The organism is Natrinema limicola JCM 13563, from assembly GCF_000337475.1.
GTDB classification, from domain to species: Archaea; Halobacteriota; Halobacteria; order Halobacteriales; family Natrialbaceae; genus Natrinema; species Natrinema limicola.
In genome coordinates this window covers 1-51,020 of the sequence record NZ_AOIT01000047.1, presented here as the reverse complement: position 1 = coordinate 51,020, position 51,020 = coordinate 1, and the positions used below count along the sequence as shown (strand labels likewise).

The window sequence follows — 51,020 nt, the reverse complement described above, 5'->3', positions numbered from 1 at the left end:
TAGTGATTCGGGAAAGTTATTGAGCAGAAGTATCTCTTTAGTGTAGTGACTGGCCGAGAGAAGAAAATTGTGCGACACCTGAGTGAAGAGGATCTGGATCGTCTGCTCGGCGAGGCAGACGATCAGAAGGAATTCGAACGCCTCGTGTTCATCAAACGGCTGTACAAGGGTGCCACGCTGAAGGAGGCTGCCGATGACGTTGGGAAATCTGAGGGCACCGCCACCAACTGGGTCAACCGCTGGAACGAAGGAGGCCTCGGCAAACTCACTCCGAACTTCGGGGGCGGTCGGCCCCCGAAGCTCGACGAAGACCAACAAGACGAATTCATCGATCGACTGCGTGAGGGACAACCGTGGAAAAAACAAGAGATTCAGCACCTTCTCGACGAGGAGTTCGATGTCGAATATCATTCACACTACCTCCCAACGTTCCTATCCAACCTCGGCCTTTCCTACGCCATTCCTCGGACAAAACGGCCTGATCGACCCGCCAACGCCGAAGAGATCCTCGACGAACGCGTCGAGTACGCGTTCGACGAGGATGCTCACGACCAGCCACACAATAAGCGCGACAGTGACGACGATGACGACGAAGAGGAGTGGCGCACCGATGAGGACATCTGTACTGATGGCGGGACTGTGGTGGGATTTTTCGATATCTCGCATCCACAACCATGGGACAACTCTCAGCGACTGTACACGGTCGATGACCCACATATCACCCGGCCGCTGGTGAAAATCGATACACCAGCGGCCGGGTTCTATGCGCTCAACGGAGAGAGCGTGCTGTCGTTCCCACCGAACCAGGAGAAAGAACAAATCTGCGGGTGTTTCGAGGAGATCCGCGAGCAGAATCCCGGCAAGCGGATTCTGCTCGTGTTGGATAACTTTTCGTCACACGTCTGCAAGCACACGCGCAAGCGTGCTCATGAACTCGGGATTGATCTGGTGTTCCTTCCGGTTGGTTCCCCGGACCTCAACCCAATCGAACCTGTCTGGAAGAGTCTCAAGTGGGAGTCTTCGCCGTTGATTGTTAACGGCGAAGACGAGTACCGGAGACTCCTTGACGAACTGTTCGACCAACTGACCGAGAAACTGAGTTTCGCTGCATCGTGGATTGACAATCACCTCGGTGGATTTCTCAATAAGATTTGCTAATCACTANCTGTTCGACCAACTGACCGAGAAACTGAGTTTCGCTGCATCGTGGATTGACAATCACCTCGGTGGATTTCTCAATAAGATTTGCTAATCACTAAGGTCCCGCGTGCCATGCGAACGGACGCTTTGCGTCCGTGAGCAGAGAGCGGTTCGCTCGCGGAGCGAGCGAATCCCGAGGCGTAAAAAGGTGGGTTCTAGAACTCGTGTTCGACGTCATCCTCGTCTGCTTTCTGAATGATGATTTTACCGTCCCGGACCCGGACGAAGACCTCGTCGCCGATATCCATGCCCGCGACTGCGAGTTCATCCTCGTGGAGATTGAGGTGGACGTTGTGATAGTTGCCGTCGTCGTCTTTCGCACCGCTTGGACTCAGCTTCTTTTTCCGTACCATCGCGGGATTCTATTCCGAACTTCGCCGTAGGATATACTTAAGTGTTTTCGACGCCCAGGCGAATGACGCCGATCGCGGATCCTGCAGACGAGTGGCGTCAGCGCTGTACTTAAAGATACCGACGCAGTCGGTCGGTTTCCGGGGATATCTTTATGTCTGGTCGTGTGCTCGTTTGACACGGAGGCGATAAATCATGGTACGCGAAGACGGTAAACGAAACTTTGCACTGCGTGAATCGGGCGGTGACGAATCGAGTGTCTTTTCTGGCAATACACCCCGTCAGGCCGCGCTCAAGGCGGCGCGACGGCTCGAGCCCGGCCCGAGCGAAGCGGAGGCCGAGCGCGTCGAACTCAAACTGCGAGAGAAGGGAACGGACAAGGTACACATCTATGAGGGCTGGGCCTGGGAGGAGACGGCTCCAAGCGACAAGCCCGACTGGATGCCAGACGAGATCACGGAAGCAAACGTCTCGAAGAAAGGAATTGATCACTTAGACGAGTAGTCCGTCTGCTTTGTTGTTTTCTCTCGTCTGACCGGCCGATAGCGATGCCGTCGTCCAGCGCGTGTGGCGCGTACCAGCCCTGACAGCCAACCCGCGGTTGGCTCGGATGCGACTGTGGGTGTTGTCGATCGAACTGGAAGACCCGACGGTCTTTTGACCCAGACCGCATTATCGGCCCGTAATGACTGCAGTTACGCTGGGTCCCGAAGGAACCTATTCACACCGGGCGACGAGTGCGATCGCCGACAACGGTGAGATCGACTTCCGCCAGTCGGTGACGGCGATCGTCGACGCCGTCGCCGCCGGCGAGTACGACCGGGGCGTCATCCCCATCGAAAACAGTATCGAGGGCTCCGTGACGGAGAGTCTCGACGCGATCGCCGACTACGACGTCGCCGTCGTCCGCGAGATCGTCACCCCGATCCGTCACGCCCTGCTCGCACAGGGGCCGGAGTTCGACACCATCGCCAGCCACTCTCAGGCGCTGGCGCAGTGTCGGTCCTATCTCGAGCGCGAGTATCCCGACGCGACCCTCGAGGCCGTCGCGAGCACGGCCCAAGGTGTCGAGTTCGCCCGCGAGGATCCGTCGGTCGCTGGCATCGGTCATCCGGCGAACGCCGACGGCGACGGTCTCGAGGTACTGGCCGAGGACATCCAGGATCAGGACTCCAATGCGACACGATTTTTCGCGCTCGCGCCCGCCGACGAGCGTTCGACCGGCGGCGGCAAGACCTCGCTGGTGGTCTATCCGAACGCGAACTACCCTGGGCTGTTACTCGAGTTGCTCGAGCCCTTCGCGAATCGGGATATCAACCTGACCCGTGTCGAGTCACGGCCGAGCGGCCAGCGACTGGGCGATTACGTCTTCCACATCGACTTCGAGGCCGGCCTCTACGAGTCACGCACCCAGGAGGCGATCGCGGACCTCGAGGACCTCGCCGAGAACGGCTGGGTCCGCCGGCTCGGTTCATACGACACTGAGCACGTCGTCGAGTAAGGACAGGGTCGGTCTCGCGTGAAACGAGCAGTGCGACGGCTTGCGCGTGAGTAAAACGGTTACTCAGCGGTCCTACTGCTATCTGGGCGAACCCATGCTCGGATGCGGTCGCCATAGGTCATCACGCCCAGTCCTGCAAGGAACGACAGGAACGCTGGGACGAGGATCCACAGGAGATCTGGATGTTCTGAGCCGGTGTGGAGAACGGTGTCGATCATCGGCGGTTCTAGGTGAACTGTCGTGCATAATTCGACCGACGTGGGCAGAATTGGCCGTTACCGAATCGGGGCAGCGCCGGTCTGTCCGTCGCCGCGGTAACTGACCACAAACTGTTTTTCACACCCCACGCTAGCACGGGTATGCCACTCGCCCCAGGCGATGACGCGCCGACCGTGACCGCACCGAATCAGGACGGTGAGACCGTTAGTCTCGCGTTCGCGGCGCCGACGGTCCTCTATTTCTACCCGAAGGACGATACGCCCGGCTGTACCGTCGAGGCAAACCAGTTCCAGCGCGAGCGCGAGACCTACGCGGACGCTGGCGTCGACGTCTACGGCGTCTCGACCGACGGCGTCGACTCCCACCAGTCCTTTTGCGAGGCGGAGGGCCTCGAGTTCGATCTGCTTGCCGATCCCGACGCCGAGATCGCCGCGGCCTTTGACGTCGAACTTCGGAACGGCAAGACTGCGCGGACGACGTTCCTGCTGGCCAACGGCGAGGTACAGGCGGTCTACGACGGCGTCGATCCCGACGGCCACGCGCGTGAAGTGCTCCTCGACGCGCTCGAGGATGGTCTCGTCACGCTTCCCGAGTGACCCGCTTCTGTCGTCGTTCTGCGGGCAGAATTTATCCCCGTTGGGAACCTACATGCAAGTATGCGACGCAATCCATTTGATGAGATCGAGGAGTTGCTCGACCGCGTGAGCCAACAGGTCGAAGAGGGAATGGCCGCCGGCGGGCTGCAGGTCCCGGGAACGGTGCCGGTCGATGTCGCTGACCGCGACGAGGAATACGTTGTCACTGCCGACCTCCCCGGCTACGAGACCGACGATATCGAGTTGACGCTCTCGGATGGAACCCTCCACCTCGAGGCCGACCGGATCGACGAGGGCGAGTTCGCCGAGGGGCGATACCTCCGCCGTGAACGGACGGAGACCTCGGTGAATCGACGAATTCGACTCCCCGAACCGGTCGACGAGGACGGGGTGGCAGCCGGCTTCGAAAACGGTGTGCTGACGGTTCGGCTGCCGAAGGAGTCGGGTGGGGAGGATTCGAAGCAGATCGACATCGAGTAAGGTAACGGTCGCGCTTCGGGTGATGCGACCGCTGATCAGCGGTCGATCGCCGATTTCCCGTGACGGTATTTTTCGCCAGGATTACTGTCGATCAGCTATAATTTCTTAATCATGGTCAAAGTAACTGGACTCGTCGTCGCAGGGGCGTTCGTCCTGTTCGGTGGGTTCGTGTTGTCTCGAGCACGCGAACTTCATGCTCGAGGGACGACGATCGACGGAGTCACCTCGTCAGGCGCTGGCCGGCTCGAACCGGGCCGTGAGACGACGATCAGCGGGCCGGTACACGTCCTCGAGTCGGCCTCGCCGGAACGAACCGGGCCCGAGTCCGAGCCTACCGAGGGCGATCCGGCTGCCCTCTGGGCGTGGCGGCTCCGCCGGAAGCGCAATACAGGTGGCCAGGTTGGGGCTCGGTGGCAGACTGTCGACGGCGAACTCGCGGTCGGCGAGTTCACGATCGACCACGGGTGGGAGCACGTCGACGTGGATGCGGTGCCGTTGGCGGCCAAACAGGGCGACGACCCCTTCGACTCGTCGCAAGTGTTTCTCGGCCACCCGAAAACGGACGTCTACCTCGGTGATCTCGACCCGATTAATCGCTTCCTCGAGCGGACGGGACTGGCCGACGAGGGCGGTATCATCGGCGATCTGGAGGTTTCGGTCAGTATCGGCCGGAAGAATTCGATGCCGGACAAGTATCAGGCCACCGTCGTCCGGGACGGCGACGAGTTGCTGGTTCGCGGCGAGGTGACCGAGACGGCCGACGGATACGTCCTTCGGGGAACCGACGAGACGCCGCTGGTGATCGCAAGCGGTGACCTCGAGGCCCAGCGGGAGCGGGTGCAATCACAGGCACGAATCCGAGCAGTAGCCGGGAGTGTGCTGGTGGTACTCGGCCTGGTCGCCGCGGTCGCCGTATTTCTCTGAGACGCCCCGCAGAGACGGGGACGGACACCGATCAATAGCGGTATGGAAAGGTATAGGGAGGCGTCTCACAGAGACGTATATAAGCAAATGAGTGACGAGGGATACGACCACGCGACGGTCGAACGGCGCTGGCAGGAGGCGTGGGACGACGCGGACGTCTACCGGACGCCCGACGACGTCGACGATCCGACGTACGTTCTGGGGATGTACCCGTATCCGTCCGGCAAGCTCCACATGGGCCACGTCCGCAACTACACGATCACGGACGCGTACGCGCGCTATCGCCGGATGCAAGGCGATGATGTGCTCCATCCGATGGGGTGGGACGCCTTCGGCCTCCCCGCGGAGAACGCGGCCAAGGAACGCGACACGAACCCGCGTGATTGGACGTTCGACTGCATCGAGACGATGACCGACCAGATGGAGTCGATGGGCTTTGGCTACGACTGGGAGCGCGAAATCACTACCTGCACGCCCGAGTACTACCAGTGGAACCAGTGGCTCTTCTCCCGGTTCCACGAGGAAGGGCTGGTCGAACGCCGCGACGCCGAGGTCAACTGGTGTCCCGAGTGTGAGACCGTGCTGGCCGACGAACAGGTCGAGGGCGACGACGAACTCTGCTGGCGCTGTGATACGCCGGTCGAACAGCGCGAACTCGAGCAGTGGTTCCTCAAAATCACCGAGTACGCAGACGAATTACTCGAGGCCATCGACGACTTGGAGGGATGGCCCAACTCGGTGCGCCAGATGCAGCGCAACTGGATCGGTCGCCAGTACGGGACGGAACTGGACTTCGAGATCGGGGGCTACGGCTCGGTCGAGGCTTTCACGACCCGCGTCGACACGATCCACGGCGCGACGTTCTTCGCACTCGCGCCCGACCATCCGATCAGCGAGGAGTTGGCCGAGGAAGACGACGACGTTCGCCACTTCATCGAGCACGAAGCCGACCCCGACGGCGACGAGCCGAACGGCGTCGAGACGGGGTTGACCGCGACGAACCCCGTCACGGGCGACGAGATTCCGGTCTACGTCGCCGACTTCGTCCTCTCGGACGTCGGAACGGGCGCGCTGATGGCCGTGCCCGGCCACGACGAGCGCGACCACGCGTTTGCCGAGAAGATGGGGATCGAGATCAAGCCCGTCATCGCCCCCGAACCTGACGACTGGGACGGCGAGACGGTTCCCGACGCACCAGACGTCAGCGAGGACGCGTTCACCGACGACGGCGTCCTGATCAACTCCGGCGAGTACAGCGGCCTCGACAGCGAGACGGCTCGCGAGCGACTCACCGAGGACATCGACAGCGCCGAGAAGGCCACCCAGTATCAGCTGCGTGACTGGGGCATCTCCCGTCAGCGCTACTGGGGCACCCCGATCCCGGTCATCCACTGTGACGACTGTGGCCCCGTCATGGTCCCCGAAGAGGACCTGCCGGTCGAACTGCCGGAGTTCATCAACACGACCGGGAACCCGCTGGATGCCGCCGAAGAGTGGAAGGCGACGACGTGTCCGGACTGTGGCAGTCCGGCGACCCGCGAGACCGACACGATGGACACCTTCGTCGACTCCTCGTGGTACTTCCTGCGCTATGTCTCGCCCGGCTCCGAGGAGGTCCCCTTCGATCTGGAGCGAGCCAACGACTGGATGCCAGTCGACCAGTACGTCGGCGGCATCGAACACGCCGTGATGCATCTGCTCTATTCTCGATTCTTCACGAAGGTGCTCGCAGACCACGAAGGCTTAGAGCACCGCGAACCATTCACCAATCTGCTCGCACAGGGGATGGTGCAACTCGAGGGCGAGAAGATGTCCAAGTCGAAGGGCAACGTCGTCTCGCCCCAGCGGATCGTCGAGGACTACGGCGCGGACACGGCGCGGCTGTTCATGATGCAGGCCGCCCAGCCCGAGCGTGACTTCGACTGGAGCGAAGAAGGCGTCCGGTCGACCTATGCCTTCCTCACTCGGCTCCAGGGCATGGTCGAGGACTACGTCGCCGACGAACCCGACGGCGACGACGACGCGATCGCCAGCTACGTCGACGCGGAGATCGACGCGACGATCGCCATCGCCAGCGGCGAGTACGACGACCTGACGTTCAACAAGGCGCTGCGCGAAACCCAGGATCTGGTGCGGACGCTGCGGCAGTACGCTGACTACACCGAACCCCACGCCGAGACCTACGAGCGTGGGCTGTCGGCTGTCGTCCGACTGCTTGCACCGGTCACGCCCCACCTCGCCGAGGAACTGTACGACGAACTCGGCGGCGACGGCTTCGTCGCCGACGCCGACTGGCCGACCGCCGAGATCGACCGTGATCGCGTCGCCAAGCGCCGTCGGCTGGTCGAAAACACCCGCGAGGACATCCGTGACATCGTCGAGGTCGCAGGTATCGAAGATCCGCAGGCCATCGACGTCGTCATCGCCCCCGACTGGAAGTACGACGCCTTAGAGATCGCTATCGAGAGCGACGCTGACAACCTGATCGGAGAACTCATGCAGCAGTCGCATATCCGTCAGCAGGGCGACGCCGCTGCCGACTACGGCCAAGACCTCCAGGCCGAACGCGAGGCGCTGACGATGAGCCTCGAGCCCGACGCAGAGTATGAGGCACTCGAGGCGGCCGCGTGGCTGATCGAACGCGAGTTCGAGGCCCCGGTCGACGTCGTCCGTGCTGACGAGGCAGACGACAGCGTCCTCAAAAACGCCGAGCCTGGCCGGCCGGCGATCGAAATCGAGGACTGAGGCGGGCGATGGGCTGCTGTCCCGAGTGACTGGCACGACCGTGGATAGCTCGCTGTCGCGCTGCCATTGACGTACAGCAGTCTGTCTGACCGGCCACACCGACAGCGGCGACACCCGAACCATCATCGGACCTGACAACAGAGTATCTAGTTTATACGCTGGCCTGCTGTAGAGGCGTGACAGCACCGGTTAGTTCTGAGGATGACCGAACAACGCACAGCGCCGTTTCGATGGCCGCTCACAGGCGGGTCGTCACTGAACGCACCACACGTCACCACGAGGACCCTTCGCAATGGGTTGTTCGCCCACTGGCCGGTCGACCCGGACGAACTTCGACCACACGTTCCCAGCCAGTTGGCACTCGAGACGTGGGACGGCCGCGCCTGGGTAAGCGTACTCCCGTTCGTCCTCACGAACGTCGGCCTCCGCGGAACGCCCTCGATCGCACGACTCGCCTTCGGCGAACTCACCGTCCGGACCTACGTCCGATATCGGGGCACGTCCGGCCTGTTTTTCTTTAGCATCGATATCGGGCGATCGCTGATCGCGACGACTATCGGCCGAACGACTGGGTTGCCCGTCTACGGCGCGGCCATGCGGGTCGGTGCGACCGACGAAAACCGCGTGGCCTTTCGGAGCCGGCGGCGGAAAACAGGGCATGATACACCCGCCCGCTTCGCCGCGACCTACCGCCCGACTGGAGCGGCCTCTCCTGCTTCGCCGGACACGCTCGAGTACTGGCTCACTGCTCGCCGCCGGTTCTATGCGCCGACCGCACGCGGCATCGTGACCGGCGACATCGCACACGATCCGTGGCCGCTCCAGCCTGCCACGGTGACGATCTACGAAAACACGATGTTCGAGGCCGATGGCCTGCCGTCACCGACTGGCGAGCCCGTCGTCCACTACGTTGATGGCGTGTCGATGACTGGGTCGATTCCGTGGCTGCTACGCGGTCGCTGACGGCCTGCTTCTTACCCGTCGACACCGACCAGATCGAGCCCGTAGCCCGCCCCATCGGCCGACGCCTGCTCGTAGACCACGTGCGCGGCCGCCACGTCCTGGATCGCGAGTCCGGTCGAGTCGAAGACCGTGATGCCTGTCTCGTCGCTCCGTCCGTCTTTCGCCCCGACGACGAGTTCGCCGATCTCGCCGTAGATATCTGCGTCCGTCAGCACCCCCTCGCCGTAGGGGACGTTGATCTCACCCGAGTGGGTACACTGCTCGTGGTCGTCGATGACGATCCGAGCCGCCTCGAGCACCGCGTCGGCCAGTTCGTGTTTCCCCTCGGCGTCGGCCCCGATGGCGTTGATGTGGGTGTGTTCGCCGACGTCCTCGAGGCTCACGATCGGGTCCTCGACTGGCGTTACCGTCGAGAGCACGTCACAGCTCCCGGCTTCTGCAATCGAGCCATCGCGGACGTCGAACTGGTCGTCGTAGGTCTCGACGAACTGCTCGACGCGCTCTTCGTCGGGGTCCGAGACGACGACTTCCTCGATCGGTCGGACCTCGCTGATCGCCTCGAGTTGCATATAGGACTGGACGCCGGCCCCGACGAGCCCGAGACTCGAGGCATCCTCGACGGCGAGATAGTCCGTGGCGACGGCCGCCGCCGCGCCGGTGCGTTTCATGGTGAGTGTCGTCCCGTCCATGATCGCAAGCGGGAAGGCGGTCTCGGGGTCGGAGTAGATCATCGTTCCCAGGACTGTCGGCAGGTCGTGATCCGCGGGATTGTCGGGGTGGACGTTGACCCACTTGAGTCCCGCGGCGTCCCACTCGCCGGTATCGAGGTAGGCGGGCATCGACCGGAAGTCGCCGTTGTACTGTGGAAGGTCGATATAGGACTTCGCGGGCATCTGTGTGTCGCCGCGCTCGAAGGCCCCGAAGGCACCTTCGACGGCGTCGATGACGTCGGCGAGTCGTGCGTACTCGTTGACATCGTCGCTGTCCAGAATCAGCGTGTTCATATTGGTGACTATTGGTGGTGACTACTTATATGTCGCCAGTAGCTACCGACAGCATGCACCACGGCGTGTTGTCAGACCGTCGCGTGGAGCAACACGATGCCGGTCCGATACGACGCGAGCCGGTCGCCGTCGCCCTCGTACGTGAACTCGAACGCCTCCGCGAGGTCTGCCGGCGCGTCGGATAGCAACGATCGAATCCGCTGGCGGTCTCTCTCGGGGACGGCCATCCGATCGAGCCAGGCGTCGACCTCGAGTTCTCGGCTCGTCTCATAGACCGTGTCGACCGTCAACCCCGTCGCCTCGAGCCAGTCGAGCCACTGCGCTCGGGAGTAGGTCTCGACATGGCTCGAGTCGCGCAGTCGCTCGATCCGATTGACGTAGGCCGCCAGGTCGGGATCGGCTGGCACGCAGAGATCCTCGAACGCGAATACGCCGCCCGGTTCGAGGACACGCTCGACTTCCGCAAGGAACGCCTCAGGATCGGGAAAGTGGTGGGCAGCGAACCGACAGGAGACCGCGTCGAACTGATCCGCGGGAAACGGGAGCCGTTCGGCGTCGACCGCCACGCCCTCGAGTCCACAGTACTCGGTCGTCGCCGTCTGGACCATTGCCGGCGAGAGGTCCGACGCGACGACCCTCGAGACACCAGCGTCGGCGAGCGAGCCGGCGACGTGACCTGCGCCAGTCGCCACGTCCAGCGCACACGTCGCGTCACTGCACCAGTCGATGAGTTGCTCGAGGTCTGCGCCTTGCTTGAGGACGTTTCCTTCCAGATAGCCGTCCGTCGCGCCGCTGAAGGACTCCGCGACATCGCGTTTTCTGCCGGTATTGTTCGTCACTCTCTCCACTTGTAGTGAAAAATACATGATTGTTTCGTGTGGAGTGTTGACGAACGGTCGGCTGCTCTAAGTTCTGAGGAATTGGATGGGAGAATTGAATACGGAATGACGACGAACTGACAACGAAAGATGGGGCTACTCAAAACGAGAGAGACGGTGATGCAAGCGGTACTAGCTCCCATCGCGAGCGGCTAGGCTTGGACCCACTGTCGGCGAGTGAGCGGTTCGAAGAACCCGAGCGGTGCGTGGTTCGGAGCCCCGAGGGCGAGAACCACGAAGTTCGCGAACGGGCGAAGCCCGTAAGCGACGCCGTTCGCCGAGCGCTCCGCGCTCGGGCCGACGAGCGACCAACGGGAGCGAGGAGGCTTTTATACTAAATTTTGCCGAGGGCCGCCTTCGGCGGCCCGCAGAGCAAAATTTAGTTTCACATCATGCCGCCCATGCCACCGCCCATACCGCCCATGCCGCCCATGCCACCGCCGCCCGGCGGCATCTCGTCGTCCTCGTCGTCGTCGTGGGAGACGGCGAGGTCGCCAGCGGCGATGACGTCGTCGATGCGCAGCAGCATGACGGCCGCCTCAGTGGCGGATTCGATGGCCTGGGTCTTCACGCGCAGCGGCTCGTAGACGCCTTCGGCGTCCATGTCGATGGTGTCGCCGGTGTAGGCGTCGAGGCCGGCACCGGTGTCGCCGCCGTCGTGGGCGCTGCGCAGTTCGACCAGCGAGTCGATGGGGTCCAGCCCAGCGTTCTCGGCCAGCGTGCGCGGGATGACCTCGAGTGCGTCGGCGAAGGCTTCGACGGCGAGCTGCTCGCGGCCGCCGACGGAGTCGGCGTAGTCACGCAGGGCAAGCGAGAGCTCGATTTCGGGTGCGCCGCCGCCGGCGAGGACTTTGCCGTCCTCGATGGTCGTACGCACCACACCGAGGGAGTCCTCGATGGCGCGGTCGATCTCGTCGATGACGTGTTCGGTGCCACCGCGGAGGATGAGGGTGACAGCCTGGGCGTCGTCGACGTCCTCGACGAAGATGCGCTGGTCGCCAGCGATCTCCTTCTGGGCGACGCTGCCAGCGAAGCCGAGGTCCTCGGCGGTCAGGTCGTCGACGCTCGAGACGGGCGTCGCGCCGGTCGCGCGGGCGAGCTGGCTCTGATCGCTGGATTTGACGCGGCGGACGGCGATGATGCCCTCTTTGGCGAGGTAGTGCTGGGCCATGTCGTCGATACCGCCGTCGACGAAGACGACGTCGGCACCGGCGTCGGCGACCTGCTCGGCCATCTCGCGGAGCTGGGCCTCTTCCTGTTCGAGGAACTGCTCGAGCTGGTCGGGGTCGGTGACGTTGACCTCGGCGTCGATCTCGGTCTCTTTGATCTCTAAGTCGCCGTCGACGATCGCGACGTTGGCGTCCTCGGCGAAGTAGGGCATGTTCTCGGAGACGCGCTCCTTGTCGACGATGACGCCCTCGACGAGCTCGGAGTTCTCGATCGAGCCGCCGACGACCTTCTCGACTTTGATGTTGTCCGTGTCGACGCCGTCGTCGTCAGCGACCGCGCGGACGGCATCGACGACGAGCTCCGAGAGGAGGTCTTTGGCGCTTTCGGCACCCTTGCCAGTCATCGCCGTCGCGGCGATCTGCTCTAAGACCTCGGTGTCGTCCTCGTCGACGTCGATGGCGATCTCTTCGAGCGCGTCAATCGCTTCCTCGGCAGCCTCTCGATACCCCTGCGCGAGGGTGGTCGCGTGAATGTCCTGGTCGAGGAGGTCCTCGGCCTGACTGAGGAGTTCGCCGGAGATGACAACGGCACTCGTCGTGCCGTCACCGACCTCTTCCTCCTGTGTCTCGGCGACTTCGACGATCATGTCGGCCGCGGGATGGTCGATCTCCATCTCCGAGAGCAGGGTGACACCGTCGTTGGTGACGATGACGTTGCCCGAGGAGTCGACGAGCATTTTGTCCATCCCCTTCGGGCCGAGCGTCGTCCGAACCGATTCGGCGACGGCTTTCCCGGCCTGGACGTTCATGGACTGTGCGTCCTCGCCGGAGGTGCGCTGGCTGTCCTCCGAAAGTACGATGAGGGGCTGGTTGCCCATCTGCTGTTGAGCCATAGTCACCCGAACGATTGTTTGCTATTCTATATAAACCTTTTGCTACCTGCTAAATAGGAACTCTCAATCACCCCTTCGTCTGTCGTTTTCGAATTACTGGTTGTCGGGTATTTATACCGCTATTTCTCGAGAACGACCGCTCGACTGATACGGACTCCGATCAGTCAGTTCCGGCGCACCCGCGACCTGTCCTGCGGGTGCGCCGGTAATCAGTGATAGCAGACCGTATGACGCGTCGCTGGCGACTCGAGTCCCAGTCAGAAGCGGTGGAAGACGACTAGCCGGTCACGTGTCACCAGCCCGAATGGCCACCGAAAACGGGTGGGAAGGGGAAATCAGGACTGGCCACCGGGGAACCGGTGGTATTCCAGTCCCTGATGTTTCATCTCGTTGTGTTTCTCCTCGAGGAAGGAGTAGACTGCGCCGTGGGGCGCGCCGTCGAGCAGCATTTCGGCAGCGCTGCGGACGGCGTCGACTTCCTGTGGGGCACCGATGATCCCGAGTGTCGAGCCGTAGATGACGACGTCGGCACCGGTCAGTTCTTCCATCAGTTCGCGGGTTCGGCCACCCTCGCCGATGAGCCGGCCCTTCTTGCGTTTCATGTCGTTTTTGTTGCGCGAGGCGGCGTCGATATCGACGACGTCGAATAACATCATGTCGTCCTCGAGGAGCCGTAGGGCGTCCTCGGGTGCAAAGCCGCGGCCGATCGCACGAACGATATCGGGACCTTTGAGGCCGAGCACGGGATCGCCGACGGTCTCGACAGCGACGGAGCCGTTCTCCGAGTCGATGTCGAGTCGTACTTCCGCTTCCGCCTCAATCTCGCGCATCGTCTCGCCTCCTTCGCCAATAAGAACGCCGATGCGGTCCTGCGGAATCTTCACGTGCTGCATACAGTCTGTTACTGGCTGGGTGAGGTTAAGACCTTGGTCCGCGAACGTTGAAGACTGTAAGACTGTTCGTCTCGACCACACGCAGGCGTCTCTGGCGGTAAACTGGCGGTAGCCAATGGCAAAGCTACTCGAGTACCGATGGGACGCCGGCTCGCTCGAGTGCTTGCTGTCGTTCCGCGTCGGTGAGTCGATACGGCTGGATTTCAGTCGCTAGCTCGCCCAGCACAGCGCGCCGGCGCTGGTGTGCCGCGAGAAACGTGGTGATTCGATCGATCGCGATTTCTTTCAGTTCGCCACTGAGCAGGTCGCCCGACCGATAGTCGGCCGCAATACGCTCGAGTTCGGCGTCGTCGGGCTCGAAGAAAAAGCGGAGATACTGGAAGGGAACGTCGACGGACGGATCGCCACCCCTCTCGCGATGTTCCTCGATGGTTGCCCGGCCGCCGGTGTAGGCGTGCGTCCGGATCGTCTCGGCGACCGTTTCCGGAGCAGCAGCGAGCTCGATCGAGGGGGCATCGGCGGAGGAACTCATCTTTCCTGGTCCCTCGAGACTCGGAAGGAATCGGCCGAGGAGGGCTCCGGGTTTCTCGACGGGGAGTGCCTCCTTCGCGGCGATATCGCGACAGACGCGAACGTGTGGATCCTGATCGACGGCGATGGGGACGAGCGTCGGCTGTCGGCCGCCGACGAGTTGCGGAAGCAGGAGGTGTGTCGCCTGGACGGCAGGATAGAACTGGAGGCCGACGGTGTCTTGCTCGCCGTAGACGGCCTCGACGGTGGCCGGCGTGAGATACGTTGCGAGTCGCACAGCGAGGGGGTAGATCACGTCTGCATCGACGGTATCGATGATGAGTCTCGTCCTGTCGGGATCGAAGCCGACGGCGAGAATATCGCGGAGGTTCTCGCGAGTATGGTGTCCGATTTCTGCGAAGGACTGTGCTTTCGCGAGGAACTTTTCGTCATCAGAAAGCGGGATGTAGACCGTTGCTCCCGTCTCTTGCTGGAGCCGCTTGGCGAGATACAGCGGAAGAACGTGACCGAGATGCATCGTCCCCGACGGTCCTCGTCCGGTGACGATCGCGTGCGGCGCATCGGCTTCGGCAGCCTCGAGATAGGAATCCACGTCCCGACCCGCATAGAACGTGCGACGACGGAGCAGCGGGTGATCGGGAAAGCGAGCGACCTGTTCATCTGTGAGCCGATCAGCCCCGAACCGGTCGATGAGCTTCTCGTAGTCGATCTCGCCTTCGACGGCATACGGGGTAACGGTGAAGTCGTCAGTGGCAGTGGCGGTCCGTGTCTCGGTCGCGTCGGTATCGGTTTCGGTGTGGTCAGTGGGTGACATTCACAGTGGATGGCGACGGCAACAGCTGGCAGTCGGTTCCAGCGAAAACGAGCAGAGGGAGCGATCGCCGCCGCAGCCGCCGGGTTAGGCCGCGTCGCCCGCCGCGACGACACTGTCCGCTCTCGAGGGCGCGTGCCATCGCCACTGCCAGCCGAGAGCGGACATCAGTACGACTATATTTCGGGCCGACAATAAAGAGGATTTCGAACCTGGCTGACAGGAGTCCGTCTCAGTCTCGAGACGGGTCCGGCTCCGGACTCGTGACGAACTCGAGCAACTCGTCGTCGGTCACGTCCAGTCCCTGCCGGGAGAAAAACGAGGCGACGTTCCGGCAATCGCGCTCCAAGAACTCGCGGCTGTTGGGGTGGTGGACGGTGACGGCCTGCCCGAGGTCGATGAGCACCAGTTGACCCTCATCCTCGTCGAAGACGACGTTGTACTCGCTCAGGTCGCCGTGGATCAGGCCCGCCGAGTAGAGCCGACGCATATACTCGCGCATGACCTCGTAGGCGGTCTGGGGGTTCTCGATGTGGACCTCGCCGAGGCGTTTCGCGCGACCGTCCTCGGTGCCGATGTACTCCATGACGAGGACGTTGCGCTCGGTCGCGATCGGTTCGGGCACCCGCACCCCGGCCGCTTGCGCTCGCCGGAGGTTTGCAAGTTCCTTTTTCGTCCACGCGAGGACGACGTCTTTCTTCTGGCCGCCCAGTCCTTCGAAGCGCGGGTCGCCCTCGAGGTAGTCGCGCATCTGCCGGAAGTTCGAGGCGTTGATCCGGTAGATCTTGACCGCGACCTCGCGGTCGTCGCCCAACGCGTGATAGACGTTCGCCTCCTTGCCAGTCGAGAGCGGCCCGCCGAAGGCCTCGACGTAGCCGTCCTGGACCAGTTTGTACAGCGCCGCGAAGGTCGCGTCGTCGAACACCGACTGTTCGACTTTGAACTGGTCGGCGTCTTTGATGCGCTCCTCGAACTGCTCGAATTCCCGGTCGCGCTTGCGGGCGATCCGATCCGCTTCGGTATCCGAGACGTCGATCTCTTCCCACTCGTCGCCTGGGGTCTCGGCTTCGTCTACGTCGACCAGTCCGAACTCCGTTCCCTGTCCCATCTAGTCGGTCGTAGTGGCTCTGAAGGGTAAAGTACTGGGTCTCATTTGGCGACGTGTCCTCGAGGTTGAAAGTAACTGGTTGGCTTAGTTCGGCTGCTGTAACTCTCGAACAGACTTATCTACCTGTTCGTAGTCCAGGACTCTATGAGTGATGCTAGCACAGGCGGTGGCGCGGAGTCGGATCATGACCACGCCCATCACCACGAGGGGCCGGGCTATACAACGCCACAGGCTGCCATCGAGGAGGGCGGACGGGAGAAACTGGCCTACGTGATGAGTCTCTACGTCGGCACTGACGTCGACGCGCCGGACTTCGTGGCGGTCGTCGACCTCGATCCCGAATCGGACACGTACTGCGAAATCGTCGATCGCGTCGAGATGCCCAACCGCGGTGACGAACTCCACCACTTCGGGTGGAACGCTTGTTCGTCGTCGTGTCACATGGAAGGCCTCGAGCGCCAACACCTGATCGTTCCCGGCCAACGTTCGTCGCGGCTCCACGTGATCGACGCCGCAGATCGCCGGAATCCCGAACTGATCAAAGTGATCGAACCCGAGGAGGTCTTCGAGTACGACCTCTCGGCACCGCACACGGTCCACTGCGTTCCGGACGGACAAATCTTGATCAGCATGCTCGGTGATGCCGACGGCGACCTTCCCGGCGGCTTCCTCGAGCTCAACGAAGACTTCGAGATCGAGGGTCGGTGGGAGCCCCCGGGCGAGATCGAGATGAACTACGACTACTGGTATCAGCCACGCCAGAACGTGATGGTCTCGACCGAGTGGGCCGCGCCGAAGACCTACTATCCGGGCTTCGACTTAGAGGACGTCGAGGAGGGCAAGTACGGTCAGAAGATCCACTTCTGGGACTGGGAAAACGGCACTGTCGAGCAGACGATCGACCTCGGCGAGGACGGCCAGATTCCACTCGAGGTACGATTCCTCCATACGCCCGAATCGACGCACGGCTTCGTCGGGACCGCGCTCTCGTCGAACATGTTCCACTTCTGGCGCGACGAGGAGGCTGGCGAGTACCGCGCCGAGAAGGCGATCGACTTCGAGGCCCGCGAGCATCCAGACTGGGACATGCCCGTTCCCGGGCTGACGACCGACATCCTGATCTCGATGGACGATCGCTACCTGTTCGGCTCGAACTGGCTCCACGGCGAGGTCTGGATGTACGACATCTCGGACCCGTCGAACCCGCGACGGGCCGACTCGCTGTCGGTCGGCGGTACCTTCGGCGACGTCCGCGAAGTCCAGGGGCGGGAAATCGTCGCTGGCCCGCAGATGCTCCAGCTCTCGCTGGATGGCGAACGGCTCTACTGGACCACGTCGCTGTTCTCCTCGTGGGACGATCAGTTCTATCCCGAGGAGGCCGAACGTGGCTCGGTAATGTTGAAAGCCGATGTCGATCCCCGAACAGGCACTCTCGAACTCGACGAAGACTTCCTCGTCGACTGGGGCGACTGCCCGGCGGGCCCGGCCCGCGCCCACGAGATCCGCTGGCCCGACGGCGACTGCACGAGCGACGTCTGGCAGTGACTGCGCCAATGGCGAGCCATGAGGTCCGCCTCGAGTGGCCGACCGGCCGGACGAAGACGGTGACGGTCCGCGAGGACGAGACGGTCCTCGAAGCGGCCGGACGCGAGGGGATCGGACTGCCCTACGGCTGTCGAACCGGTGCCTGCGGGACCTGTACCGGTCGGCTGCTCGAGGCCACTGGACGCGAGTCGAGCGACGATCAGGGCCTCGACGTCGACGACGCGTTTGCGTATCGCCGGTGCCAGCGAGCGCTGAAGGATCGACACCGGTCGGACGGCTACGTCCTGTTGTGTGTCGCCGAGCCGCGAGCCGACTGCCGGCTCGCTGTCGGTCCCAGCGTCCATACGGAACTGGTCGAAAACCCGTGGAAATGAGGCTGCTCGCCGACCCAATCTGGGCCGAAATAGCTCGATCGCGTCGCTGTCAGTACCGTTAACGGGGGCGAGCCGCTACCCTCGGGCAATGCCAGCCGCCGACGAGAACGCGGACGCGGACAATCCCTATCTCCGGGAGCCGCCGACCGATTTCGCGCCGATCGAAGAACTGTCGGAGACCGAGGCCGAGCAGCAGGTCGAGCAACTTCGCGAGGCCATCCGCGTCCACGACCGCCGCTACTACGTCGAACACGAGCCGGTGATCGCCGACCGAACCTACGACACGCTTTTCGCTCGTCTGCAAGCCCTCGAGGACGAATTCGACCTCGCCCATCCCGATAGCCCGACCCGCAGCGTCGGCGGCGAGCCGCTCGAGGCGTTCGAGACGGTCGAACACGTCGCGCCGATGCTGTCGATCGACGCGAGTGGTGAGGCCGAGGACGTTCGAGCGTTCGCCGACCGCGTCCAACGCGAAGTCGGGACCGTCGAGTACGTCTGCGAACCCAAGTTCGACGGCGTCTCCATGGAGTTCGTCTACGAGGACGGCTGGCTCGAGCGTGCCGTGACCCGTGGAGACGGCCGCGAGGGTGACGACGTGACAGCCAACGCGCGCACCATCGGCTCCGTCCCGCAGCGACTCCACGGCGACTACCCCGAATTCCTCGCGGTGCGAGGCGAGGTCTACATGCCCAAAGACGCCTTTCAGGACTACAACCGCGAGCGCATCGAGCGTGGCGACGAGCCCTTCGCGAACCCTCGCAACGCCACCGCGGGCACGATCCGCCAACTCGACCCGTCGGTCGTCGCCGAACGGCCGCTGTCGGTCTTCTTCTTCGACGTGCTCGAGGCCAGCGACCTCGCGGACAGCCATCAGGCCGAACTCGAGACGTTTCCCGACTACGGCCTGCGGGTAAACGACCGGGTCGAGGTGGTCGAGAATATCGAGGGCGCGATCGAGTACCGCGACCGCATGCTCGAGGCCCGTGACGAGTTAGACTACGAGATCGACGGCGTCGTGATCAAAGTCGACGACCGCGAGGCCCGCGAGGAACTCGGCCGGACGGCCCGTCACGACCGCTGGGCGTACGCCTACAAGTTCCCCGCCCGCGCGGAAGTGACGACCATCGCCGACGTGGCGGTTCAGGTCGGCCGAACGGGTCGGCTGACGCCCGTCGCCCTGCTCGAGCCGGTCGATGTCGGCGGCGTCACCGTCTCGCGGGCGAGCCTGCACAACCCCGCGGAGATCGCCGAAAAGAACGTCAACGTCGGCGATACCGTCCGCGTCCAGCGCGCTGGCGACGTGATCCCCTACGTCAAGGAAGTCGTCGAGAAAGGCAGCGAGGGCCACTACGAACTGCCCGCCACCTGCCCCGTCTGTGACAGCCCCGTCGAGCGCGACGGCCCCATCGCGTTCTGTACCGGCGGGCTGGGCTGTGACGCCCAGCTGCGTCGGTCGATCGAGTACTACGCGGGCGACGACGGCCTCGACCTCGAGGGGCTGGGCGAGAAGAGCGTCCGCCAACTGGTCGACGCCGGCCTCCTCGACTCCGTTGCCGACCTCTATGCCCTCGAGCGCGAGGACCTGACCGACCTCGAGGGGTGGGGCGAGACGAGCGCCGCGAACCTCCTGTCGGAAATCGAGGCCAGCCGCGAGCCGCCGCTTGCCGATTTCATCTCGGCGCTTGGCATCCCCCACGTCGGCCCGACGACGGCCCGCGAACTCGCCCGCGAGTTCGGCACCTTCGCGGCGTTTCGTACAGCCGCGGAAGCCGAGCCAGACCGGCTCGAGGACGTCGAGGAGATCGGTGAGACCGTCGCCGAGACGATCCACGACTTCGTTACGAGCGAGGCCAACGCTGTCGTGGTCGACGAGATCCTCGAGCACGTCTCGCCACAGGAAGCCGATACCGGCGCTGGCGGCGACGAACTCGACGGGCTCACGTTCGTCTTTACCGGCTCGCTCGAGGGAGTGACCCGCAGCGAAGCACAGGACACGGTTGAATCTCACGGCGCGAACGCGACGAGCAGCGTCTCGGGCAACACGGATTATCTCGTCGCCGGCGAGAATCCGGGCGCGACGAAACAGGATGACGCACGGGACAACGACGTGCCGATCGTCAACGAAGACGAGTTTTGGGCGCTGCTCGCGGAGCGGGGGATCGACCTCGAGTAGTCACTCGAGAACGCAGGCCTCGAGCCAGACCACTGGGGGACCTCACCCGCGGCGAGTGAGCACCACGACGACCGCAATCACGGCGGCGGCAACGCCGATAAGCATCGGCACAAACTGTCCTGAGCTCCACTCCCAGCCGAGATACTGGGTCCCGATGATGGCGACGAGCGCAACGACGATGCCGATCGCCGTGATGGCCGGCGACGAGGTCCGACCGATCGAGAGTGCCATGGTCGAATGTTATCGAACCAACACAATAAGCGCTGGGCCGATCCTGTCAGATGTCCACTCAGGTCGGCATTCGCTCGGCGATAATCGACAGCGACTCCCGCCCGTGTACCTCGCCCTCGAGGTCCGGCAGCGTCACGACCTCGAGGTCGGGGAACGTCTCGTGGATCTCCGCGAGTCGGTCCTCGTGGCGGGCCTGTCGGGACTGACAGCGCGGACAGCCCTCGTGTGGGTCCTCGAGCACCCGGTTGACGATCAGGCGCTCGACGGGCACGTCGGCCTCGCGAAGTCGCGCGACGAGCCGTTCGGTCTCCGCGATGGCCATTTGCTCGGGTATCAGGACGACCCGAAACTCGGTTCGGTCGGGATCGACCAACAGTTCGCGAGCGCGCTCGAGCCGGGCCTGAAACGACGCGAGGCTCTCGTCGTCGTCCTGGTTGCCGAGCATCGACAGCGGCCCGAACATCGCCGTGCGGGCGGCCGAGCCGATCCGGCGGGCCTGCCCGCGTAGCGACTGGGCCGTCTCGAGGGCGTTGCCCATGATACCGGGCATATCGAACAGCCGCAGTGTGTGGCCCGTCGGTGCGGTGTCGAAGACGATTACGTCCCACTCGCCGGAGTCGACGTATTCGACCAGCAAGTCGAGTGCTGCGATCTCGTCGCTGCCGGCCGGCATGCCGCCGGAAAACAGCCGTTCGATCTCCGCATCCGAGAGGCTGATACCGGCACTGCGCAGGTCGGCCGCAAGCGCACGCGCCAGTTTTTCGTAGCGCTCCTGTTGTGTTGCCGGGTCGATTTCGACGCCCCACAGCTCGCCTTCGGAGTGTGTCTCGGCCTCGAGCGGGCCTGATAGCTCGAGTGCGGTCGGTTCCGAGTCGATGTCGGTCTCGAACGAGTCGGACAGCGAGTGGGCCGGATCGGTCGAGACGACGAGCGTCCGCTGCCCGGCGGCGGCAAGCGAGAGTCCGGTGGCCGCAGCACAGGTCGTTTTGCCGACGCCGCCTTTGCCGCCGTAGTAGATGCAGTCGGTCACGGCCACGGATACCACGGTCGCTGACATAAACGGTGTCCCGACACCGGAATCGCACGTCTCGATGGAGGCGGCAGACGCCGGCCGGTGCGTTCAGATATCGACGCGATCGAACCGATACAGCGCGACGGCGAGCGGAACGACGATCCAGAACAGCAGGATCAGCAGGGAGAACCAGTCCTGCAGGAAGAACGGAAGCCCGTCGGGGAAGGCGGCCTCGTTGAACGACGTTCCGATCCGGTCACTCGAGAGGGAACTGAACAGCGTGACCGTGTTCTGGTAGGCGTTGCCCGGGTCGATCATGTCGATAAACAGCGCCCAGTCGGGGAGTCTGGTCGTCTCGATCTGTTGGCCGGCAAAGTTCGTCGTCGTGTAGGAGACGCCCTCGATGTAGCCACGTTGCATCAGGAGGCCGAGTGCCGTCCGGATCGAGTTCCAGACGATGTAGAAGAGGACGAAGACGCCGAACATCGCCGCGCCGGCCATCGTCGTCGATCGGGTCAGCGACGACAGCGAGACCGCGATGCTCATGTACGCGAGCCCGTAGACGATCGTCATCGCAAGGAAGGCGATGTACGCGGGGAACGAAAACTCCGAGACCGCGAACACGACGGCGACCATCGCGATAAGGAAGCCGATAAGCAACGATAGCGAGAGCACGGCCGTCCGACCGAGCAGCTTGCCCAGTAGCACGTCTTTCCGAGAGTGAGGCAGCGACAGTAAGATCTTGATGCTACCCGCTTCGCGCTCGCCGGCGATGGCCTTCCAGCCGAGGAGCAGCGCGATCAGCGGGATGATCAGCTTACCCACCTGACTGACGAGGGCGATGAAGCTGATCGTCGTCAAGTTGTCCGGATTCGCCCACGAGAGGAATCCGGCAAGAGCGGCCATCAGCGTGAAGAAGAACGCGCTTAGTCCCCAGAACAGCCACGAGCGAACCGCATCCTGGAAGTCCTTCTTCGCGACCGCGCGGACACTCTCTGTGTCGATCGAACTCGCGGGCGAGCTGCCCGTGTCCGTCGCATCCGTCCCGGCTCCGGTTTCGGCACTCATTGTGCGTGCACCTCCGTTTCCGTATCGGTCGTATACGACTGGAAGACATCGTCGAGCGAGGCTTCGGTCGTCTCGAAGTCCCTGATCTCGATGCCGCGATCCTCGAGCACCGAGAGGACAGCCGTCTTCGAGCCGTCGACGGTGACGACGACCGTCGGCGGTGCTTGAGACTCAACGGTGGCGTCGGTGACGTCGGGCAGCGAACGGACTGCCTGCAGGGCGTCATCGTCGATCCGATCGACGGTGACCTGTAGCGTCGTCCCGCCGTCGACGGAGCTGCGCAGTCCCTCGACGGAGTCGACGGCGACCATCTGGCCATCACGCAGAATGCCGACCCGGTCACAGACCGTCTCGACCTGTTCCATGATGTGACTCGAAAAGAAGACGGTCGCGCCCCGTTCGTTCTCCTCGCGGACGATCTCGCGCATTTCGCGGGCCCCGTTGGGGTCGAGGCCGGTGGAGGGCTCGTCTAAGATCAGCAGGTCGGGCTCGCCGACCAGTGCCATCGCGAGCATGAGCCGCTGGGCCATCCCTTTCGAGTAGCCGCCGGCTTTCCGGTCGATCGCATCGGCCAGGCCGACGCGCTCGAGCAGCGCTTCGGGGTCGTCGGCGGCGTCTTTCGAGTCGATGACGAACTCGAGATGCTGGCGGGCGGTGAGCCGGTCGTACAACTCGACGCCTTCGGGGAGCACGCCGGTTCGCCGGCGGATCTCTCGGCTCTGTCGCTGGGCGTCCATGCCGAGGACGTTGGCCGACCCCGACGTCGGGCGGACGAAATCGAGGAGAACGTTGATGGTCGTCGACTTGCCGGCCCCGTTGGGCCCGAGAAAGCCGAACACCTCGCCGTCCTCGACCTGGAAGGAGAGCGCTTCGAGTGCGACGGTCTGACCGAACCGTTTGGTCAGCTCGTCGACTGTGATAGCGGGCATGGCTGTGTGGTCGGAGCGGTGCCCGATAAGGTTTGTGCCACTCGAATTACGGCTGAATTCATCAGTATCAGCCGATCCAACGGCAGATATAGGGGTGAACGGATATCCCGCGTCAGATCGGATCGTCGGGATCGTACCGCTCTGCAGTCCGCTCGGCCTCCGTGGCGTAGCGCTCGCGGGTTTCGTCGTCGGGCACCGCCTCGAGTTCGTCTTCGGGAATCTCGACCGCTGCGGTGACTTGCGGGCCGGTCCGCAACGCCGTCGAGGACCGCTGGCGCTGCTGATAGCGCGAGCCATCCGGCGTCGCATAGACCAGCGTGACGAAATCGCGGTCGCCCAGTTCCCGTTCGACCAGCCAGCACTGCACCGTCGAGTCGCTCATAGCCGACGAGTTTGCAGTCGAGCACCGAGAATGTACCGCGTTCGCGCTGTCCGTCCCGAAGGGATTGCCTACGGATGCGAACGGTGAGCGTACACGCGCGAATGACGCCCATATGCGCGTGAACGAGCCCCGACGTACTTGATGGTCGACGGTGGACGGGTGACGACCACCGATGGCCGGACGCCGAACCGAACGCAGAGACGAGTGGCGCGAGCGCGTCGACGAGCTGTGTTACGACGGCGAACACGTCGAACGCCGCGTCGACCTCGAGCGCGCGACGGTCGTCGTCACGACCCAGCGCGTGCTGGCGTTCGTTCCCACCACTGCTGGCCCGGCCTTTCGCCATGTCGATCGACCGAACGTCGGGACCGTCACCGTCGAGACGTCGCAGCGACTGGCCGCTCTCTGTGCGGGGGTCGTCGCCGCGTTCGCTGGGGTCGCCGCGGTCGAGACGGCGACCAGCGTCAACTTCGCGTCGTTCGCGCCGTCCGTCAGCCTCGACGGACTCGCCCCTCTGCCCGGCTCCGACCTCGTTGTCGGCCTCGTCGAAGCCGTCCTCACAGCGATCGAGACGGTACTCGTGGCCCTCGAGTGGAGCGTCCTCCTCGTCGGCGTCGCTGCGTTCGTCGTCGCCGTCGGGCTCGGTGCTTACTACGCTCGCTCGCGCGCGCGACTGCTCGTCGTGCGCGTCAGCGGCGACGACGACCTCGAGATCCCCGTCACCGGGTCCGATCTCGAGTCCGATCCCGCTATCACCCTCGAGGCTGCGATTCGGCCGGGATCGGGCTCGACGCCCGCGTGTGAGGAACGCCCCGGCGAGCATGGTCGGGTCGACCTCGAGGAGTCAGGCTGAAACCGTCACGCTCCGTAGGGCCGCCGATGAACGCCGATGGGGTTCGCGAGCGTGCCGGATCGCTGCCGCGAGAGCCCGGCGTCTACCAGTTTCGGGAGGGTGAGACGACGCTGTACGTCGGGAAGGCGGTCGATCTTCGTGACCGGGTGCGGTCCTACGCCGACCCGCGCAGCGCGCGGATCGGACGGATGGTCGATCGGGCCGACGACATCGAGATCGCCGTCACCGACACCGAGACACAGGCGCTGTTGCTCGAGGCGAACCTGATCAAGCGCCACCAGCCCCGCTACAACGTCCGGCTCAAGGACGACAAGTCGTATCCGATGGTCCAGGTGACCGACCACGACGCGCCGCGGATCGAGATCACTCGCGATCCCGACGAGTCCGCGACCGTCTTCGGCCCCTACACCAGCAAGCGCCAGGTCGAGACCGTCGTGAAGGCGCTGCGCGAGACCTACGGGATTCGGGGCTGTTCGGACCACAAGTATGCGGGTCGCGACCGGCCGTGTCTGGACTACGAGATGGGGCTGTGTACCGCCCCCTGTACCCGCGAGATCGATCTCGCGAGCTACCGTGAGGACGTCACTGCCGTCGAACGGTTCCTCGAGGGCGAGACTGGCATCCTCGCCGATCCGCTGCGCCGGGAGATGGAAACCGCTGCCGAGAACCAGCACTTCGAGCGCGCGGCGAACCTGCGGGATCGACTCGAGACCGTCGACGCGTTCCACGGCGAGGGCGGCGAGGCGGTTCAGTCGGTCGGCGACGAGCGAGCCGTCGATGTCCTTGGCGTTGCCATCGAGGGTGACGACGCCACTGTCGCCCGCCTGCGCGCCGAGGACGGCAAGCTGGTCGACCGGGACCGGCACACGCTCGAGGCACCCGGTTCGTCGGCGGACGGCGATAGCGTTCCAGCCGTTCTAGCAGCCTTTATCGTTCAGTATTACGCCGAACGCGAACTGCCAGACGCCCTTCTGTTGCCCGAACGCCACGGCGACGAGGAGGTCACAGCTTGGCTCGAGACCGAGGGCGTCGCGGTTCGCGTCCCGGGTGCCGGCCGAGAGGCCAAACTCGTCGACCTCGCCCTGAAAAACGCTCGGCGCAACGTCGGCCGCCGTGACGAGTGTGGCATGCTCGCGGACGCCCTCGACCTCGACGCAGCCCGACGGATCGAAGGGTTCGACGTGAGCCACGCACAAGGGACAGCGGCGGTCGGTAGCAACATCACCTTCGTCGACGGCAGCGCCGAGAAACGCGAGTACCGACGGAAGAAACTCACCGATCAAAACGACGACTACGACAACATGCGCGCCTTACTCGAGTGGCGCGCTACGCGGGCCGTCGAGGATCGCGACGGCCGGCCCGACCCCGATCTGTTACTGATCGACGGCGGCGAGGGCCAACTCCAGGCCGCCCGCGACGCACTCGCTGCGGTGGGCTGGGACGTCCCGGCGGTCGCGCTGGCGAAAGCCGAAGAACGCGTCGTGACGCGGGAGCGGGAGTATGCGTGGCCCAGTGATGCACCACACCTGCATCTCCTGCAGCGTGTGCGTGACGAGGCCCATCGCTTTGCGGTACAGTACCACCAGACAGTTCGTGACGAGGTAAAGACGGTATTAGATGACGTCGAGGGGGTCGGTCCCGAGACCCGGAAGCGGTTGCTCGGGCGATTCGGCAGCGTCGAGAACGTCCGTGACGCGAGCCTCGAGGACCTGCAGAGCGTCGAGGGAATCGGCGAGAAGACCGCCGCGACGATCAAGTCGCGACTTTGAGGGTGCTCGCGAACACGTCTCACCGTGGTGTGATCCGTGAGCAGCGGGGTCGTCTATCGCAGCCACTCATGGCTGTGGCTGAGATCTGCCGTCCGTCGTTTGCGGGGTGGACCGCTCAGAACTCGTAGTGAGCGATCTCCCGTGAGTTGCAGTTCGAGCACCGGTCACGGTCTGGTGCGAGCTTTGTCCCGCAGTTTCGGCATTCGTACAGCCCCGTGTCGTCGGGTTTCCCGCGTAGTGTTCTCAGCACACCCATCTTCTGATCCCCCTTATCTAGGGGATTGGCGTGTACAACCATTAACATTATCGGGGGTTGGGGTGAGACTCACGTTCTTTCGACAGTCGGTCTGAGGGGACGCTCTCGGGACGTCTGCACTGAATCTCTGGTTACAGGGCCGTCGTGCGACCGGAGTAGTCATACGGTCTGCTGTCCCGATGTCCCGGTGCAACCGCAGTACGGGTCGCGGTCCCACCGGCACTGACTGACAGGAGTCCGTATCAGTGGCTCCGATGGACGGCGAACCGTCCGATTGTGACACCTGCCACAACCCTTGCTCGCATCGTCGACGATCGATCGCTAACTCGTTGCGACAGCAAGGACAGGACTATCCCCGCGCACAGCCATGTGGCTGTATGGCAGACGAAGACGACCTCGAGGACCTGCTCGAGGAACTGGATACGCAGGGTGACCTCGAGACAGCCGAACAGGTGTTATCGCTGCGGATCGAGAAACGACGCTACGACAAGCCGGTGACGATCATCGAGGGGTTCGACCTCCCGCAATCGGAACTCAAGTCGACCGCATCAGCCCTCAAGAGTGCGCTTGGGACCGGTGGGACGGTCGACGAGGGTCGAATCGAACTGCAAGGTGACCACCGCGACCGCGTGCCGGACCTCCTGCGCGAGCGGGGATTCGAGATCCGCGAGTGATACGGTCTGCTGTAACGATTTACCGGTGCAACCGCAGTGCGGGTTGCGGTTGCACCGGAAATGACTGACAGTAGTCCGTATGAGCCCACACCACGACCGATTTGGTTTCGTCTCGTGTTTCTGGCAAGGAGTTATGTATATCCACCATTCAATGATGAGGTATGGACATTCGATCCGCGACAGCCGCTGATTTTGAAGCGATTACGGAAGTCGCCCGTGAAACCTGGCACGCGACCTACGACGAGCTCGAGGCCGATATGATCGACCGGACCGTCGACGACTGGTACACTGACGACTCGATGCCGCTTGAGGCACCCGGCACGATCGTCCTCGTCGCGGAAGAAAACGGCGACCTCGTTGGCTTTACCCACGCCGTCGCCCAGGGCGACACTGCCGATATCCTGCGGCTGTACGTCCACCCGGACCACCAAGGCGAGGGGATCGGGTCGGCCCTCCACGAACACCTCCTCGAGGAGATCGACTCGTACGATGTCGACCGGCTCCGGTCGTTCGACTTCGCGTTCAACGACGCCAGTCGCGCGTTCTACGAGGGGCTTGGCTTCGAGCAGACCGACGAAGGCCAGGTCGAAATCGACGGCGAGTACTACCCTGAAGCGGTCTACACGTTCGACTTCGCGTAATCAACGCGGCCACATACGGATTCGACCACTGATTTCGACTGCTGGCCGATACCTAACTGAGATGGTGCAACCACTTTGCTGTTCGCTCCCGTATCACACAGTATGGAGATACGACCAGCGAGCCACGACGACCGCGATCGGATCAGAGTCGTCGCCCGCGAAACCTGGCACGATACCTACGACGAACTCGATGCCGAGACCATCGACGAGACGATCGAGGAGTGGTATAGCGACGAGGCACTCGAGACGGCGTTGACGAAACCGGGGACGGCCTTCCTCGTCGCAGAACGGGATGGGGAGATCGTCGGCTTTACTCACGGCGTTGTCAGCGAAGCGGAAGGCGATGTTCTGCGCATGTCCGTCCACCCGGACCATCAGAACGAGGGCATCGGCACCGCGCTGTACGAGCGACTGCGTGAGGACTTACAGGACTTCAATATGGAACGCATGCGCGCGATCGACCTTGCCTCGAACGAGGGCGGCCGGGAGTTCTACGAGACTCGCGGCTTCGAGCCGACCGACGAGGACGACGTCGAAATCGGCGGCGAAAAGCGACGCGAGGTGGTCTACACGCTCGAGCTGTAAGCCACCGGGAACGAACCGACGGCATCGGATCGCCATCCTAAGATCGGTTGGCGATCCCGATGTTGAGGTCGTCGTTTGAACAAGACAACTCGAGAAGCTGCCCCGTAAACCACAGTGTCCGCTTGCTGCCCGCTGGGACGAAGAGACTCCGGCTCGAGGGGAGGCTGGTCGGATTCGTGACGTATCTGTTCTCGCCAACCCGACCTGTGACGCGCACCGTCACGCGACCACCGCTGCCTGGACACGCCTGTACCGTTACTGCACCGGTCGACCAGTCGTCTGCCGTCAGTGCCGCGTCGTTGCAGCCACGGGTCTGGATGGCTCCACCGCCCTGTGCTGCACCCGGCTCTGACAGTGCCGTCGCACCCGTCAGCGCACCGATTACGCCGAGCAACGTGCGCCGTCGTGGGGACGCTCTGTCGCTCTCGCTCGAGTCGGACGGATTGTCATCGGTCATTGTGACCACCACTCATTGTCTACGGGCCGAAACGTGATATATTGCTGTTACGATTCGACGAACTGGTCTCGCGGTGAACGCAATCGGGGTGAGAGATTCAACGATGGTGACCTAAACAGGCCGATCAGTCGAACCCTTGCAAATGCACCGTACGGACGCAAGTGGAATGACGGTGTGTCTAATGGTAGCACGATGGGGACGAAAACGCCGAGCGAGGCCGATATCCTGCGACCGGTCGGATCGACATCGAGAACGTACTTCATCATGGTCGCCATCGCGGGGCTGGCGTTTGTCGCCTTTCTCGTGGGATGGGCCTACCAGCTTCAGGAGGGACTGGTCGTCACTGCCCTCGGTGACTGGGGGAGCGGCGGCGGTGCCACGTGGGGGATCTACATCGGCGCGTTCATCTGGTGGGTCGGGATCGCCCACGGCGGGATCATCCTCTCGGCCGCCGTCCGCCTGCTGGGCATGGACCGGTACATGCCGGTCGCCCGACTCGCCGAGTTGCTAACTCTCAGCGGGCTCTCTGCGGCGGGCTTTTATATCATTGTCCACCTCGGTCGCCCCGACCGGATGGTCACCAGCGTCATCGGCCACTACCACATTACGGTCCACAACTCGCCGCTGGTGTGGGACGTGACCGTTATTACGGCGTACTTCGTGCTGACGGCGACCTACCTCGGGCTGACGCTCCGATACGACGTGACCCGGCTACGCGATCAATTGCCCGATCGACTCGATCCGATTTATCGGTTTATGACGATCGGCTACACTGAAACGGAAGATCGGATCGTTGAGCGAATGGTCTGGTGGCTTGCGCTCGCGATCATCATCATGGCACCGCTGTTACTCCACGGTGGCGTCATCCCGTGGCTGTTCGCGGTGTTGCCGAACTATCCGACCTGGTTCGGCGGCGTGCAGGGCCCGCAGTTCCTCACGATCGCGCTGACGTCTGCCATCAGCGGCGTGATCATCCTCTCGTTTGCGTTCCGCCGCGCGTACGACTGGGATCACATCATCACTGACGATATCTTCCGCGGACTGTTGCTCTGGCTCGGGTTCTTTTGTCTGCTGTTCCTGTGGCTGCAACTCCAGCAGAACATCACTGGTCTGTTCAAGGCCCCTGTCGACCTGACCATCGCAGCCCTCGCCAGAGCCACCAATCCCATCTACCTCACGTCGATGTCGCTGGTCTTCGTGACCCTGTCGTATATTTTCGCCCAGACGATCCGACCGGCGCTGTTCACCAGGCGACGGGCCATTATCGCCGGCCTCGCCGTCCTCACCGCGACGATCCTCGAGAAAGTCCTGTTCGTCGTCGAGGGGTTCTTACACCCTACCTTCGACGTCTACGAGGCCGTCCCGGGCGTTTACGTGCCGGGGCTGATCGAGGTTCTGTCGATCCTCGGGACGATCGGGATGGTCTGTCTGTTCTTCCTCACCGTCGCCAAGATCTTCCCCGTGGTCGAACTCCACGCGATCGAACACCTGCGTGACGGCCACGAATCGATCAACGACCACGAATAGCGTCGCAAAATCCAGTTTTCTCGCGCTTCGACCGGGCAGGGGGTTGAACGCTGGCAGATTTCGTTCTCGCGTAGCCATCGGGACGGACCATCAGTAACTATTTATCCAACGGTGCTAACTCTCTTTTTAGAGATGTCTAATCCTTGCCCTCCTCGCCTCCGAATCGCAGGTGAGACGGCATGAACGAGCTGCTGAACGTGTTCCTCGCGTCGCTTCGCGACGGCTACGTCCAGGTAAGCGCGTTCGTCGCGGTGACGGTGCTTGCGTTCGGACTGGTCCAGTATCGCACGGACGGTGCGCTCATCGCCGCCATCGAAGACAACGAGCGACTGCAGGTGCTCTTCGGTGGCTTGCTGGGACTGACGCCCGGCTGTGGCGGTGCGATCGTCATCATGCCGCTGTACCTCCGGGGGACGGTCAGTTTCGGGACCGTCGTCGCGACGCTCGGCGCGACCGCCGGCGACTCTGCGTTCGTCATCCTCGCGCTCGCGCCCGAGGCCGCACTGTACGCCTACGCCGTCGCCTTCGCGGCCTCCGTCGCGACGGGGTATCTGGTCGACTCCGTCGGCCTCGGCGTTTCGCGAGTCGACGCCGCCGTCGCGCGCCTCTCACCCGCTGCACGGCCCGACGGCGGCACTGCCGTCAACGGCGGCGTCACGCCGAACCCGGCTCACGACTACTGCGGGCCAGCCCCCACTCACGCCCACGAGGCGGGACCGGACCGTCGCTCTCGAGTCCTCACTCCGCTCTCCCACCTCGCACACATCACGTGGTGGGGGACCGCCATCGCCGGCCTCGGCCTCGGGATACTCTACTTGCTTCGTGGCGGCCCCGACGTCACACTCACGCTGGGGGTCGGCTTCGATGGCCTCTTTACGGTCGTCGGCATCGCCGGCGCAGTGCTGTCGCTGTACCTCTATCTGATCGGCCGCCACTACGTCGGTGAAGGAGAGATCGCACGGGCTCGAGACTCCTTTCACTCGGCTTACGACGCGCTCACGCATGCGGCGATGGAAACCAGCTTCGTCACCGTCTGGGTGCTCGTAGCCTTTCTCGTCTACGAGTATGCCGTGCTCCTGACGGGCGTAAACGTCGCAACCCTCGCTGCGACGGCGGGCGTACTGGCTCCGATCGGTGGCGCGGCCGTCGGGCTGATCCCCGGCTGTGGGCCCCAGATTCTGCTGGCCAGCGTCTACGCCGAGGGCGGACTGCCCTTTTCCGCGCTGACTGCCAACGCGATCGCTCAGGACGGGGACGCTCTATTTCCGCTGCTGGCCGTCGACGCCAGGGCTGCCGTCGTCGCCACGATCTATAACTTCTTGCCTGCTGTCGTCGTCGGTGTCGCGCTCGACCTGTTGTGGGGCCCCGTCTTCGGCATGGCGGAGTTCGGATTTGGCGTGCTCTGAACCCGTTCTGATCGCTATCGCAGCGTGTTCGGTGCTGTCGGTGGTGCAATCGCATCGATCACGTAGTTCACAGATTCTGTTTGGTGGAGCATTATATTTTAATAGTATGGGTTAGATATTATATGGTAACAAATGCATACTATGCTCGTGAGGGACACCAAACTCCTTCTGCGGTCGGTCGGTGGAAGCCATAACGGCCCGTTCGATAGCGCTACAACCGGGGTGGATCGGTGAGACGATGCGTCGACTCTCACAGATAAAAACGGCCGTTCAAAAACGGCTTCCCGCGGTTACTCGATCGCCGATCGCGGCGTTGATTTTCGCGTTGATCCTCCTCGTTGTGGTTGCCGTGGTGGGTGTCGTCAGATACGAGTTCCCGTCAGGAATTTCCACGGACGCGTGGATCTCGTCACCGCGGCTCGTCCTCTGGAGCAGCATCGTCGTTCTCGCGATCGTCACGATCGGTGGTTACCTGCTCTATCGACGGTACGAGGAGATGTTCCTCGATCAGTGGAGGCAACTGTCGAATTGGGCGCAGGCGATCATCGCTGGCACAGTCTGTGGGGCGCTCGTTGCAACCGGTCTCGGTCTCGCTACCCTCGCTGGAGCGGTACCGCTTGCGTTCGTCCCTGTGTGGTCGCTGATCGCATGGCTTATCGCGACCGTCTGTACGCTCCGCCAGCGCCGCACCCCGAACCCGGACGATTCCTCGTCCGCGCTCGAGTCGATGCTCATCACGGTCGGATACGCGCAGGCCAAGCACCTCCAGACACGCACGCTCGCTGGGATCGTGGGCCTTGCCGGTGCCGTCCTCGGGAGCGTCGGCGTTCGTGCGCTACTCTTGTGGTTCAACGTACGCCTCACACTGCTTCAGACTGCTTTCCTCGCTGTGTGCGTGTGGCTGGTTGCAACGGTGATCGTCTACAATCGCTACGCGTCTACGATTACCGATCGGACCGACCTCGAGTTCGTCGCGGTCTCGAACCCGGAACTGCGAGACGGCCGCGAGGTGACGATCAAAAACACCGGAACCGCCCCCATCGACCTGACGCAAGCGAAGCTTCGTGACACGAACCGTGACTGCTATCAGTTCGATGGCGGCGTCACGCTCGGGCCTGGTGCATGCTGTTCGTTCGCGGTTCCGGCGTCGTTTTCGCTCGAACCGAACGAAGCCACGACGGCACTTCCGCTTGGGTATACCCTTACGCAGGGGAGCGAATACCCGATGCTCTACACTCGAGACGGCGAGCAGTTCGTACTCCAGAGCGGGACTGCGGTGCGTGATCGTGATTCCACCCACGATACGACCCGACAGCCGGTCGGGCTGGGTGCCGACCCAACGCCACAGGAGTAGCCAGACTCGGATTGTACCATGCTATGTGACGATTTCGAGCGCGGGTCGACAGTGCGAGAGATCAGCGTCCTTCGCCAGCAGCCGACGACGACAGACTCGTCGATGGGGCTCGAGTCGGGCAATCGTCAACCGACCGCTCGACTCGAGTCCAGTGTCACGACTATCGCGACGCTGACACCTGGCCAGTTGGCCGGCGGACTCGGTGTCCGTATCGCCCGGAAACGGAGTCCAGTCGAGTTGTTGGTTCGGTTGCCCCATGTGGCTCGTCCTGACGACGAGCTGGGAGACGAGTCGGGGGTGTCGGTCGTGTCGCCGGCTCCGATTTCCGGGCAGATGGCTGCCCGCACGCGTTCGGGTTCGTCTGCCATCTCACCTAGCCGTCCGAACTGTACCGACCAGTCTAGCGGGATCTACAATCCGTCCGCTCTCGGGCCGATCCGTGCTCCTCGCTCGGTCACTGACACGGTGGGCACCTCGAGTGGAGCGTCACGACGGCCGATCGAGTCGTTCGGGAGCGATACGGAGCGGACACGCCACCGGAAGCGGTGGCCGCAACCGGTGATGAGACGATTGATGCGCTCGGGAGACGTTCCAGAGAGGCTGAATGCCCTCGCGCATACCAGCAGCCAGACGATCGCACTGCCCAACGCGGCTAGATTTGGTTCGTCACACGCGCTCGTCACTCGAACCGTGTCGCCGACCAACGAAATCGACGATCTATCCACCAATTACGTCCCTTCGAGCCATGTCGTCGACCATGTCGATGCCACGCTCGAGCGTGTAGTCCGGCAGACTGGACCGCAAGACGGTGCAGCGAACGTGATCGCGCGATCTGATCGGATCGAGACACGACGTGTGGCTGCAGTCTCGGACGATAGCGGACAGAGACGGCGTTCTGGGACTGGCTCGACTGTCTGGATGACGGATCGACATACGGTGTCTGGTGTCGGGATCGACAGTCGACGCACTCCTGTCTGGCACCGTTCGTTGCGACGGCGCGATGGACCGACGCTGCGCCAGCATCGCCCGCGACGGAACGACCGTACGCGTGGGAATCTCGATCCCCTCGTCGTCCACGCTTCCGATGACTCGCACGTCCGGACACGCGACCGTTCACGGGAGGGGTTTGCCACACGGGATCCCGTCTCGCTCCCTCACCGCGTGTCTCGAGTGCATCCGCCGTTCTCGTCCCCTCGGTCGACATCACACATGACCGGTCGCGATCGGAGTCCGTGGCAGTCACGACTCGAATCGACCGCTTCGACTGCGCTGTACGAGAGACTGATCACCGAGCAGCCTCGTTTCGCTTCGGTCGCGCCTCGGGGACCGCACACGCCGACCCGACGCGATCGAGCGGCCCGCGATCAGGTGGCTCGAGCGCCCACCGCTTTGGCTTCCGGCTCCGGGACGATGGAGTCACAGCGACCGGCCATCCAGCCGACCGGGCCGGTGTGGCTGTCGATCGACACTCACGACGCACGCGAGCCACACAGGCGGTTGTGGCTGCCGTCGGCCACGCATCAGGAAAGCGACGTCTCAGGTGTCACCGCCGGCCAGCGCTCTCTTCGGTTACAGCGTGTAGCCGCGACCGAAGCCATCCGTCCGTCAAGAATGGAATCGCCGAGCGCGAGTCTGTCCACTCCGTTCGGTGGCCGACGTGTTCGTCGCACCCTCGAGACCGACACACGGCGTCGCATTGACCAATTTCGATCGCGGGTCGACGAGCGAGCGTCATCGGATCGTGCTCGCCTTCCTCGCCGTGTCTTGTCGAGGCGGTCCGAGAGCGACACTGCTGGTAGACTACCAGTAGGTAGCCCGAGCATGGGGGACGCAGATGACGGAGATGATGTCGGGTCGGTTCGGCCGGTCCGGATGCAGTCTCCGATCGCCGACGTCGCCCCAGCTTCGGTCAGTGTTGCCCGTGTCGATACTGGCCGCTCAGACCGACTGCAACCAGTATCTGTGAGACCGGACTTGGATGCCACTGCACGAGGTCCGTCTCCGGTTGAGCGACGTCGGCCACAAGGAATGCGACGGCCAACGGTGTGGTCGATACAGGTCGACGCTCCGCGATCCACTCGAGCACTGTCGCATCTCGGTTCACACCGCGTCCTCACGCGTGCGTTCAGTACGGCAACGGCAATCGAACGGAAGCCCCACAGCAACGACGCCGTTCTCGGCTCGGATCGATATCTGTCGGAGTCGCGAGTGGCACGTTCACCGATCCAGCGATCCGGACGAACTGGCCGTTTCCGACGCGAACCAGGGTTTACCGACGAGACTGCGGCTGGCCTGCCGGAAACCGTGACACCACCAGGTCGGTCTCTGCACGTAAATACGCCCGACACCGCGTCCCGGACGCGAGTTGCTGCCGATCGAGGCAGGGGCAGGGCTGTTAGCGGTGGCTCCACGAATTCCGTCTCTGAGATCCGTGGACCCGACGAGGCGGACCACCTCGATCGCGGCGGCGCAGTCAGCAACTTGGCGGTCCAGCGCGACCAACCAGGCGGAACCGCACGTCACTCGAGCGACCGGATGTCGGTGCTCCGAACGCTTCCTGATGGTCGATCGCATTCCCGGTTACCCGGCAGGACGACGGCGTCGGCGTTCACGGTGATCACACCGTCGGCGTTGACAGCCGGTTCAGGACGACTGGTCTCGAGCGAGAAAACCGTCGCGAGACCACGATCGAGCGCAGGGACGTCCTGGGAACCGTCTGTCTCGCGTCACGGACCCGAGTCGAGCGAGCATGGTCGAAACGGGCACAACTTGATCTGGGACGATCGACCACTCTTCTTTGGGACCAACGCGACGACGCGACGACAGCACTCGTCGTGGACACAGCACGAACGGCGTGGTGAGAGACGAGTATCGGTTGATACCGGTCCAGCAGAAAGCGTCTCAACCGCGTTCGGCGTCGTCGATCCGACCGCCGATTCGACTGCGCCGCCGAGGAGAGGACCACCGTCGTATCCACCCGCCGTGACTGGGATGAGCATTCGAGACGATCATCGTACTCGGTCGACCGGTGTCGACGATCCGAATCGGGCCCTGCAGAGCGGAACGGCACCGATCTCGTCGACACGGTCCACCGGCTCCCCGTCTCGTGTCGCTGTGACCCTCACTCGAACGGCTCGTTCGGGGCCGTTCGTGGCGACGAGTCTGCACCGACGCCGGCTCGCTGGCGACAGGACTCGTGTGCGTGCTGATCAGCCGACGCTCGAGCTGGGTGACCCTGACGTGCAGTCACGCGCCCCCTCGTGGGTCGAGTACGGCAGCCAGACACCGTCACCTCGTCTCGTTCGGACGACCACCCTGCCCTCGCGTTCGACCCCGTCGACGACGGCTCCCCGAACCCCCATCGCGTCGCAGGTGGATCAAATCGGCGTGCCCTCCTCGATAGACCATGTCGAGGCCACCGTCGACGAAACCGATGGCCGTGTCAGTATCGATACTGCTGACTCGGTTCCGGCTCCACAGCGCCGTCTGCCGGTCGCGAGCGCGACTCGCTTCAGAAATCGGCGGTTTCAGCCCAGCCGCCATCTGCAGCGACGCACGTCGATGGCGCAATTTGGAGCGACTCGATCGCTCGACGGAACTCGCCTCGAGCGCGATCGGCTTGGGGTCACACCGCTCGCACACCATCTTCGAGAGTACGGCTCGGAATCTCCCGTGGCTGCACGAGAGTCGCCGTCACGAGGCCAGTGGGACGAAGATAACGACACAAAAGATAATAGAACAATAGATAATAGGATTGAATCAATAAAAGAAACCAAGATGGAAACTGGGCGACGAACGAACACAAGAGCAAAACGACCGTCACTGACATACCGAACCACGGCAAATGCGGACACGCCATCCGTCGATCGGGGCAGTTCACATCGGCCGACCGACGATGTGTCGGATCCGACAGTCGCATCGACTGGGTCCTCTCGTGGCCCCCGCCCACGGCGTTCCAGTCGAGAGCGTCGGCAGGATCGACAACGACACCGGGAGACGGAACACGAAGCGCCGGCACGACCCGGGGACGATAGCGACCGAACGCAAGCAGCGTTCCGTTCGGATACCGATCCAAATTCGGGCCCGGCCGCTCGTGGGCAATCGCGAAGTCGTGACGCCGGGCGACCGTGGCCGGGTGAGAAGCGACAATCGTCGATCCAACGGCCGGAGCCATCGGTCGACGCCACTCCTGACTCGGCTCGCCACCGCCGGCACCGCTTCGACGGCGTCGACGTGCCGGCGGGCACTGACCCGCGTTTCGACGCCGATGTCGACCGTGCCGTTCAGGAACTCTACCGAAAACTCGAGCGGAAACTCAGAATCGAGCGCGACCGGAGGGGACTGTAGATGAGTGGCCGGAGCGGGACACTCGAGAAAGCCCAACTCATGATCGTCAACGGGAAACAGCGAGGTGAAACGATCGAGTGTGCGTTCAACCCGAACGCCTACACGCTCGAAAAAAGCGTCAACTACGGGGAACTCAAGGCGACTGGGTCGGGAGCGTCGATCATGCAGTTCGTCGATGGGAACGCTGAAACACTGTCGATGGAACTGTTTTTTGACACGACCGACGAACTGGATTCGAACGGGTCACCCGACACGAAGCAGGTTGACGTCCGCGAGCGATACACACAGCACATCGATACGCTCCTGTCGGTCGACGGGGAGTTACACGCACCGCCGGTGTGTCGGTTCGTCTGGGGCGACGGGATCGATTTCACGGCGTTGCTCCAGCGGGCGAACAAACAGTTCACGAAGTTCCTCCCGAGTGGCGTTCCCATCCGCGCTCGAGTGAACGTCGTGTTCAAGGAATACAAGACGGCCGATTACCACAAGTCGGAGGTGTCGCCGGAGTCGACGGACAAGACCAAGGTCTGGACGGTCACTGACGGCGACACTCTCTGGTTGATCGCTGCCGAGGAGTACGGCGACGCCGCACACTGGCGGACCATCGCGAACCACAACGATATCGAGGATCCCCGCGCGATCGAGACGGGCGACACGCTCGAGCTACCGCCATTGTAGCTATGCAGACTGGAACGAGCATTCAGCCACGTTACTCACCGCGGTTCAGGGTCGATGTCGGCGACACGACGTTTCAGGAGCCGGGCGGTCGAATCGCAGATCTCGTCGTCGAGACGACGCTCGACGGCGCAGACCGGTTTTCGTTCACCCTCAACTTCCCGTTCGACGAGGAACTCGGCGAGTTCAGCGGGCTGACGTGGGACGACTTCGAGATCGGGACGGCCATCGAAATCGCGATGGGATATGGAGGCGACGGAACCCTCACACCACTGTTGACTGGTTCGATTCGGTCGATCAATGCCGAATTTACGACCGATCGGGGACCGTCAGTTACGGTCTCCGGCTACGGGCTGCTCTGGGAGCTCATGCAGGGAACGGGTTCGAATTCGTGGACGGAGACGACCGTCGGAGAGGTCGTCTCGGACGTGCTATCGTCGTACTCGTTTTCGACGGTCGACGTCTCGGACGCGTCGATCAATCGTAAAACGCTGATCCAGGACGGACAAAGCGATTACCGGTTCGTCCAGCAGCTGGCCGAGACCTACGGATTCGAGTTCTACGCCGAACGGGATACCGTCCGGTTTCGGCCCCACTCGGCGAAAGCCGAGGACGACGAGCCGGTCGCCGAACTGTGGTACGGCGAGGCACTCCACGATTTCTATGCGGAGATCACGCAACGAACGCAGGTCGACGAAGTCGAGGTTCGGAGTTGGGACAGCCAGAACAAATCGGAGATCGTCGCCACCGCCGGCAGCCCGAACGCGAACTACAAGGAAGTGTTTCGAGTCCAAGCCATGTCACGGAACGAAGCGGAACGAGTCGCCGAAACGAAGTTGAACCGATTCTCCAACGGCGTCATCACCGGCCACGGTGAAGCCGACGGCACGCCAGCGATCAGGGCCGGTGCCGTCGTCCGACTCGAGGAACTGGGCGAGCGTTTCTCGTCGGACTACTACGTAACCGATGCGACCCACCGGATGGGAAGCGCTGGCTATCGAACGTCGTTCGACGTAACGGAGGTGTCTTCATGAGACCCACCGGATTCATCGATGGCGGTGGCACAGACGACGGCGGTATCCGCGGCGTCGCCGTCGGGATCGTGACGGACAACGAGGACCCGAAGGACCTCGGTCGGGTGAAGCTCCGGTTCCCGTGGCGTGAGGCCGACGACGAGAGCCACTGGGCTCGGATCGCGACCGAGATGGCAGGCACCGAGTACGGTACCTACTTTCTGCCGGAGATCGACGATGAAGTGCTCGTCGCCTTCGAGAACGGTGACGTTCACAGACCGTTCGTCATCGGTGCGCTGTGGAACGGCACGCAGAAACCACCGCAGACGAACGCCGATGGGAAAAACGACATCCGCGAGATACGGTCCCGTAGCGATCACACCATCGCGTTCGACGACGCCGACGACGGCAGCATCACGATTCGGACGACTGACGGTAACGAGATCGTGATCGACGATTCGGGAGCGTCCGAGACGATCCGGATCCGTGACGAGAAAGCCGACAACAGTATCACGCTCGATTCGGAAAGCGGGACAGTCGAGATCGATGCGAAATCGGAACTCTCGCTGTCGGCATCGACGATTGCTCTCGATGGCAACTCGATAGAGCTCTCCGGAACGAAGGGTCTCACGATTTCGGGGAACGGACCGATAGATATCGATAGTAAGGCGAAACTCTCGCTCTCCGGATCGATGATCGACGTCGATGGGACTGGTATAGTAAATATTAAAGGAAGCTTAATCAAATTGAATTAGATAGGACGAGTATGAAACCTGCAGCAAGGCTCGGCGATCAGACGGCACACGGGACACCACTTACTGGGACTGCCAGTCCGAACGTCGTGATCGGGAAGCAACCCGCATGGCGGGCGCTGGTGGACGTCCACACGTGTCCGCTCGTCACGGGGACCGTTCCCCACGTGGGCGGCACCGTCTCGAAGGGGAGTACGAGCGTGTTGATCAACGGGATGCCCGCCGCGCGAATGGGCGATACCATCGTCGAAAGCGGCCCGACGAATACGATCGCGAGCGGGTGTCAAACAGTTCTGATCGGCTGATCCATGTCGGATGCATTTCTCGGAACGGGCTGGGCGTTTCCAGTGGAGACTGGCCCTCGAGGTTCGGTTCGGACCGCCGACGCCGAGGACGATATCCGGGACGCGATCCGTATTATTCTCGGAACCGCCAAAGGTGAGCGGGTGATGCGACCCGAATTCGGCTGTGCAATTCACGACCACGTGTTTTCGGCCGTGACGCCAGCAACACTGAATCTCATCGAAAGCAGTGTTCGTGAAGCGCTCGTCCAGTGGGAGCCCAGAATCGACATCGAAGACATCGACGCACGACTGGCCGACGAAAAGCCGACCGTGGTCCACATCGAGATCGAGTACCGGGTACGAACGACCAATAGTCTCTCGAATATGGTGTATCCGTTCTACATCACGGAGGGTGATGGATGAGCCAACGACCGGTCGTCGACGACAGGGACCGAGAAGCGTTGTATACCGAGCTACGGGAGCTCGCAGCACAGTACACCGAGTCGTGGGATCCGTCGACGGACGACAACGCGACGGTTCTGTTGCGAATCTTCTCCCAACTCGGCGAGGACGTGATCCGGCGGTTGAACGACGTGCCTGCAAAACACCGGCTCGCGTTCCTCGACGCACTCGGGTTCGACAGACGGCCGCCACAGGCCGCGCGGCTCCCGGTGACGTTCGAGGTGTCGACCGACATCGATCGAAACGTCGCGATCCCTGGTGGGACGCAAGCAGCTGCGGAACCGAGCGACGGACCGACACAACTCTTCGAACTCCCACAGGATGGCGGGTTCGAGGCGACCGGCGCGTCGCTGACGGATGTGATTGCGGTCGATCCGTCCGCGGATCGGATCGTCGACCACAGCGAGCTCCGAACTGGCGATGACCCCGTCGAACTGTTCTCCGGCGAGAACGTACAGGAACACGTCCTGTATCTGGCTCACGACGATCTTCTCACGCTCGAGGCCGGCTCTCCACTCACGATAACGGCCGAGACGACCGTCGACAGGTCTGTTCTCGAGACCGAACTCGTCTGGGAGTACTACGGCGAAGCCGACGACGGGACAGTCGGGTGGCAGCCACTTGAGCCATGGAGTTGCCACACGTCGACCGATGACGAACCCGGACTCGACACGCTCCAGAAGCGACTGCAATCGGGATCGTCGTCACGGGTGGACGACGATCGAGTCGAACTGCGATTTCGGCTCCCTGGGGAGACGGTTCGCCACACCATCGACGGCGTCGAGAGTCGCTGGCTTCGCTGCCGAATCGCCGGCGACGGATCCCGTTCCGAGCCGTTCTCGGTGCGTCTCCAATCGATCTCGGCCAGCGTCGGTCGCGACACGCGTGAGGGTGGGCTCGCTCCTGACCGCTTGCTGTCGAACGACGTACCGCTTTCGACGGACGACGGTGACGTTCGCCCACTCGGACGATCGCCACACCCGCCTTCGACGTTCTACGTCGCGTCCGAGGAGGCGTTTACCAAACGAGACGGCATCGTTGAAGTGCAGTTCGAGTCGCCTGCCGACCCCGATGCGGATGGGATCGATACCGTGGCCGATCCCGACGCCACCGAGGAGGTCACCGTCGGTGCCAACGAGCATGACGGGGACGTATCGCCGACTCAGGGCGTCGGGGTACTCGATGGGCCGCCGGAACTCTCCTGGGAATACTGGACCGGCAGCGGCTGGAGTCGCCTGCCCGTCCTCACAGATGAGACGAACGATTTGCGAACGGCCGGTCGTGTTCGCTTTTCGGTCCCCACAGACATCGAGCCGACGGCGGTATCCGGCCACGAAAACGTCTGGATCCGCGCTCGGCTGGTCCGTGGGAACTACGGCCAGCCATCCTTCGAGATCACCGATGCTGGCGCACACGGATCGCTCGGTAACTCGCCCGACTCGCCACGCTTTGGCGGTGTGTCGATCCACTACGACTGTGACCGACAATCGTTCGAGACGATCCGAACGAAGAACAACGCGTCTATACGCAGCGTGTCCCCGGAACGCGACGGTCCACTGACGCCGTTTGTGCAACTGCCCGATGAGACACAGACGCTATACCTTGGTTTCGATGAGACGCTTCGTGATGGACCGCTCTCCATCTTCGTCCCGATCGAGGACAGCACGTATCCGCGTTCGTTCGATCCCGGCATGCGCTGGGAGTACTGTGTAGACCCCGACGACCGCGACTGGTCGAAACTCACGGTGCAAGACCGGACTGGTGGCTTGACCGAACGCGGCATGGTCAGGCTGACGTTTCCCGAACCGACGACCGCGTTCGAGTTATTCGGCCGGCAACGCCACTGGATCCGGGTCCGCGTCACACAAGACGAATTCGATCGGTCTTTAGACGCCGACGCACAGTCGGTACGATCGACTGGTGAGACCGATCGGCTGTGTCATCGGGCGACGGCTCCACCAACCCTCGAGGGGCTGTATCCGAACACACAGTGGGCTTTCAACACCCGAACGATCGAAGATGAGGTCCTCGGCTCGAGCGACGGATCACACGACCAGTCGTTTGCGTGTGCCCACGCGCCAGTCATCGACATCGACGTGTGGGTCGACGAGTTCGAGACGCTGTCAACCAGCGAGCGGCGTGACCTCCTCGCCGAGCGTCCCGAAGACGTTCGGCGCGTCACTGACGCAAGCGGTGACGTGACGGAGTGGTGGGTTCGGTGGCAACAGGTCTCGGACATGCTCGATTCAGCGTCGATGGATCGACACTACGTCGTCGACAAGATCGATGGGACCGTCAGCTTCGGGGACGGGAACAGGGGACGGATCCCACCGTCCGGACAAAAGAATATTACTGCAACGTATACCACTGGCGGTGGCCGAGACGGGAACGTTGCGGCCGACACGATCACTGAACTTACGAGTTCGATCTCGCTGGTCGAGGACGTCTCGAACCCGAAGCCAGCCGACGGTGGAGCCGACACCGAACCCAGAGACGCGCTCGTGTCCCGCACCACAACCCACCTCAAACACCGGGGCCGGGCGGTCACCCCGTCGGACTACGAACAGGTAGCCACTGCGGCGTTTCGAGAACTAGCGAAAGTCGCCTGCAACCCGTGTGGTGCCACTGACGACGGCGATATCGTCCTGCTGATCGTTCCACAAACACGACGAGAGAAACCGATGCCCTCGATGGAACTCGAGCAACGGGTTCGTGAGACGGTACGTGAACGCGCACCCGCGTCGCTCGTCGAATCCGATGCGTCCCGGATCGTCGTCCGCGGTCCGACGTACGCTGAAGTGTCGGTCTCAGTCTCCCTGTCTATGGCAGATACCACGAGCATCTCGCTCCTCAAAGCGGCTGTCGAACGGCGACTCGACGAGTTCTTGCATCCGCTCGACGGAAACGGTGGCGAGGGATGGGCCTTCGGTGCGAAGCCGTCTGTAGATGCGCTGATCGATGTCGTTACTGCTACCAAACATGTTGATGCTGTGAACGACCTCGGCGTGACGGTCGAGGTCGATGGCGACGTCACGTCGCGATCCGGGCGCGAGGCGGCGCCGTCGCTTCCACCGGACGCGCTCGTCTGTAGCGGTACTCACGAGGTGATCGTCTCGATGACGGGAGGGGAGCATTCATGATCCAACCGAGTCGCCGAGCGTGGATACGGGGACTGAATTGCTCTCCCGATCCTTACGTTTCCGGAGGTGGGCACCGTGGGCATTGACGTCCCTGACCTCGACGACAGAACATACGAGGAGATTCTGACCGAGGCGACGAACCTGATTCCGGCCTACGCCGAGGAGTGGACCGACCTCAACCCGCACGACCCCGGTATCGCGATCCTCGAGGTATTGGCCTGGCTGACGGAAACGTACATCTACCAACTCGACAGAGTCACGGACGATCACCGCGAAAAATATCTCTCGTTGCTGGGCGAGCGCCGACGGCCGCCGACGCCGGCGTCAACGCGACTCCGGTTACAGCTCCCAGCCGATACTGCGTGGGCGCACGTCCCGGCCGGGATGCGGCTTTCGGCCACTGACGCCGACGACGCCGATGCCAGCTACTGGTTCGAAACTGATCACCCGGTTACGCTGACGGCCGCGACACTCGAGTGTGTGCTGACGGTAACTGACGCTGGGAAAACCGATAACACGCATGCAAACCGGACTGAGGGGATGTTCTATCGCGCGTTCGGCGACGACCCTGCTGCCGGAGACCTGTTCTATCTGGGATTCGATGCCGACCCGTTCGCTCACACACGAACGATGACCCTGACCGTTCGCTATCACGACGCGGACCTGCCCGAGCCGGCAACACACGGATCGAGCGAGCCGTCGTTTACCCCCTCTGTCGACCCGGTCTGGGAGTATCGCCACGAAGACGACGACGCGTGGCGTCGGCTCACAGTCGAGGCCGATGGGACGAACGCGTTCTATCGGAGCGGCCAGCTCACGCTAGCGCTGCCCGACGATCGATCGGCGACCGGGAGCGACACTGACACCTTCGAGCGACCGACTGACAGCCACTCGTCGGTACGGACGTGGCTCCGGTGTCGTCTCGAGACGGCTGGATACGAAATCCCGCCGCAGTTCGACGCCATCGAACCGAACGTCGTCTCGGTAAGCCACCACCTGTCGGTGACCGACGAGGAACTGACGGCTGTCGATCGCCTCGACGATGTGCCGGCACTCGATGGCCAGACCTACGCCTTCGAGCGGTCGCCGGTGCTTTCTGCGACAGTATTCGTCGACGGTCATCGGTGGCACGAGGTTCCGGACTTCGATGCGTCCGGTCCCGACGATCGACATTTCGTCCTCGACCGGGAGGACGGAACCGTCACGTTCGGCGACGGAATCAGGGGCCGTGTTCCACCTGCCGATGCCTCCGTCGTCGCCGACTACGTCGCCGGTGGCGGCGTGGCGGGGAACGTCCCGGCGACCGCCGTCTGGCACGTCTCCGATCAGACGGTCTCGATCGACGGCCCAGTCGACAGCGCTGATGTCGATGTCGAACCACTGGCGGCGGCGACTGGCGGCACTGACGGGGAGACGGTCGACGACGCGCTCGCCCGCGTTCGACGCGCTCGCCGGATCCCGTCCCGGGCAGTCACTGCCGACGATTACCGCTCGATTGCCGCGCAGACGCCCGGACTCCGGATCGGTCGAACGAACGTACTCCTCGAGGACGACGAGATCACTATCGTCGTCGTCCCTTTTGCACCGCCCGATGTCGGCGCGCCGGAACCGAGCGAGGGATTCGTCCGTGCCGTTCGTCAGTACGTCTCGGAACGAAAACTGCTGGGCGATCGCGTGTGTGTAACCGGCCCTCAGTACGTCGGCCTCGAAATCGAGGTTACTGGACGTGCTCGGGCTCGATACGCCGGCAGCGGTCACGACGCCGCTGTTCGGACGGCAATCGAGGAGTTTGTCCATCCGCTGACGGGCAATGGGGGCGATGGGTGGCCCTTTGGCCACACGTTACACCGCTCCGATCTGGTCGAGTTGCTTGCGGAACTGGACGTGATCGACCGGATCGACGAGGTCGCGATCACTGCCCATGGCGGTGCGACGATCGACGATGGTGCCGTCCGTATCGACGACACCGCGCTGTTCGCCGTCGAAAACGTGACGACGTCCCTTTCGAATCGGTCTGACTCGGCCACTGGAGGTGAATAACGCGTGGACTTCTCGTATGCGACAACGACAAGCACCGCTGACTGGCAGGAGTGGGTCGGTCGGAATATCGATGTACGTGATGGCGGTATCGAACTCGCGACGACGACTGCTATCGACCGGTCGATGATCGCAACGGACGTCGTCGACGTGGCGATCGACTCGAGCGGGAACCTGTACACGCTTCGCTCGTCAGGATCGCTCTCTCGACACGATCCAATGTCGGACTGCACTCACCGTCTCTTGGATCGTTCCGACGGGGCCGTCGCGACTCCCTGCGCACTCTGTGTCGACGGCGATCGGATTTTCGTCGCTGACAGTACCGACGGCTCCGTCACCGTCCTTTCAGCCCGGCTCCAGCGGCCGATCAGGACGATTGAGACGGACGTAACAGATCCGATCCGGATCGCCCATGCGAACGAAACCCTCTCTCTTCTCGACGGCGTCGGCCGGATCCGAACCGTCGGGCTGGATACCGGGCCCGATATCACCTGTCGCACGCATAGCACGGCTCTCGTCGATCCGGCCGATTTCACCGTCGACGCCGACGGCCGGGGATACGTACTCGATCGCACCGACAGCGGGCCGGTCATTCGATCCTTCGGTGGCGGAGACGATCACCACGACGAACGGTTCCCGCTCACGAACGATGCGTTCGTCGCGGCTGTCGGTCCGTTCGTGCCGACCGCGCTGTCGCTGGTCGGTGACACGCTCTTCGTTGCCGGTCGCCTCGAGAACGGACATCAAGCACTGTTCGCACGGGATCTCGAGTCGAAATCGTTTCACGAGCGTCACCGGCTCGAGCGCCCGTGTCGAACGATCGTCGCACGATCGCTCTCATCCAACGACCGGCTGATCTACGCAGCTACCGGTCCGAACGGGCACGGTCGGCTGCTCCGTGAACGACGCCAGCATGCACGCCATCCACGACAGGACCGCTCCCTCGGCACTGCGCTCCATCGATACGACTCCGGTACGGACGATACCGAGTGGCACCGTCTTGCCCTTGAACGTGCCCAGGCGACCGCGAGTACGCAGGTTCGAGTTCGCTACGTCGCGACGAACCATCCAGTCCCCTTCGATAGCGGGGTCGACGACCTCGAGATCGTTCCGACCGACGCCATCGACGACCTGTGCGAACTGGAGATCACGTCCGTGTGGGACCTCGCCAGCAGTGATCCTGCCCGGCTCGCGTCGACGCTCTCGGATTACTCCCGGTCGGACGTACAGGCATGGCAAGACGCGGCGACCGAGACGCTGGCAGCACACGCCGACGCTGACTGGACGACTGCTGATTCGGTCGCTCCGGACGATATCCTGTTACGCAACGCCGTCGGTCGGTACCTGTTCGTCGCGCTCGAACTCGAGGGCAGTCCCCAGTCATCGCCGCGCGTCGATGCTGTTATGGCGTTCTGTCCACGTCAGTCGTATCTCCGCTATCTCCCGGAACTGTACCAGGAGAACGATCGCTCCGCTGCGTTCTTGGCCCAGTACCTCTCCGTGTTCGAATCGGTTTTCGCTGATATCGAGACGGAGATCGAACGGATCGGCCGCTACTTCGACCCGCACGCCGTGCCGAGCGATGCCCTCTCGTGGCTCGAGCAGTGGCTCGCACTCGAGCCCGACGACGGGTGGCCAGAAGCCGCGCGGCGAGAACTGCTCTCTCGAGCACCGGAACTATACAAACGCCGTGGCACGAAAGCGGGCCTTCGGTCGCTGCTCGAACTCTACCTTCGCCACACCTCGTCGTCGGGTGTGGACGACCCGGCGTCATCGACGGCGACGACTGACGGCGGTGATGGGACGAGCACCGAGACACTCCCTGATCACCGGCTGTTCTTTCTCGTCGGTGACGATCTCGACTGTATTGACCGTGAGTCGGTGCGTCGCCAGTATCCGCTCCCTGCAGGGCCACGGTCGTTCGTCGTGTTCTGTGGGCCGTTCGAAACTGCTGCCGAGCGGGCCACGGTCGAGTCAATCGTCACGTCGGAGAAACCGGCCCACGTCAGCGCAGCCGTCGTCGAACTCGACGACGAACTTCGTCTCGACGGTGCGACCTTTCTTGGGCTCAATAGCCGATTGACGACGCGGGAGTTCTCACTCGGCGCAACGACGCTCGGCGAGGACACGGTCCTTGTCGACTGAGCGGGTCCGAAATATTGCCCGCTCCGGTCCGTGGTGTGACAACGGTCGGTCGATTCGATCTCATTTCTGCTTGTTGACGAGGAACACATACACTATCCTTCGGCCCGTTACACCGTGTAATGGTCGTTGGAGACGTTACTACTGGCACAGATGTACTGGTTATCGGCGCAGGCCCTGCCGGCTACGTGGCCGCGATTCGTGCCGGACAGCTCGATCTCGATGTGACGCTTGTCGAGAAAGACGCCTACGGTGGAACCTGTCTGAACTACGGCTGTATCCCTTCGAAAGCGTTGATTACTGCCACTGATATCGCTCACGAGGCCGCCACTGCCGAGGAAATGGGGATCCACGCCGATCCCGCGATCGACCTCGCCGGTATGATCGAGTGGAAAGACGGCGTCGTCGACCAACTTACGAGTGGCGTCGAGAAACTCTGTAAAGCTAATCAGGTAACGCTGCTCGAGGGGACCGCCCGCTTCGTCGACGATCGAACCGTCCGCGTCTCCCACAGCGGCGAGGGCCAAGGCTCGGAGACCCTCGAGTTCGAACACGCGATCGTCGCGACTGGCTCGCGTCCAATCGAAATCCCGAACTTCGAGTTCGACGACGCGCCTGTCCTCGACTCGCGACAGGCCCTCGCACTTGACTCTGTCCCCGACTCGCTGGTCGTCGTCGGGGCCGGTTATATCGGGATGGAACTCGCCAGCGTCTTTGCCAAACTGGGAACCGACGTGACCGTTCTCGAGATGCTCGATTCGATTCTTCCCGGGTACGACGACGACCTCAAACGGCCAGTCAAGAAGCGAGCGAACGAACTCGGTATCGATTTCGAATTCGGCTACACTGCCACGAAGTGGCACGACCGCGAAGCGGACGGAATCCGTGTGATCGCCGAGCCCGCTTCTACGGATGGTGGCGAACAGGCTGCCGGCGACCAACTCACGCTCGATACCGACCACGTGCTGGTAGCTGTCGGCCGCGAGCCAGTCTCGGACACGCTCGCTCTCGAAGCTGCCGGCGTCGAGACGGACAATCGTGGTTTTATCGAAATTGATCCGCGCGCACGTACAAGCGCCGATCACATCTTCGCTGTCGGCGATGTCGCTGGCGAGCCGATGCTCGCACACAAAGGGAGTATGGAAGGGCAAGTCGCCGCCGAAGTGATCGCCGGCGAACCGACGGCAATCGACCACCAGGCGATGCCCGCCGTCGTCTTTACCGACCCCGAAATTGCAACCGTCGGAATGACCGAAACCGAGGCCGAAGAAGCCGGTTTCGAGGCCGTCACCGGTCAGTTTCCGTTCCGCGCAAGCGGTCGCGCGCTGACGACCGGCGACGCCGACGGCTTCGTCAAAGTCGTTGCCGACGACACAGATGGCTACGTGCTGGGTGCGTCGATCGTCGGCCCCGAAGCCTCGGAACTGATCGCCGAACTCGGTCTCGCGATCGAACTTGGGGCGACCCTCGAGGACGTCGCCGCGACGGTCCACGCCCATCCGACCCTCTCGGAGTCGGTGATGGAAGCAGCCGAAAACGCACTCGGACACGCGATCCATACGCTGAACCGATAACCGGATTCGGCTCGCCGTTACTGGACGTACAGCGAGTACGCGATCACCACAAAGCCGGCCAACACGAGCAGGCTCTCGAGGAGGATCCCCGTCACGAGGTGCACCTCGAGCAACTCGTATAGCATTCCGGCAAGAACGAACCCGAGCGTTACGAGGCCGAACCCGAGCGTGAGCCAGCCGAGTGCTCGCTGTCTTGTCCGTCGGTATGCCTTGAACGAAAAATACGTGATTACGCTGCCAACGACGAGAACGAGCGTCTTGACGACCGCGAGCGCGAGTGTCATCTCTACCGGTCCGGCAAGAAGCGGATTCATGTTTCTTTTCGCACCTCCGACCACAGGTCCGCAAGCCGCTCGTCCGCCGTCTGTGTTGGCCGGTCGATCTGAACTGACAGCGACAGGTCCTCGTCCAATCCGAACGAAATCTCGTCGAACGCGATCGAATACTTGCTCGCGTGATGACCATCCTGTCGAATCTCCGTCGACTCCTTGAGCAGCGTCGCCTCGGTCAACAGCTCTAGCTTTCGGTACAGCGTCGACTGCGGGATCTCACATCGCTTCGTTAGCTCGGACGCCGTCATTGGCTCCTCGAGGTTTTGAATAATCTCACGGCAGTCGGGATCGTCCAGCGCAGCGCAGATCTCCGCTGCGGACGGTGTCGACTCCGAAGCGAACGGGTCCCGGACCATTCGTCTGTCCCTTACGACGCACGTGGTTTATCGGCATCGATGCGTCCCCCACTCATCGGCCCTCGACGCGACAGTTTCTTGGGCGTGCGCCCTCGAGTAGGACACACGCGGGTATCATCCGGCCCGACCATGCCTTCGAGGGCGGGATGACCGGCCGACCTCCGCCCGCGTGACAGCTTTACGATGCTGGCTCGAGCTATGAGCTGTCCGTCTGGCCACTAGCCTCAGACATGCTATCCTCGTAGAAAGTCATGCCAAAGAACTGGATTCTGATATCGGTCTCGTTCGACGGCCTTATATATACACCCGGCACTCGATATGAATGCGAACGACGTGGCCCACGCGCCACGTCCCCTCCGGCCGTTTCCCGGCATGGAGGCAGGATTATACCCTCACTCTCGAGA

45 protein-coding genes are annotated in these 51,020 nt (G+C 63.0%); 29 read left to right on the top strand and 16 right to left on the bottom strand.

Features of this window, described 5'->3' with window-relative positions; translation table 11 throughout:
- The first annotated feature begins 45 nt into the window (after positions 1–45).
- Positions 46–1,158: an IS630 family transposase gene (locus tag C476_RS11760; RefSeq protein ID WP_049911785.1), complete on the top strand. Its 1,113-nt coding sequence runs from the start codon at positions 46–48 to the stop codon at positions 1,156–1,158.
- Between the two features lie 197 nt (positions 1,159–1,355).
- Here C476_RS11760 and C476_RS11755 read toward each other — a convergent pair whose 3' ends face one another.
- Complete coding sequence (locus tag C476_RS11755) at positions 1,356–1,553, bottom strand: hypothetical protein (protein WP_008013187.1); 198 nt, start codon at positions 1,551–1,553, stop codon at positions 1,356–1,358.
- 193 nt (positions 1,554–1,746) lie between these two features.
- Between C476_RS11755 and C476_RS11750 the strand changes: the two genes are divergently transcribed.
- Complete coding sequence (locus C476_RS11750) at positions 1,747–2,055, top strand: non-histone chromosomal MC1 family protein (protein WP_008013186.1); 309 nt, start codon at positions 1,747–1,749, stop codon at positions 2,053–2,055.
- 181 nt (positions 2,056–2,236) lie between these two features.
- Positions 2,237–3,052 carry a prephenate dehydratase gene (gene pheA, locus C476_RS11745; protein WP_008013184.1) on the top strand — a complete coding sequence of 272 codons (816 nt, stop codon included), beginning with the start codon at positions 2,237–2,239 and terminating at the stop codon, positions 3,050–3,052.
- A gap of 59 nt (positions 3,053–3,111) precedes the next feature.
- Here the strand turns inward: pheA and C476_RS18975 are convergent, their stop codons facing one another.
- Positions 3,112–3,270, bottom strand: coding sequence for a hypothetical protein (locus tag C476_RS18975; protein ID WP_008013182.1), 159 nt, complete (start codon positions 3,268–3,270; stop codon positions 3,112–3,114).
- Between the two features lie 141 nt (positions 3,271–3,411).
- Here C476_RS18975 and C476_RS11740 point away from each other — a divergent pair, with 141 nt between their 5' ends.
- The 5 genes from C476_RS11740 to C476_RS11720 all read left to right on the top strand — a co-directional run bounded on the left by C476_RS11740 (position 3,412) and on the right by C476_RS11720 (position 8,979).
- Complete coding sequence (locus tag C476_RS11740) at positions 3,412–3,867, top strand: peroxiredoxin (RefSeq protein ID WP_008013180.1); 456 nt, start codon at positions 3,412–3,414, stop codon at positions 3,865–3,867.
- 60 nt (positions 3,868–3,927) lie between these two features.
- Positions 3,928–4,347 (top strand): Hsp20/alpha crystallin family protein, encoded by a 420-nt coding sequence (locus C476_RS11735; RefSeq protein WP_008013178.1) that lies wholly within the window; start codon positions 3,928–3,930, stop codon positions 4,345–4,347.
- Positions 4,348–4,458: 111 nt separating this feature from the next.
- Positions 4,459–5,271 (top strand): hypothetical protein, encoded by an 813-nt coding sequence (locus tag C476_RS11730; RefSeq protein WP_008013177.1) that lies wholly within the window; start codon positions 4,459–4,461, stop codon positions 5,269–5,271.
- An 87-nt stretch (positions 5,272–5,358) separates the two neighbouring features.
- A complete protein-coding gene (gene leuS / locus C476_RS11725) occupies positions 5,359–8,016 on the top strand; it encodes a leucine--tRNA ligase (protein WP_008013174.1) in 2,658 nt (885 codons plus the stop codon).
- Between the two features lie 201 nt (positions 8,017–8,217).
- On the top strand, positions 8,218–8,979 hold the full coding sequence (locus C476_RS11720) for a YqjF family protein (RefSeq protein WP_008013172.1): 762 nt from the start codon (positions 8,218–8,220) through the stop codon (positions 8,977–8,979).
- An 11-nt stretch (positions 8,980–8,990) separates the two neighbouring features.
- On the opposite strand, the gene C476_RS11715 is transcribed toward C476_RS11720, so the two are convergent.
- The 5 genes from C476_RS11715 to C476_RS11695 all read right to left on the bottom strand — a co-directional run bounded on the left by C476_RS11715 (position 8,991) and on the right by C476_RS11695 (position 15,161).
- Positions 8,991–9,983 carry an alanine dehydrogenase gene (locus C476_RS11715; RefSeq protein WP_008013170.1) on the bottom strand — a complete coding sequence of 331 codons (993 nt, stop codon included), beginning with the start codon at positions 9,981–9,983 and terminating at the stop codon, positions 8,991–8,993.
- Positions 9,984–10,054: 71 nt separating this feature from the next.
- On the bottom strand, positions 10,055–10,822 hold the full coding sequence (locus C476_RS11710; RefSeq protein ID WP_008013169.1) for a class I SAM-dependent methyltransferase: 768 nt from the start codon (positions 10,820–10,822) through the stop codon (positions 10,055–10,057).
- Between the two features lie 424 nt (positions 10,823–11,246).
- Positions 11,247–12,908, bottom strand: coding sequence for a thermosome subunit alpha (gene thsA / locus C476_RS11705; RefSeq protein WP_008013167.1), 1,662 nt, complete (start codon positions 12,906–12,908; stop codon positions 11,247–11,249).
- A gap of 350 nt (positions 12,909–13,258) precedes the next feature.
- Positions 13,259–13,816, bottom strand: a complete 558-nt coding sequence (locus C476_RS11700) for a KH domain-containing protein (RefSeq protein ID WP_008013166.1) — start codon at positions 13,814–13,816, stop codon at positions 13,259–13,261.
- 124 nt (positions 13,817–13,940) lie between these two features.
- Positions 13,941–15,161 carry a tryptophan--tRNA ligase gene (locus C476_RS11695; protein ID WP_008013164.1) on the bottom strand — a complete coding sequence of 407 codons (1,221 nt, stop codon included), beginning with the start codon at positions 15,159–15,161 and terminating at the stop codon, positions 13,941–13,943.
- A 9-nt stretch (positions 15,162–15,170) separates the two neighbouring features.
- Here C476_RS11695 and C476_RS11690 point away from each other — a divergent pair, with 9 nt between their 5' ends.
- Positions 15,171–15,356, top strand: coding sequence for a hypothetical protein (locus C476_RS11690; protein WP_049911781.1), 186 nt, complete (start codon positions 15,171–15,173; stop codon positions 15,354–15,356).
- 34 nt (positions 15,357–15,390) lie between these two features.
- On the opposite strand, the gene rio1 is transcribed toward C476_RS11690, so the two are convergent.
- Complete coding sequence (gene rio1 / locus C476_RS11685; RefSeq protein WP_008013163.1) at positions 15,391–16,266, bottom strand: serine/threonine-protein kinase Rio1; 876 nt, start codon at positions 16,264–16,266, stop codon at positions 15,391–15,393.
- A gap of 144 nt (positions 16,267–16,410) precedes the next feature.
- On the opposite strand from rio1, the gene C476_RS11680 reads away from it, so the two are divergent.
- From C476_RS11680 to ligA, 3 genes are all read left to right on the top strand, one after another.
- Positions 16,411–17,811 carry a selenium-binding protein SBP56-related protein gene (locus C476_RS11680; RefSeq protein WP_008013161.1) on the top strand — a complete coding sequence of 467 codons (1,401 nt, stop codon included), beginning with the start codon at positions 16,411–16,413 and terminating at the stop codon, positions 17,809–17,811.
- An 8-nt stretch (positions 17,812–17,819) separates the two neighbouring features.
- A complete protein-coding gene (locus C476_RS11675; RefSeq protein WP_008013159.1) occupies positions 17,820–18,185 on the top strand; it encodes a 2Fe-2S iron-sulfur cluster-binding protein in 366 nt (121 codons plus the stop codon).
- A gap of 88 nt (positions 18,186–18,273) precedes the next feature.
- The gene (gene ligA, locus C476_RS11670) at positions 18,274–20,358 is read left to right on the top strand and encodes an NAD-dependent DNA ligase LigA (protein WP_008013158.1); all 2,085 of its coding nucleotides are present in this window, start codon (positions 18,274–18,276) and stop codon (positions 20,356–20,358) included.
- Between the two features lie 42 nt (positions 20,359–20,400).
- On the opposite strand, the gene C476_RS11665 is transcribed toward ligA, so the two are convergent.
- The 5 genes from C476_RS11665 to C476_RS11645 all read right to left on the bottom strand — a co-directional run bounded on the left by C476_RS11665 (position 20,401) and on the right by C476_RS11645 (position 23,980).
- Positions 20,401–20,589: a hypothetical protein gene (locus tag C476_RS11665; protein WP_008013157.1), complete on the bottom strand. Its 189-nt coding sequence runs from the start codon at positions 20,587–20,589 to the stop codon at positions 20,401–20,403.
- A gap of 58 nt (positions 20,590–20,647) precedes the next feature.
- Positions 20,648–21,619: an ArsA family ATPase gene (locus C476_RS11660; protein ID WP_049911791.1), complete on the bottom strand. Its 972-nt coding sequence runs from the start codon at positions 21,617–21,619 to the stop codon at positions 20,648–20,650.
- A 90-nt stretch (positions 21,620–21,709) separates the two neighbouring features.
- On the bottom strand, positions 21,710–22,669 hold the full coding sequence (locus C476_RS11655; protein ID WP_008013152.1) for an ABC transporter permease: 960 nt from the start codon (positions 22,667–22,669) through the stop codon (positions 21,710–21,712).
- Positions 22,666–23,598, bottom strand: a complete 933-nt coding sequence (locus C476_RS11650; RefSeq protein WP_008013150.1) for an ABC transporter ATP-binding protein — start codon at positions 23,596–23,598, stop codon at positions 22,666–22,668. Before C476_RS11650 ends, C476_RS11655 begins: the two co-directional genes overlap by 4 nt.
- 112 nt (positions 23,599–23,710) lie before the next feature.
- On the bottom strand, positions 23,711–23,980 hold the full coding sequence (locus tag C476_RS11645) for a hypothetical protein (RefSeq protein WP_008013149.1): 270 nt from the start codon (positions 23,978–23,980) through the stop codon (positions 23,711–23,713).
- A gap of 172 nt (positions 23,981–24,152) precedes the next feature.
- Here C476_RS11645 and C476_RS11640 point away from each other — a divergent pair, with 172 nt between their 5' ends.
- From C476_RS11640 to C476_RS11620, 5 genes are all read left to right on the top strand, one after another.
- Positions 24,153–24,833, top strand: a complete 681-nt coding sequence (locus tag C476_RS11640) for a hypothetical protein (RefSeq protein ID WP_008013147.1) — start codon at positions 24,153–24,155, stop codon at positions 24,831–24,833.
- Positions 24,834–24,859: 26 nt separating this feature from the next.
- Positions 24,860–26,602, top strand: coding sequence for an excinuclease ABC subunit C (locus C476_RS11635; protein ID WP_008013145.1), 1,743 nt, complete (start codon positions 24,860–24,862; stop codon positions 26,600–26,602).
- Positions 26,603–27,235: 633 nt separating this feature from the next.
- Positions 27,236–27,532: an SUI1 family translation initiation factor gene (locus tag C476_RS11630; RefSeq protein WP_008013139.1), complete on the top strand. Its 297-nt coding sequence runs from the start codon at positions 27,236–27,238 to the stop codon at positions 27,530–27,532.
- Positions 27,533–27,693: 161 nt separating this feature from the next.
- Positions 27,694–28,173, top strand: a complete 480-nt coding sequence (locus tag C476_RS11625; RefSeq protein ID WP_008013137.1) for a GNAT family N-acetyltransferase — start codon at positions 27,694–27,696, stop codon at positions 28,171–28,173.
- Positions 28,174–28,275: 102 nt separating this feature from the next.
- Positions 28,276–28,758, top strand: coding sequence for a GNAT family N-acetyltransferase (locus C476_RS11620; protein WP_008013135.1), 483 nt, complete (start codon positions 28,276–28,278; stop codon positions 28,756–28,758).
- A 37-nt stretch (positions 28,759–28,795) separates the two neighbouring features.
- Here the strand turns inward: C476_RS11620 and C476_RS11615 are convergent, their stop codons facing one another.
- The gene (locus C476_RS11615) at positions 28,796–29,215 is read right to left on the bottom strand and encodes a hypothetical protein (RefSeq protein WP_008013133.1); all 420 of its coding nucleotides are present in this window, start codon (positions 29,213–29,215) and stop codon (positions 28,796–28,798) included.
- 192 nt (positions 29,216–29,407) lie between these two features.
- On the opposite strand from C476_RS11615, the gene nrfD reads away from it, so the two are divergent.
- The 12 genes from nrfD (at position 29,408) to lpdA (ending at position 49,928) form a co-directional block, all read left to right on the top strand.
- Complete coding sequence (gene nrfD, locus C476_RS11610) at positions 29,408–30,742, top strand: NrfD/PsrC family molybdoenzyme membrane anchor subunit (protein WP_008013131.1); 1,335 nt, start codon at positions 29,408–29,410, stop codon at positions 30,740–30,742.
- A 179-nt stretch (positions 30,743–30,921) separates the two neighbouring features.
- Positions 30,922–32,148 (top strand): putative manganese transporter, encoded by a 1,227-nt coding sequence (locus C476_RS11605; RefSeq protein WP_008013129.1) that lies wholly within the window; start codon positions 30,922–30,924, stop codon positions 32,146–32,148.
- A 238-nt stretch (positions 32,149–32,386) separates the two neighbouring features.
- Positions 32,387–33,502: a lamin tail domain-containing protein gene (locus C476_RS11600; protein ID WP_008013127.1), complete on the top strand. Its 1,116-nt coding sequence runs from the start codon at positions 32,387–32,389 to the stop codon at positions 33,500–33,502.
- A gap of 4,347 nt (positions 33,503–37,849) precedes the next feature.
- The gene (locus C476_RS11585) at positions 37,850–38,527 is read left to right on the top strand and encodes a CIS tube protein (protein ID WP_008013121.1); all 678 of its coding nucleotides are present in this window, start codon (positions 37,850–37,852) and stop codon (positions 38,525–38,527) included.
- Between the two features lie 2 nt (positions 38,528–38,529).
- Positions 38,530–39,558, top strand: coding sequence for a phage late control D family protein (locus tag C476_RS11580; RefSeq protein WP_008013120.1), 1,029 nt, complete (start codon positions 38,530–38,532; stop codon positions 39,556–39,558).
- Entirely contained in the window at positions 39,555–40,292 is a 738-nt protein-coding gene (locus tag C476_RS11575) for a phage baseplate assembly protein V (RefSeq protein WP_008013119.1), read from the top strand. Before C476_RS11580 ends, C476_RS11575 begins: the two co-directional genes overlap by 4 nt.
- 11 nt (positions 40,293–40,303) lie before the next feature.
- Complete coding sequence (locus C476_RS11570; RefSeq protein ID WP_008013116.1) at positions 40,304–40,594, top strand: PAAR domain-containing protein; 291 nt, start codon at positions 40,304–40,306, stop codon at positions 40,592–40,594.
- A 3-nt stretch (positions 40,595–40,597) separates the two neighbouring features.
- Positions 40,598–40,996 carry a GPW/gp25 family protein gene (locus tag C476_RS11565; protein WP_008013114.1) on the top strand — a complete coding sequence of 133 codons (399 nt, stop codon included), beginning with the start codon at positions 40,598–40,600 and terminating at the stop codon, positions 40,994–40,996.
- Positions 40,993–44,175, top strand: a complete 3,183-nt coding sequence (locus C476_RS11560; protein ID WP_008013112.1) for a putative baseplate assembly protein — start codon at positions 40,993–40,995, stop codon at positions 44,173–44,175. The genes C476_RS11565 and C476_RS11560 overlap by 4 nt, the downstream gene beginning before the upstream one ends.
- A 75-nt stretch (positions 44,176–44,250) precedes the next feature.
- Positions 44,251–46,215 carry a putative baseplate assembly protein gene (locus C476_RS11555; RefSeq protein WP_049911787.1) on the top strand — a complete coding sequence of 655 codons (1,965 nt, stop codon included), beginning with the start codon at positions 44,251–44,253 and terminating at the stop codon, positions 46,213–46,215.
- A gap of 3 nt (positions 46,216–46,218) precedes the next feature.
- Complete coding sequence (locus tag C476_RS11550; RefSeq protein WP_008013108.1) at positions 46,219–48,357, top strand: phage tail protein; 2,139 nt, start codon at positions 46,219–46,221, stop codon at positions 48,355–48,357.
- A gap of 119 nt (positions 48,358–48,476) precedes the next feature.
- Positions 48,477–49,928: a dihydrolipoyl dehydrogenase gene (gene lpdA, locus C476_RS11545; RefSeq protein WP_008013105.1), complete on the top strand. Its 1,452-nt coding sequence runs from the start codon at positions 48,477–48,479 to the stop codon at positions 49,926–49,928.
- Positions 49,929–49,945: 17 nt separating this feature from the next.
- Here lpdA and C476_RS11540 read toward each other — a convergent pair whose 3' ends face one another.
- Both C476_RS11540 and C476_RS11535 read right to left on the bottom strand, forming a co-directional pair.
- On the bottom strand, positions 49,946–50,242 hold the full coding sequence (locus tag C476_RS11540) for a DUF7521 family protein (protein ID WP_049911778.1): 297 nt from the start codon (positions 50,240–50,242) through the stop codon (positions 49,946–49,948).
- Positions 50,239–50,616 carry a winged helix-turn-helix domain-containing protein gene (locus tag C476_RS11535; RefSeq protein ID WP_008013102.1) on the bottom strand — a complete coding sequence of 126 codons (378 nt, stop codon included), beginning with the start codon at positions 50,614–50,616 and terminating at the stop codon, positions 50,239–50,241. Before C476_RS11535 ends, C476_RS11540 begins: the two co-directional genes overlap by 4 nt.
- Positions 50,617–51,020 lie beyond the last annotated feature (404 nt).

Bases quoted from the DNA above. Each gene is read 5' to 3' on its own strand.
- C476_RS11755 (WP_008013187.1), bottom strand. From the start codon at position 1,553: ATGGTACGGAAAAAGAAGCTGAGTCCAAGCGGTGCGAAAGACGACGAC.
- C476_RS11750 (WP_008013186.1), top strand. From the start codon at position 1,747: ATGGTACGCGAAGACGGTAAACGAAACTTTGCACTGCGTGAATCGGGC.
- pheA (WP_008013184.1), top strand. From the start codon at position 2,237: ATGACTGCAGTTACGCTGGGTCCCGAAGGAACCTATTCACACCGGGCG.
- C476_RS18975 (WP_008013182.1), bottom strand. From the start codon at position 3,270: ATGATCGACACCGTTCTCCACACCGGCTCAGAACATCCAGATCTCCTG.
- C476_RS11740 (WP_008013180.1), top strand. From the start codon at position 3,412: ATGCCACTCGCCCCAGGCGATGACGCGCCGACCGTGACCGCACCGAAT.
- C476_RS11735 (WP_008013178.1), top strand. From the start codon at position 3,928: ATGCGACGCAATCCATTTGATGAGATCGAGGAGTTGCTCGACCGCGTG.
- C476_RS11730 (WP_008013177.1), top strand. From the start codon at position 4,459: ATGGTCAAAGTAACTGGACTCGTCGTCGCAGGGGCGTTCGTCCTGTTC.
- leuS (WP_008013174.1), top strand. From the start codon at position 5,359: ATGAGTGACGAGGGATACGACCACGCGACGGTCGAACGGCGCTGGCAG.
- C476_RS11720 (WP_008013172.1), top strand. From the start codon at position 8,218: ATGACCGAACAACGCACAGCGCCGTTTCGATGGCCGCTCACAGGCGGG.
- C476_RS11715 (WP_008013170.1), bottom strand. From the start codon at position 9,983: ATGAACACGCTGATTCTGGACAGCGACGATGTCAACGAGTACGCACGA.
- thsA (WP_008013167.1), bottom strand. From the start codon at position 12,908: ATGGGCAACCAGCCCCTCATCGTACTTTCGGAGGACAGCCAGCGCACC.
- C476_RS11700 (WP_008013166.1), bottom strand. From the start codon at position 13,816: ATGCAGCACGTGAAGATTCCGCAGGACCGCATCGGCGTTCTTATTGGC.
- C476_RS11695 (WP_008013164.1), bottom strand. From the start codon at position 15,161: ATGTCACCCACTGACCACACCGAAACCGATACCGACGCGACCGAGACA.
- C476_RS11690 (WP_049911781.1), top strand. From the start codon at position 15,171: ATGGCGACGGCAACAGCTGGCAGTCGGTTCCAGCGAAAACGAGCAGAG.
- rio1 (WP_008013163.1), bottom strand. From the start codon at position 16,266: ATGGGACAGGGAACGGAGTTCGGACTGGTCGACGTAGACGAAGCCGAG.
- C476_RS11680 (WP_008013161.1), top strand. From the start codon at position 16,411: ATGAGTGATGCTAGCACAGGCGGTGGCGCGGAGTCGGATCATGACCAC.
- C476_RS11675 (WP_008013159.1), top strand. From the start codon at position 17,820: ATGGCGAGCCATGAGGTCCGCCTCGAGTGGCCGACCGGCCGGACGAAG.
- ligA (WP_008013158.1), top strand. From the start codon at position 18,274: ATGCCAGCCGCCGACGAGAACGCGGACGCGGACAATCCCTATCTCCGG.
- C476_RS11665 (WP_008013157.1), bottom strand. From the start codon at position 20,589: ATGGCACTCTCGATCGGTCGGACCTCGTCGCCGGCCATCACGGCGATC.
- C476_RS11655 (WP_008013152.1), bottom strand. From the start codon at position 22,669: ATGAGTGCCGAAACCGGAGCCGGGACGGATGCGACGGACACGGGCAGC.
- C476_RS11650 (WP_008013150.1), bottom strand. From the start codon at position 23,598: ATGCCCGCTATCACAGTCGACGAGCTGACCAAACGGTTCGGTCAGACC.
- C476_RS11645 (WP_008013149.1), bottom strand. From the start codon at position 23,980: ATGAGCGACTCGACGGTGCAGTGCTGGCTGGTCGAACGGGAACTGGGC.
- C476_RS11640 (WP_008013147.1), top strand. From the start codon at position 24,153: ATGGCCGGACGCCGAACCGAACGCAGAGACGAGTGGCGCGAGCGCGTC.
- C476_RS11635 (WP_008013145.1), top strand. From the start codon at position 24,860: ATGAACGCCGATGGGGTTCGCGAGCGTGCCGGATCGCTGCCGCGAGAG.
- C476_RS11630 (WP_008013139.1), top strand. From the start codon at position 27,236: ATGGCAGACGAAGACGACCTCGAGGACCTGCTCGAGGAACTGGATACG.
- C476_RS11625 (WP_008013137.1), top strand. From the start codon at position 27,694: ATGGACATTCGATCCGCGACAGCCGCTGATTTTGAAGCGATTACGGAA.
- C476_RS11620 (WP_008013135.1), top strand. From the start codon at position 28,276: ATGGAGATACGACCAGCGAGCCACGACGACCGCGATCGGATCAGAGTC.
- C476_RS11615 (WP_008013133.1), bottom strand. From the start codon at position 29,215: ATGACCGATGACAATCCGTCCGACTCGAGCGAGAGCGACAGAGCGTCC.
- nrfD (WP_008013131.1), top strand. From the start codon at position 29,408: ATGGGGACGAAAACGCCGAGCGAGGCCGATATCCTGCGACCGGTCGGA.
- C476_RS11605 (WP_008013129.1), top strand. From the start codon at position 30,922: ATGAACGAGCTGCTGAACGTGTTCCTCGCGTCGCTTCGCGACGGCTAC.
- C476_RS11600 (WP_008013127.1), top strand. From the start codon at position 32,387: ATGCGTCGACTCTCACAGATAAAAACGGCCGTTCAAAAACGGCTTCCC.
- C476_RS11585 (WP_008013121.1), top strand. From the start codon at position 37,850: ATGAGTGGCCGGAGCGGGACACTCGAGAAAGCCCAACTCATGATCGTC.
- C476_RS11580 (WP_008013120.1), top strand. From the start codon at position 38,530: ATGCAGACTGGAACGAGCATTCAGCCACGTTACTCACCGCGGTTCAGG.
- C476_RS11575 (WP_008013119.1), top strand. From the start codon at position 39,555: ATGAGACCCACCGGATTCATCGATGGCGGTGGCACAGACGACGGCGGT.
- C476_RS11570 (WP_008013116.1), top strand. From the start codon at position 40,304: ATGAAACCTGCAGCAAGGCTCGGCGATCAGACGGCACACGGGACACCA.
- C476_RS11565 (WP_008013114.1), top strand. From the start codon at position 40,598: ATGTCGGATGCATTTCTCGGAACGGGCTGGGCGTTTCCAGTGGAGACT.
- C476_RS11560 (WP_008013112.1), top strand. From the start codon at position 40,993: ATGAGCCAACGACCGGTCGTCGACGACAGGGACCGAGAAGCGTTGTAT.
- lpdA (WP_008013105.1), top strand. From the start codon at position 48,477: ATGGTCGTTGGAGACGTTACTACTGGCACAGATGTACTGGTTATCGGC.
- C476_RS11540 (WP_049911778.1), bottom strand. From the start codon at position 50,242: ATGAATCCGCTTCTTGCCGGACCGGTAGAGATGACACTCGCGCTCGCG.
- C476_RS11535 (WP_008013102.1), bottom strand. From the start codon at position 50,616: ATGGTCCGGGACCCGTTCGCTTCGGAGTCGACACCGTCCGCAGCGGAG.